Here is a 57,671-nt window from a genome sequence, read left to right as displayed (position 1 = left end):
TAGGAAAGAAGATTCAATTTATTAACTTATTCTTCAGAACAGAGAAAACCTATAAAATGCATCCTCAGGCCGAGAAGTTTTTTGTCTATTTTTATGATAAGCAGTTAACTTATGATGATGTTTTTGACTTGGAGTCATTTAATAAATTAAATAAGAAGGACCAAAGTAAATTTCTTTGGAAGAGAGCTTATGAAATTTTACAAGAAGCATCTATTTTTTTAAAAAACAAACAACTTTTATTAGCAAGTGATTATGCTTATAATAAGGGGATTGAAATGGGGTTAAATGCTGATTATAGGATGGTGAGCAAGGATGTAGTATTATTTAATCAGAATATGAAGGCATCTGTTTGGGTAAATTTTAAAGAAGACAAAATGTTTTCTAGTTTTACTTTAGAAAACAACGGAGATATTTTTTTTAAAAAAGAGATTGATAAAACTCAAAGTGGTATAGAATATTTTTTAGAAATTTATAAAGATATAGAACAAACGGTTGATGGGATAATAATTAGAGGGAATAGAAATGTGGAATATTTACCATTAAAAATATCTTTAGAAGAAATCAAAATAAAAGATTAGAGTAATGCAGTAAAATAGGTCATTAAAAAAAAATGGTTGTAAAAATTTAAGAGTCAGTAGTTAGTGGAAATTATAACTACTAACTTTTATGTTCATGGTAAAGATATTGCTTTTAGTTTTACTTATGATGATCATGTTTTTAGAATTGTTAATAATGTCAGTAAAATACCAGGAGCTAATCATAATAACCCCAATACCAAAGCTCTAGGTTTTGCAGAATCTGGTCATAATTTTGTATACTTAGATAGAAATTTTACTTCTAGGGCAACAGCACATGAAATTGGGCATTCGGCAGGACTTGATTATCATATAGGGACTAGTAATGAAAGAATTTATAACAAAACAGCATATAATTTTGTTTTTTACTTAAAAAAAACGGAGTGGGCTTAATAATAATGAATAATTCTTTTAAGAATTAGGCTATGAAAATAGCTACAAGTAAATAATATGGTAATAATGTGTTACCTGGTAATTTAATGCATTAATCTATGGCAACGAATTCAGCTGGCAATTCTGTGGCTGGATATAAAGTTAACTATCAACAAATACCAACAATTTCACACAAATTTTCAAATGGTAAACTTAATTCAGGATAACAGAAGTCTAATTAAATTGACATTGCTATTTTTTATCATTATATCATGCAAGACATTAAAATATAAAAGAGAGCCTTTTAGTATAGGTTTTTCCTCTCTTTATGAAAATGATAGATGCACTTTGATTTTAAATGATTCTTTGTATTTTGATAACACAAAAATAAAGACGAATCAAAGTCTTGGAATAGATTTAGTTAATGGGGTAACGGTTGTTGATGCTTCTGAATTAAGACTAAGTTTAAAGTTTTTTACTGAAATAGAAAAGGAATTAAATATAAATAGATCAATAAGCTTAGATACAGTATTATTTAAGAAAAATGGGTATAACATTTTAATTTTTGCAGGTGCCGAAAAAATTAAGATAATACAACAATTTAAAGCATTTACTTTAGATTAGGCTATTTAGTGATGTAGATTGATTGATGAAGTTAACTCCGTTTCCATACGAAATAAAATCCGAATAAATTAACTCCTTTCGTATGGTTAAGTAATAGGGGCAAAAATAAATTAATACCTTGCTCCCACATGATTGTATTGTGCGGTCGAGTAGGAGTGAGTAAGAGCAATAGATTAATAATTAAAACAATCAAGAAGATGGACTTAGGTTCATCTTTTTGTTATTTAGGACTTTAGTTTATTGTGTGTTTACTATAATTTTACTAGGTTTGGATATAGGTCAAGTATGGCTACACAAGTTCATATACATACAGCTAGGATACTACTGGGGTGAAGTTAGCCAAGACAGTAACCGGAAGCTTATCGAGTTCGATAACCACGGAATACGCCAGGAATTATATTTACAACAGGGTTTCGGGTCGTGGAGTATCGGAAAGTTTAGCCTTCTTTAACTCCCAGAGGGTTATGTAAAAACAAGCAGTGGCGCCTTTGACGATGTATACCAATACAAAGATCATTTTGATGACGGAGCATTAATAAAGTATGGTATCCCTTTTTAGCGAACGAGCCAGCGGGCGGGTTGGCAAAGAGTATCATAAAACGATGCTAATATCGATGGTATAATTACTCCAAGTAAAGAAATCATAGAGGAGAAAAACTACTATCCATTTGGATTACGTCAGCGAGGATATAATACTACTATTAACTCATTAGGAAATAGTACGGCGCAGAAATTTGGATTTACAGGTAAAGAACATCAAGATGAATTAGGTCTTGGGTGGATTGATGTTACAGCTCGTAATTATGATGCAGCACTTGGTAGATGGATGAGTATTGACCCTCTAGCTGAAAAAATGAGAAGACATTTACCCTATAATTATGCGTTCAAAAGTCCTATTTATTTTATGGATCCTGATGGAATGATGCCACATGGATCGGGTGATCCACCTAAAAAGAATCCAATAGGTAAAAAAATAGCTAGTAATTTTAGAAACTCTAATTATAAAAAACAAAACCCAGGAGGTGATTGTTTTGCTGTTTGTAAAGGAAGATTTGCTACGGCTTATAAACAAGTAATGGGTACCTCACTAAATGGAGATTTGCCTGAAAATAGTAGGTCAACTTACTATAACACAACAAAAACAATTAATTATCTTTTTGCAAGTGCTACCGGAACTCACGTAGGTTGGAAAGGATTACCAAAAGATTTAAGAGGTAAAGGTGGTGCTGCTGCTATAGTTAATGCAGGTATGGGAAGAAATGGTAGATCAGGAAGGAATTTGGAATGGAGAACTTAAGGAAGGTGCTATAATGCAAGTTTATGATTCAGAAGAAGAGTTTAACACTGTCGTTGAAGGGAATAATTCTGGTGCATATGGTCATTCCTTTATATTTTTAAGTTATGAATATGATGCTGATGGAAATATCACTGGAATGAATATTGTAGATCAAGGTTATTTGAATAATTCCACTGTTACTCAAGAAAGATTTGGAGTTTGGTTTGGGGCTAATATAACAGTAAGCAAAACTAGAGATGAAGTAATTCCAATTAGCTTGCCTTCAAATGGTATTCAATCCGTCATTTAAAAATTAGTAAGATGAAAAAAATAGATTTTAGAAAGCTAAGCATAATTATAATTTTTTTGTTTTTAACAAAAAAAGTCATAAGCCAAAATAATGGATATTATACTTCATATTTGAATGCTAAAAAAGAAAGTGAGAAAGTCAAAGTTTTAGACGTTACAGATGAAGTTATTGATGATAGTTTGTATTCGTTTATAAATCTTAAAGAGTTACGGTTAATTGAATGTAAAATAGATAGTATTAAAAACGATATTATTAATTTGTCTAATTTAGAGATAGTAAGTATAAGAACAAGTCAATTAAAATTTATAAGCGACAATTTATCAAGCTTAAAAAAAATAAAGAAAATTCAAATTACAGGAAGCCAATTGGAGCTTTTAAATTTAAATTTAGAACCCTTGAAAAAATTAAGGGTTTTAGATTTTTCTAATAATAAGATCAGTAACTTTAAATTAAGTTTGCCGAATTCTATAGAATATATAAGCCTATTTGGAAATAATATGAATTATATACCTAATGAATTATTTGATATATGTAGTTTGAAAACACTTAATCTTGAATTCAATAAAATAAAATTTATAAGTCCTAAGATTAATAAACTAGTTAATCTCCAAAAATTGTTTTTAGGAAAAAATAATTTAAGTTCATTACCAAATGAAATATACTCATTAGATAAGATGAATGAATTTAAGATTAATAACAATAATCTAGAAAAAATACAGGGAAAAATATATAAAATGAAAAGCCTAAAATTATTAAATCTTTCAAAAAATCCTTTAAAAAAAATACCACCTCTTGATGGTTTGAAAAAAACAGGGTTAAAAAAAATTATTATTAGAAATACTGATATAAACGATAAACAATTACAAACTTTAAAAAAAGAATTAAAAGATACTGAAGTTATTTTTTAAAGATTAACTAGTGAAAGTTTTCTTTAACTGTTTCTAAATTGTAAGCTGTCCGATTTAATGGGAGGAGGTCAAAATTACAATTGTTTTTAATTGCTTAGAACAATGGTTTATTGGGTGTTTACTGTAATTTTACTAGGTTTGAATATAGGTCAAGTATGGCTAAACACCTTCTTATACATACAGCTAGCATACTATTGGGCTAACGTTCGCCAAGACAGTAAGTGGAAGTTTATCGAGTCCGGTAACTACGGAATACGCTGGGAACTCATTTACAATAAGGTTTCGGGTTGTGGAGTTTCGGTGAACTTAATATCCTTTAACTACCCAGAGGGCTATGTAAGTAATGATAGTGGAAGTTTAAACTATGTATACCAATACAAAGATCATTTTGAGGACTGAGCATTAATAAGGTATGGTATTCCTTTTTAACGAACGACAGCTGTCGGATTGGCAAAGATCATGATATACCGATTCTAATAAGGATGGTATTGTAACTGCTTCTACCAAATGTTCAGAAAGAATTTAATAAAGGTCATGGGAATAATGCGTCTAAGAATGAACAAAATAATCATATTGTATGATTACAAACCCAACCCTCATAATCCAACAGGAAGAGGTACAAGAATGCAGGGGGACTCCTAAAAAAGGAGAGTTGATACGCGATTTTAATATAGAAAATAACGGGAATAATTAAATTATGAAACAACCACATGAAATATTAATAGGTGATAACTCACTTTTAAATACTCTAGTTGATGAAATCAAAATTTTTAAAGATGAGAAATGGATTTTAAATATCTCGATAAAATTCTCTAATTTTTCGAAGAAAAGTGAATATATATCCCTTGTATTATTATTCGTTAATGTCAAGGAATATAATTTTTATCATAATCAAATGTTTGAGTTTTATAATGTTGAATCTTTTAAGTTTTTTAAGAAAGGAGAAGATTATTATTTAAGTTTAGACCCAGATAATAAATTAGACTCATATTCAGAAGAAGATATGGACTATGTATTGTCAAGTGAAGTAAAGATAATTTTGGATGATGATGCTCTTTAACCCGATAGCCCCGATGGAGGATAGAATGTCGGAGTAACGCTACCGCACGAATCCTGTCGTGTGGCGGTTATGAGTAAGTAGCTAGAAATCAAATTTTAAAAATTATAAAGATAAAGCCACAGCGGAGATGTTGTGGTTTTAGCATCATGTAAAAAGGTATCTATTAGGGCAAATAAATGACTTTTATCCTCTTCGCTTAAAAGTTCAAAATTTTGTAACCTATCTGTCATACGTTTATCAAAAGATGGCTTTAAAACGTCTCCTACAAGATAAGCTAAAGAAACTTCCAATATTTATCATATTGAACTCGCATACTATAAAATAGGAATAAGCCCTGTATACATTGTAGATTGTTGAAAAAGAAAATTAGAAAAGCAGATAGTCTAGAAGAAAAAGGATTGAACTATCGGGAATATGTTGCACCTGTAGGGTCTGAATCTGCCTTAAAAGCATATTATAAAATATTTAAATGGGACGAATGTTATGATGAGTTATTGCATAATTCTGTTTTAAAGAGTATGGAAATAGTAAAAGGAGTAGATAAGAAACCTAAAAAGAAGTGGTTTTCATAAAACCATGAAATCAAAAGACGACCCAAGTGGCGGTTTTGAGGTAGGCTTACAGTACGATCACTCTTTCTATTGAAATTATAGAAGAAATCGACGAAGGAGATTCACCGAATACTTATATATATTAAGAGCGGTAAGGTAATCTAATTACTATCCTTTTGGTTTAAAACAAATAGACCTTATCAATGACTAGTGGTAAAGTAAAAGTAGTTATAAATAGTGGGCTAGTGTAAAGAAAGTAGTGATGCGGATGTTTTTATTAAAGCTACAACTGATAGTAGTGTAATAGTTAAAATAGATGCTACACGCAAGAACTTAGTTCAAACAAGTAAGGGATTACAACCTTTCAATGGAAGCGCTTTTCTGGGGAATACAAAAGATGGAGGTTTTATGTTTGAAAACCAGGTGGTTAGCTATAGAGGTGCTGCCGTTATAGATGATGTGTCTGGTCGAAAAGAAGGAACAGTAACTAAATACGCCGTTTTAGAAGCCTACATAGGAGCGAAAGATAGTTCCAATGCGGGTGAGGCAATTGCCGACCCAATTGCATATATTGGTGCTCTTAATTCAGCCAATGCAATTGAGCCAAATAGTAATACAGCAGGAGTAATTATACAGTCGTCAGTTTCTCGGAATGGAAAAAAAATTAACTCGTACTATAACTAATAGAGAAGGTAAAAGTAGAGAGTTATTTACTGTAAAAACAAAGAAACTAGGAGATAAAAATTAGATAAATGAAAAAAAAAGTTTTATTACTGCTTTTGTTTGTTGTAGCCAATATTTATGGACAGGATAAAAGCAATCAGGATATTGAAGTTTTAAAGATTCAAAGTATTGATAATATAGGGAAACATCATTTGATAAGTTGTTTTAATGGAAAGGGAAAGAAGTATCTATTATGGGTTGATCAAGTAAATCGGAAGACAAATAGAAAGAATCGTAAGAATGAGAATGCAGTCAATATTAAAATAGGTCAACAATATACTTTTAAGTTAAAAAAAGTAAATTATACTATAGGATTTCTAGAGACAGAAGAACTTTATATTGGAGATGAACTGATATGGAGTAAAGAAAAAAGTGATTTTGATGTTTATAGAACTGATAACTTACAAGGATTATTTTATCTGAAAAATATAAAGGGAAAAGAGTAAATTTAAAGTTTTATTCACCTCATTTAAATGGATTGTATAGTAATTATAAAATACAATAGTGATAAAGTATGAAACTGATGCTTTTTGGAAAAAAAAGCAAATACAGCTGTAGAGGATAATTCTTAGTAATAAATTAAATAATTAAAACAACAATAAGATGAACTTAGGTTCATCTTATTGTTGTTTAGGCTTTAGATTATTGTGTGTTTACTTTAATTTTAATAGGTTTGGATATAGGTCAAGTATGGCTACATAAGTTCATATACATACAGCTGCGATGCCACTAGAGTAACTTTCGCCAAGAAAGTAACCGGAAGTGTATCGAGTTCGATAACCACGGAATACGCCGGGAATTATATTTACAACAGGGTTTCGGGTCGTGGAGTTTCGGTGAACTTAATATCCTTTAACCACCCAGAGGGCTATGTAAGTAATGATAGTGGAAGTTTAAACTATGTATACCAATACAAAGATCATTTTGAGGACGGAGCATTAATAAGGTATGGTATTCCTTTTTAACGAACGACAGCTGTCGGATTGGCAAAGAGTATCATAAAACGATGGTATTCTAACTGCTTCTACCGAAATTATTGAAGAAATCGGCGAAGGGAATTCACCAAATACCAAAATAGGTAAAGAACAGTGAGGTAATCTAATTACTATCTTTTCGGCTTAAAATACAAAGGGTATAATGGGAATGTTTCTTCTATAGGAATAGCGTTGCTCAGAAATGGGGATATAATGGAAAAGAATTTACTCAATCTTTAGGATTCAATTTATACGAGTATGGATCAAGAATGTACGACCTTGCTTTAGCAATGGTTAACTCTATTGTTTCTAAAGCAGAATAATTTGAGTTTCAAAGCTCGTATGTATATGCAGCTAATAATCCTATTTATTCCAAGAAAAAGATGGAGAAAAACTATTAGAGCAAGCAACAATTAAAACCACTGTAAATGGAAAAACAACAAGATCAAGACCTGATTTTATAGTAGTAGGTAAAGATGGTAGTATAGTTAAAGCAGTTGAAGCAAAGACAGGAAAAGCTGTATTATCTAAGAATCAAAAAGTATTAAAAGAAATCGCAGGAACTTTAGTTGGTAAAAACGCAAAACAACATGCAGGACAAAAAGTGCCAGCTAAGAGTTTAGAAGAAAGACGAGTAGAAATAGATTAGTAATATGGGGATTTATTTAGAAAAAATTCACGGAATTATTTTACAACCTTTAAATGATAAAGGGTATAATTTTGTGAAATCTAGGGATATTTATGAGAAAAAACAGGGAGATTTTAAACATAAAATTCATTTTTTCTCTCATAAGAGAAGTACTGAAACGGCAATAGAAATGTTTGTTTATATTGAACACATACCAACTGCTAAGATTTATAAAAAAGCAACTTCTTTTAATTTTTTACCAAGTACTATTGGTAATGAAATTGGGATGATTGAAAATAATGATGATGGAAAAATAGATAACAGCTTCTATAATGATATAATTCTAGAATCTGAGGAAGACATTAAAAATGCTTCAGAAGAAATCATTGATTTGTTTACAAATATAGCTGAGCCATATTTCAAAAGATATGGAGATTTAGAAACTATAGATAGGATTTTGAATGATAATCCAGATATTATATCGGTGCATAGAAATGACCAATACAATAGATATCCTTTAGGCTTAATAGTTGCTAAATTGAATAATCGTTCCAATTATGAGGAACTGAAAGAAAAATATGATATTTTGATACAGGAAATGTCTGAAATGTATATAGAGAGATATAAACAAGTAAAGGAATTCTTAAAAGAAAATTATGAGAGTTAATTATTTATCGTTGTTGCTATTGTTATTTGTAAATACTTTGATGGCTCGAGAATTATTTGAAGGAGAGATTTTATGTAAATTGAATTTCCATGATAAAACTGGCGAAATGACTGCTAAAGAGGCTTCTCAATTTATGGGATCAGTCAGAGCAGACCTATTGTATTAAAGATAATAAGTATAAGTCGGTAATGAGTGTGATTTATTAGAGATTAAGACTAATGAAGGTACTACAATGTACTACTATAATAAGTCAATTAAAGTGAACCCTGAAAATTATAAAAATTATAAATATGGTTTGTGGTATTATCGCCTCAATAAAACAGGTGGAGCATTACCTTTGAAATTATCTGCAGATGTTTCGGATATAAAATTATCAATAGAAGCAAAGGATATCATCATGTCCAAGAAATGAGATTTATCAATGTTTGAGATACCGAAAGGATTGTAAATTGTTAAAAGTCCAGAATAAATAAGAGAACCACCTTTAAGGTGTTTTTTTTGTTTATCAACACTAGGAATATCACCAAATATACCCTGTGGCTTGTGCAAAATATATATAAAAAAGCAAGCTCTCATAACAATAGCACAAAAAGACTTAAATAAACGAGCATATATAAAATATTATTGCTCAAATATCTCAAAATAGTCTTCTGAAATGTATATATTGATAATAACAACGATGGTATAATTACTCCAAGTATAGAAATTCTACATGAGAGAAATTATCCCCCATATGGAATGCTTCAAAAAGGATATAATGGTAATGTTATAGGTAGTAAGAATAATTATAAACAATTTCAAGGACAAGAGTTTTCTGAGGATGATGTTACAGAAAAATCCAATTATGAGATAAGTAAAATTAATAATAAGGTGATGAAAGAAGAACGAAAACTAAAAGAATTAATGATCGAGCAAGCTACTGCGTTTATTGAAGATGCAGGAGAATTCTTTCCTTATGGAACTGTGGTTAAATCCAATGGAGAAATTGTTCCTATTGGAGTTTATGATGATATCGAGCATTTGTTTTCTGATGAAGTTATAGATGTTTTAGAAAAAGAAATATTTACACAAATAATTAAGAATAAGGTAGTTTTTGCGGGTATTGGTATTGATGTCATCATAAATGTTGAAAATGAAGAAGGAGTAAGTGAAAAAAGGAATGCTTTAATGATAAAAACGAGTGTAGACGGAAAAGAATGGAAGGATGAATTTTATCCTTATAGAATAGATAGAACAACAAGTCAACAGTTGGGTACTGCTGCAAAGACGTTAACAGGGGGCACGGGAGCAGGTATTACTCCACAAATTAACAAGCCTGATAATGATTAATGCTTATGTTTTATAGTAAAACGAACAAACAGTTATTAGAAATTAGAAATGCCATCTTCGTTGAAGAAGGAATACCTGCACTTGAAAAGAATACTTTTGAATTAGACCCTTTTAAAACCTCTTGGCACGGTCAATATGATACAGGAATTCAAGGTTATATTCATCAATATTCTAGATTAAAAAAAGAAAGATTTTTAGAAAGAATACAAGTTTATATATTGAAAAATGAACGAAGGATACAAATCAATTTAAACATTTTTGAATTAACCCCTAGATTAGATGCTTTATCCAATTTAAATAAGTATGAAGGAATTAAATTAGGGATATCTCCTAATAACCATACAGAAATGCGATTACGCAGTGATGATTATAAAGGACCACCATTATTTTATTTACTATTTTTTCCAGAACATAAACTAGGTAAGTTTAATAATAAGACTTCCTTTAGTAAAGAAGTATTAAAATTAAGTCGCTTAATAAGAAAAGATATGGAAAATATAGATTCATTTATTAAACGTTGGCATGAAATACATACACCTAACATAATTGATTGGGAAGGAAACCCCGTTAGTCAATAACAATTTTAAAACCACACTATTATAGTGTGGTCTTTTTATCTGTTAACTTACCTACAAATTGGGTGTTACAATAATGTATATAGGTCGAAGCTCCATATCATGTTTAAAAGCATTTATAGATGGTTGGTTTTATAGAGATTCTTCATCTATAAGTGATCCTGAATTAATGGATGGGTTTCAAAACTGGATTGAGCAGAAGTATAATACCAAGACTAGTCATTCGTGGTGCGATATTGTTTTATTCGCAAGATGAAAGTAACGCTTTGATGAAATTTTTTGAAGAATTTGATGAATGGAAAATAAACGATTATAAAACTTAAATTGAAAATAGTAAAGATAAACTCTTATCCCTCATGATTGTATTGTGTGGTTACTCTAATTTTACTAGGTCTGGATATAGGTCAAGTAAGGCCACACAAGTTCTCATACATACAGCAATGACAAATGGACACAGAATTGAAATTCAGGCGAATAGAAGTTTTAGTATCTTTAACATAAAAACTGGAGAATTATTATCGAAAAAATAGGGTAGATGTATAATAACGAAGATATTTATAAATATGTGATAAAGTTTGTAAAACTCAAAAAACTTAAACATCAGTTACATGAGTTTCCTTCTAAAGCTGTAATTATTGATATATGGAAGGGTGATTTTTTTTATACCATCAATATAGAAAAAGAGAAAGTGGGATTGTCTATTATTGGTGAGGAACCAGAATTTTCTTCTATTGCAGATAAATATTATGTTAATTTAAATGATTTCAAGAATGATCTTGATAAATTGATTAATTCCTGATGTAAGCTTCCCAAATTAGAACTGCTTAATTTTGTGATTTTAATCTCCGTTGATCTCCTTACGAATTCGGGTACTGTTAGCAATTAGAAAATCAGTACTGTTTACCCAGATCAAGCGGAGTAGATAGATAATATTTCTGATTGAGAATCTGGTACATTAGCCTTGCATGAAACTATAGCAGTATTTATTAGAGCTGAAAATTCCCCGGGTTATGGAGATGCAAGCAATGAAAATGCTGGTTATTTACTAGCTCATAATAAGGCTCAAGTATATTTTGAAAACAAAGTGGAAAGGCTATTGATCCGAAAGGGCCTATAATTGCAGTTAATAGAGCTAAAGGTAAAGCTGTGATAATAAATAAAAATAGAAAATAGACAAAATTGAATAAATTGTGAGAAAAATAAGATTTATTGCAGTAATAATGATAATTGGAATGAGTTTTTCTAATTGTTATGTTAGAAATGTTCAAAATAACGAATATTTGGAGTTGGTATATAAGCCTCTTGACAATAATATTAACGCATCTGCAGAAGTATTAAATCAAATTAATTTTCTAGGGAGACAATTAAAAAGAAAATTAGACGGCAAGAACTATGTAAATTACGGTGTTGTTGAAAATATTGTAATCTTATCAAAGATAGAAACTAAGATAACGGCTTTAGGGACTTTTGGGAATTCGTATGAAATAACTGAGGAAAGTTTATTCAAATGGAAAAAATGGTATGCAAATAATAGCAAGTACTTCTTTTTTCTTACTAAGGGAAATGACAAATTTTTAGGAATAAAATATCCAAATGGGGAAAAAATAGTACTTATCGATAAATAGGTTGTAAAGTAATCCATCCTGTACGTCGCTCACGTACGATTGCATTGTTTGGTAAAAGGAAATAAGAATTATCTCAGGGTTTTTAATAGGGAAAAGCTAGTTTTAGAAATTGAAATAGTTTTTTTACTTTAGATGAAAAATTGCGAAATGAAAACCTATGATGTAGTAGAAATGAAGTTAAAGAAGGTAGTAAATAGTACTGAACCTATTAAGAGGTGATTCTTTAATGTCAAAAATGAAGGATAGACATGGGAATCATCTGAAATTTTATTGAGACTCCTAAAATATTGTCTTTCGATATAAAAATTAGAGTGAATTAAGAAAGAACTTATGAAGATACTATCACAAATATTTAATGTAATACTAATATTTTGCCTTTTGAGAATTCAATCAGAAGAAACATTTTTTCTATCTGTGGTGTTTATAGCCTTTACTATTTTAAATGGAATTCTATCAGTTAAAATTATAAATAAAGAAACAATTACTATAAAGAGAGGAGCATTTGTTTTATTAAGTCTTTGTACTGTATTCTTAATTTGTTTTCTATATAAGATGTACCCAGAGTTAGAGTTAGTAATAACAAAAATAGGAATCATATTATATGGAGTAAAGTTGGTGGTAATAGGATTGCTTTTTATCTATAAAAATTATAAACACGATAACTCGGTATTGTCCTGAATTGGTAAGTATTATTTTGTGATCTCCTCCCATTAAATCGGACAGCTTAGAAATAGAGTATTTATAGTTTTTTAACTATCCTTAGGGCTATGTGATAACAAGCAGTGATGCCTTTGATTATGTATACGAATACAAAGACCACTTTGAGGGCGGAGCGTTAATAAAAGGTATGGTATCCCTTTTTAGCGAACGAGTCAGCTGGCGGGTTGGCAAAGAGTATCATATAACGATGGTATTATAGCTGCTTCTACAGAGATTGTGGAAGAAATCGATGAAGGAGATTCATCAAATACCAAAATAAATAAAGAGCGGTGAGGTAATTGGAATTTGTTATTTAGAACTAAACAGACGTATAACAGAAAGAACAATTAACTTATATTTAGCAAAAAAGAAGAAAACAAGGAGATAAATACAATGGTACATCAAGTAATCGTTTTGGACATTCTAAAATAGAAACTTCGTATAAAAGAAAAACAGTTACTACTGATCAAGTTATTACTAGCAATGATTTATCTACTACAACTATAAGGAATACTATTGGGAGTAATGCTGCTGCTATAACGAAAGTTAAATTACCAAATGCTAAAGCAGCGCAAAGTTATCAACAAAATCAGGTTGGCAAGCAATTAGGTCCCTACGATAAAAAAATGTAATTCTTGCCAGACTCATGTTGGAAACGTCCTTAGTGAGGGAGGTGCTAACGTTCCAACAAGACCACTCAAATTGTATGGTTTTTTTAAATCATTATTTTCAAATAAATAAAAAGTTATAATATAAAGAAATGGGATTAATAATTTGTGAAATTCATGGAGAAAGTGGTATAGTTCAAATGAGTGAATTATTACATAGATATTACATTAATAATAAAAAGACAGAAGTGATTAAGGTTATTTATGAAGTTGAGGGTCTTGATAATTTTGTACATTATTTTTCAATAGTAGATGATTTATCTGAAGGCACTCAAATCAATAATATTAATGAGTTTGATGATTATTTTTCTAAAATAAGCGGAGACCCTGGAGCGTGCGTTAATTGTTTCAATTTATACCTCAATAATAAGAAAATAGAAGTTAAAGAAAAAAGAGTTTTAGTTTCGAATTAATCATGTAAGCTTCCCCAAGTTAGAACTGCTTAATTGTAGAATTTTCTCAAAAAAATCTATTAAAAAATAACTAAAGTTGCATAAAGAAAAGTAAAAACACATTATGCTTGAATGCTATGCTAGGCATGATTAAGCTTTTTTATGTGTTTGTAAACAAGGATAGCCAAATTCAAATGAACAAAACTGAATTAAAAAATATAATAGTTACTAAAAAAACAAATGGGAAATTCACCTGTGATGAAATAGGAATGACTTGGCAGGTGAGTTATGTAAGATTTGTGGTTGGTGAAAAGGTGGATTTTGATTCGCTGGAACATTTTTATTGGAGTATTCTAAACTCGGAGAATAATGTAAGTTCTGGATATGTGGGTGAGTTAGAATGGATAGATCGAGTTAATATTTCAGAATGGATTTCGCATCTTAAAATTGAGAGTGTTGAAAAACACTTGTTGGATGAAGAGGTTAAATCGACTTTGAAGGAAATCGATAGGGAAGAAGATAACAGGGAAGAATTCGAACGGATAAATAAAGCCAACTTAAAAATACCAGAGGGCGTGGCTGAATGTTGGATGATTGAAGAGTCGAAAGAATCAAGACATCCAGTTGGGGCAACTTGGTCAATAATAGCTGAATATATGGACGATTTTTTCTATATAGAAAGACATTGGGAATCTTAAAGTGATGTCAATGGGTTGTAAGTGTAACTTGTATTAAACGCAGTATACCGTAATGAAAAAAAGGAAGTACATATCGATATTATTGCTGATGTTAATTAGTATTTCGTGTAAAAACGAAAAACATGATGAAGAAATGGATACAGAAATGAGGTTAGTATTGATAACTGATACTCTCAAGGCGGGTATTGAAGGAACTTATCCTAACAAAAAAGAACAGTTGATAATTTCGAAATATAACTCAGAATATCCAGAAATTGAAAATATAAAACGACCTGAGAAAACGATCATTAAAAATTTAGAAATTGATACTACTGAAGCCTTTGGAATTTGGACGCAATACCCAAATGAACCTCATGCAGATTTTTGGTTGAACTCAGAATCATTCTTTATTGTAGACTATGACGGAGACGGAGCTATGCCCTATATTTTGGACAAGAATAGCATCACGATTTTTTCTGATGATTTTGTTCAAACAGGAATAATTATCTCTACAAAAAATGACACGCTAAAAATTAAATGGTCTGATCTCGATAAAGAAACCATCTATGTGAAGTTTGAAAACTAAAAAATTACTAGGTAAGGCAATCAACAATTGCAACGGATAGGCCTTCGTCTAAATTTACTTAAAAAAATAACTCGAATTGCCTGACACTTGGATTTTATTCTTAGAAAAATCAGAGTGAAAGAGATACCGGCTAGAATTATAACTACTTATTAAGTGTTTCAGTATTTTTTGTAGGGAGATAAATTAGAATAATGCTTAAAGCGATTCCAGTTGAATTCAGCGTAATTAATTGAGTCCTTCTTACTGTGTTGATGACAGACAACGCAGGATATTTTTGTATTGATTAGCAGTGTGGTTTCTGTGTTATTAGTACTGCTATCGATGGTCTTAATTATAAAGTTTCTAGTATTTTTCTGTGCATTGTTGATGCGTTTTTCTAGTACCTCACGAAATGGCCATCTCGAATAGGATGGTAATTGTTGAGGAATACGATAGATTTCAATAGCCTTCTTCCACTGTTGGTTTTTTACAAGCATATCGCCTAAATTTAAATAAAACCCCTCTATATTATGAGGAGCAATCCAAGAATTTCTGCAAGCACGCTGTCTTCTGGAGGAAACCATTTTTCCTAAAGGTAAGCACAGGAAATCATAAGGTTGGGTTGTGTCGATTTTCTTTTGGTAACACTTTTGTAGTGTTTTCCATTGCCATTGTAAGGCCTTTTTATATTGCCAAGTTGTTCTAGGTAGTTTTGATAAAGGGTAGCCAATGGTAAAGTAGTTAAAGCTTTTCCACTGACGAATGGCTTTTTTACCTGTAAAGTAGCCTTCACGTTGAAGCTTTTGATTGTTTTTTATATTGCCGACTATCATTTTAGAATCAGCTAAAAAGCCAAGAATCCTAGGGTCATCCGGATTTATAGCATAGGATAGTTTAAAATAATTAAGTGCTTTTTCGGCATGTTGTTTAATAGATACAGGGATTTTTTCTAGCCTAGCACGTTCACTCAGTGCCCAAATATGAGTAAAGCCAAGATGATTGATGGTTTCTATATCATTGGGAAATTCACGGTGAGCTCGATTTAGAAGGGATATAATTGTATCGATACGCTTGTAATTTCCCGCGTGAAAGTATTTCCAAAAATAAGCGTTGGCCTGCCGTGGTAAATTTTTGTTTTTTATTTCCCCTTCCTTACGAAGTGAATTTATGGAAGCGTGTCGAGTGCCTTTACAGCTCAATAATGCTAATAAAAGTATAAAATAGGTATGTGGTTTCATAGGGTAAATATTATAAAGGGATTTTGAGTCCTATAAGTAGTGTCCCATAAATCCCTGATTGTCGTGTCTTTTGTTTTTCTGAAAATGAGGATCCCAATTGGTTCCAAGATTTGTCTTTTTCTAAGTCGAAATTGTATCCGATGATAAATCCAGCTGAAATGTATTTATTCAGTTTATATAAGAACCAATTTGCTACATTCATCAAGAGTTTTTGTTGTGTGTAGATTTGTGCATTTAGGACCTCTTTACTATCAGGGTAATAAGAGTTTTTTTGCCAGTGAAATAGCCTTAGTCCCAAGGCTGGAGTGATACTGATTTTATTTGTACTGTATACTTGGTATCCCAATCCAAGCTCACTTGAAAATCCATGTAAATTAAACTGGTAATCACTAGCAGTGAATTTGCCTATGGCTATTGAGAATTGACAAGTGATAAACCAGTTTTTACTTTCAAAATAGCTGCCCGCACCTATGGTCTTTACAGTTTTAACGGAAGAAGTGTGATCAGAATTGTAGGAAGAGTATGACGGTAAACTGATAGAAGTAACTCCCAGACTTCCAAAAGCAGTGAGGGAAGAGTTTAGTTTTGGTGTCACTTTACTATGCGAATTTTGTCCAATTGACAACTCACTAAAACTAAATAACAAGGAGAGTACAAGTAGTTGATATTGTATCATCTGTGTGGTGTTTTGAGCAATATTACACAGAAGAATGCTATCCTTTGATACTTTGTTATGTTTGGGGCTCCAATGTGACGAATGGTCTATTTATTGTATGGGAAATTGAGTTTGGTAGTGTCAAAAGAACGTGAAATCGGAATCCAAAAATCAAGCAATTCTAATAGAACCTCCTTTTGCTTGGCATTTCCTCTTAGCTTGATAAGGTGTTTGGAATTAATAATATAAGACTTATGGCAATGGAAAAAAAAATCGTTGTTTTCAAGGTCATTATAGAATTTATATAAAGGATATCGAATGAGATGTTTGATGTAAGATTTTCCATTTTCAGAATAAATTTCTAGGTAGTTGCCACTTGATTTAGCACAGATAATTTTATTGACAGTTAGGCTTAGTGATTCATCTTTCGAAACTTTGACTGAAATACTTGCGTTCAAAGTGGATGTGTTCTCAGTAGTTTTATTGAAGGTATTTGGTTTTGTAGCTTGCATCCATAGGTAGAATACAAGAAATACTACAGGAAATAAGCCTATTGCTAAAGAGTCGAGCAGGTATACTAAGATAGAATGCTTAATACTATAGCATTGGAGAGTATATGAATATAGCCAATTAAGAAAGGAGATAACTCCTGTAATATAAAAAGAGGTTTTTATGAGGTCCGCAATACTTCTCGGGTGTTTACTTCGAATACGAAAGCTCGTGAAAACAACCGTTACAACAATGGTAATGAATGCGAAACCAGCTATAATTGGAATTTTATTGAATTGTATTTCGGCAAGACCAAATGGCTGGAAAATCCAGAGGAAGACGAATACAAAGACTCCAAACATTAACGCTATTCTAAATCGTTGTTTTCTAGTTTTTACATGAGGCAGAGAGTTGCCGAGGACTAAAAGAGAATTCATGATGGTATAGTGTTAAACAGTAAAAGGTTAGAAGACCAAATTACAAATGTGAAAGCTGTGAAATGTATAATAAATCCTGTGAATAATGAGGTCTTTGAACGTAATCACTTTGGATTGATAAGGATGCAAATGATCATAAAATTAATCTATTTTTTGACTAATTCAAAGTATTACGAACCAATTTCATCTAAAATTTAAGGACGTGTTTAAGATTCGTGTAATCAGAAGTAAAAAAATAAAAAACTGTTTTTAGCCTGTTAATACTCATAGCTCTACGTTGCTAACCTTGCAGCAAAAAGTGTGGGCTGCATAAGAATGGTAGCTATCGTTTATTGTTCCGTTCCTGGTAAAAGATTAATGCTACGCATGCTCCAATGGTCATTCTGAGCAAATAAATCTCGAAGCTCCTGAAGTTGGATTGAAAATTACAAGGCTATTTAAAATGAGAGCGATTCACCAATGTAGGTACGAGCGGTATACTTACACATCGAAACCTAGGATGGAGATTTTTGTTAGATTTTTTAACTAAACGCTATTGATGCTGTGCCGTAATTACTTTATCATTAAAAAATAGTTAAGAGATTTTGTAAAGTATCAGTGAAAACATGTCGATATTTAACTATTTTAATGAAAATATTTAGAAAGTTCTTAAAAATTTAATAATGCAACTATAAACATAGTATAACTGTTCTTCATGGGTAAAACTAAGAGATTTACAACTAGTAAAATCAAACAATTATTACTTATGAAAAAAACTACTCAAGTATTAGGTGCTTTGGCACTATTTTTAAGCGTGAACATCACTGCTTTTGCGCAGCAAACTACGGATGCGGCCCTTTCTGAAATGCAAAGCAAAGCGAAAGCTACCGAAGTAAAGGTAGGAGAGGCTAAACAAACGTTGAAAACCTTGTTAGTAGCGTACTTCGTGACCAACAATCCAACGCCCAATACCAATGGATTCAAAACTGCTATCAACGGTCAATTGCAAGCGATAGATCAATTGGCGCAAGCTCAATACGATGCCTTGTACAAAGCAGAAGGATTTAATGGGAACCTAGACGTTTCGAATGCGGAAGACTTCATTCAAGAAATTGAGAGTGCTAGTTACCAATCAAAGCGCAAGGTAACAGCGTTGGTTACAGCGATTCAAAACAACGACAAGCAAACGGCTCAAACTGTGAGTACTGCTTTGAAAGGGCAGTTGGAAATGATCATCCAATACAGCGAAGAAGCTTTTGACGAGGCTGAAAATTTGAAAGCTGTTCCAGAAATTTTTAAAGTTCGAATTTTGTTAGTTGATGAGCGTTCAGGACAATCAGTTCCAGCGAATACCATTCGAGGATACGGTGCTACAGACACGAAATCGAACAAATTTTACCAAACGGGAGAACGACAAGGAGATCCTGTTAACGAATTTAAAGCCTTACCAGCAGGTACCTACCGTTTTGACGGTATGGACGGTTACTTCGACGGTACAGGTAGTAAGGTAGTTAGCTTGTCAAATTCAATGGTTCAAGCAGATGGTTATATTTACATTACCCTAACTTATTGGTCTGAATAAAGAATAAACTTTAAAATACCAATCAGACTCTAAGTCCTCAGCGTCAGTGTTTTCGGTAGCACTGGCGCTTTGTTGTTAATTAAAATATGCTTTTGCACTTGCTATATACTACTACTAAATAGTATATTAGCGGTTCATTCAAGAACTTCTATACTTTTTATGGCACAAGAAACACAATACACCGAAGATAATATACGATCGCTCGATTGGAAAGAGCATATCCGAATGCGTCCTGGTATGTATATCGGTAAATTGGGAGATGGTTCGTCTCCTGATGATGGTATTTATATCTTAGTCAAAGAGGTTTTAGATAACTCCATTGATGAATTCGTCATGGGGGGCGGGAAAACAATTGAAGTGTCCGTTCAGGGGAATAAAGTTATCGTGCGTGACTACGGACGTGGTATTCCTTTAGGAAAAGTTGTTGATGTGGTGTCAAAAATGAACACTGGAGGTAAATACGATTCAAAAGCCTTTAAAAAGTCGGTCGGATTGAATGGGGTGGGTACCAAAGCGGTCAACGCTCTTTCGACCTATTTTAGGGTCGAATCAAACAGAGATGGAAAGTCAGCGAGTGCAGAGTTTGAAAAAGGAAACCTCACGCATCAAGAGGTGTTGGATGAAACTTCGAGAAGAAGAGGGACCAAGGTGACGTTTATTGCAGATGAAACCATCTTTAAAAACTACAAATACCGCCCAGAATACATAGAAAAACTCCTTAAGAATTACGTTTACCTAAATCCAGGACTAACCATAGTTTTTAACGGAGAGAAGTTCTATTCAGAAAATGGTCTAAAAGATCTATTAGAAGATAATAACAATGTTGATGATATGTTGTATCCTATCATTCACCTGAGAGGAGACGATATAGAAATTGCATTGACGCATAGTAAAACCCAATACTCAGAGGAGTATCATTCGTTTGTAAACGGACAAAACACAACGCAAGGAGGAACGCATTTAGCGGCTTTCCGAGAAGCGGTGGTGCGCACAGTACGCGAATTCTACAATAAAAATTTCGATGCTTCAGATGTGCGTAAGTCTATTGTTGGAGCGATTTCGATCAAAGTGATGGAACCCGTTTTTGAAAGTCAGACCAAAACCAAACTGGGGTCTACAGAAATGGGAGGGGAGCTGCCTACAGTACGTACCTACATCAATGATTTCGTAAAAAATAAGCTCGACAACTACCTGCATAGAAACACAGAAATTGCAGAGGTCTTGCAAAAGAAAATCTTGCAAGCGGAAAAAGAGCGTAAAGAGCTGTCAGGAATTCGAAAACTGGCACGTGATCGCGCTAAAAAAGCGAATTTACACAACAAAAAATTGAGGGATTGCCGAATCCATTTTGCAGATACAAAAAAAGAAGGCTACCTCGATACGACGTTATTTATTACGGAGGGTGATTCCGCGAGTGGATCGATTACCAAGTCGAGAAATGTTAATACACAAGCAGTTTTTAGTTTAAAAGGAAAACCGCTGAATTCTTATGGACTGACCAAGAAAATCGTTTATGAGAACGAAGAGTTTAACCTCCTGCAAGCAGCGCTAAACATCGAAGACGGTATGGAAGGCCTGCGCTATAACAATATTGTGATTGCAACGGATGCCGATGTTGACGGTATGCACATTCGATTGCTGTTGATTACTTTTTTCTTACAATTTTTCCCAGAAGTTATTAAAGAAGGGCACCTCTATATTTTAGAAACCCCATTATTCAGGGTACGTAACAAAAAGGAGACAATTTATTGTTATTCAGAAGATGAAAAACAAAAAGCGATAAAAAAACTAAAAGGGAAACCGGAAATTACCCGATTTAAGGGACTTGGTGAGATTTCTCCTAACGAGTTTGTTCACTTTATCGGTGATGATATTCGCTTAGACCCGGTGATGCTAGATAAACAAATGTCTATTGATCAAATGTTGCAATTTTACATGGGGAAAAATACCCCAGATCGTCAAAAATTCATCATCAACAACCTAAAAGTAGAGTTGGATTTGATTGATGAGCAATAGGTATTGAACAATTGAAAAAAAATAGGAGCTATGAACCTTGAAGAAGGTACGCTATGGAAAAAAATAGAAGAGTATCAATTCGATAGTCCTGAAGAGGACTACTGTTTTTCAACCAAACTGGCTGATGAACAACAATGGACAGAGCAATTTACTGCCGATGCCATTCTAGAATATAAAAAATTTATGTTCCTTGCTACAGTTTCGAATCAGATGGTTTCGCCTTCGGCAACCATTGACAAAGTGTGGCACCAGCATTTGACTTTTTCTGATGCCTATGAGGAGTTTTGTACGGTACTCGGAAAAAAAATAAAACACATGCCAGCAACGGGGAAACCTGGTCAGCAGACGAGCCTAAAAGCTGCCTCAGATCAAACGGCTGTGTTGTATAAACGATATTTTAAAGAACAAGTTGCGGAGATTTGGAATAACAAATCGTTCGAGGAGTTGATATCACTAGACGAGGGCACCCCCAACTGGATGACTAAAATCAATGATCTCGATTTGACGTTAGCGGCTTTAGTAATGCTGTTTTTGTTAGTTGTGCTTTGGAAAGAACTATTGGTTTCAATAGACAATCCTAATTTCTTGTGGATGCTCACAGGAACTGCAGCACTGATTATCGGAATTATTGTATGGGCCTGCAGCATAGCTGAAAAGGAAACAGTGAATAAAGTTTTAGAAAACAAATACCTGGTCAGGCTTTCAAAAGAGGAGCAAATTGTAATGATGGTGAAATCGGATGCCATGCTTTTGAATGCCATTCATGAGTTGATTGAGAGCAATCGTTTGAAAATTGACGAAAATGGACGGGAAGTACATATTGACGAGTTCAAATTATCAGACAATAAGTATGAAAATCTGATAGTTAATCATTTTAAAACAGCTAGTTTAAGTGTTTTTTCCGCAAATTATCGGGTTTTGATAGGAAAGCCCATGCTGTTGGCACTAAAGCGACTAGAAGAAAAATTAAGTCAGGTAATCCTGAATACCGTGGAGTATACGCAGGCCAAGTTACTCTGTTTTACCGGAGTGACCCTACTGTATTCTCTGCTAATAGCACGAGGATACCTAGGAATAACAAGAGGTAAACCCATTGCGAAGTTAATAATGTTTGCCTTGTTTATTTCAGTAGTTTTGGGGTTCCTGCTCCGTTATTTTTGGTTTCAAAAAAGAAGAAATATATACAGAAAAGTTGTAGCTAATTCCTATAATACGACAGGTTTTTTAGATAAATTAGCACACCGAGATAAAATTAGTTACCCAGAAGTATTCACTTCTTTAGTAATAGGAAGTGGTTTGGGAGCTTTGCTTTATGGAAATGATAAGAGAAATAATTCAACACACCACGACGATAGTTCTACGGGATGTAGTAGTTCATGCAGTTCATGCAGTTCATGCAGTTCTTGCAGCTCGTGTAGTTCCTGTGGTGGTTGTGGAGGAGATTAATATTTTACGTATCGATATTTAATTTATGAGCGACGAAAACAATACCTACGAAAACGACGAGGAGTTAAACCAACCCATCGAAAACAATGAGACCATAACCAAGGTTACCGGAATGTATAAAGAATGGTTCTTGGATTACGCGTCTTATGTGATTTTGGAACGTGCCGTTCCTTCTATCGAAGATGGTTTTAAACCTGTACAACGACGAATTATGCATTCTATGAAAGATTTGGATGATGGTCGTTACAACAAGGTGGCAAACATAGTAGGGCATACCATGCAGTATCACCCGCACGGTGATGCTTCGATTGCTGATGCCATGGTGCAAATGGGACAAAAGGAACTTCTGATTGATATGCAGGGGAACTGGGGTAACATACTTACTGGTGACCGAGCGGCAGCATCGCGTTATATTGAAGCGCGATTGTCTAAGTTTGCCTTGGATGTCGTTTTTAATCCCAAAACAACAGAATGGCAGCAATCTTATGACGGTAGAAAGAAAGAGCCTGTTAATTTACCTGTGAAATTTCCACTCCTACTCGCTCAAGGTGCGGAAGGAATTGCAGTAGGACTTTCGACAAAAATCTTACCACACAATTTTAATGAATTGATCGATGCCTCTGTAAAGTATTTAAAGGGCAGAAGTTTTAGTATTGTTCCGGATTTCCTTACCGGAGGTATTGCCGACTTTACCAATTATAATGATGGGAAAAGAGGAGGTAAAGTAAGGGTTCGAGCTAAAATATCACAGCTTGACAAAAAGACCTTGGTGATTACTGAAATCCCTTTTGGTACTACGACGAGCTCTTTGATCGATAGTATTTTAAAGGCGAATGACAAAGGTAAAATCAAAATCAAACGCATTGAAGATAATACTGCGGCTAATGTGGAAATTTTAGTGCATTTACCTCCAAATGTGTCTCCTGACAAGACCATCGATGCGCTGTATGCCTTTACTAATTGTGAAAATTCGATATCCCCACTTTGTTGTATCATCGAAGATAACAAACCTGTATTTATAGGGGTGTCTGAAGTGTTAAAAAAATCGACAGATTTTACGGTAGAGTTGCTTAGAAAAGAATTGGAAATCAGGTTGTTTGAGTTAGAAGAACAATGGCATTTCGCTTCTCTGGAACGCATCTTTATCGAAAACAGAATTTACCGTGATATTGAAGAGGTAGCTACCTGGGAAGGAGTAATTGAAGCTATTGATGAAGGATTGAAGCCACATATCGGGCACCTAAAACGCGAAGTGACTCAAGAAGATATCTTGCGTTTAACGGAAATTAGAATCAAGAAAATTTCAAAGTTTGATATCGATAAAGCCAAGCAGTTTATCGATAGTTTAGAAGAGCAAATTGCCGAAGTAAAGCATCATTTAGATCATCTAATTGAGTTCGCTATTGACTATTTTAAAGAACTCAAAAAGAAATACGGTAAAGAGAAACCACGTTTGACAGAGATTCGCATTTTCGACGATATCGTAGCGACTAAAGTGGTGATGAGAAATTCAAAACTCTATGTGAACAGAGAAGAAGGATTTATCGGAACCTCACTTAAAAAGGACGAATACATTACCGATTGTGCCGATATTGACGATGTGATTGTCTTTAGAGAAGACGGTTCAATGATGGTCACCAAAGTAGCCTCAAAAACTTTTGTAGGGAAAGGCATCATACACATCGCAATTTTCAAGAAAAAAGACAAGCGTACAGTGTATAATATGATTTATAAGGACGGAACAAGAGGTCCAAGTTATATGAAGCGCTTTAATGTAACGAGTATTACTCGTGATAAAGAATACGATTTGACCAATGGTAATAAAGGGTCTAAAGTCCTTTATTTTACTGCCAATCCGAATGGAGAAGCGGAAGTAATTACCATTTTATTACGTGCCTTAGGAAGTATCAAGAAGTTAAAATGGGACATTGATTTTGCGGACTTGGCCATCAAGAGTAGAAGTGCTCGTGGAAACCAAGTGACGAAATACGCCATTAAGAAAATTGAATTCAAATCAGCAGGAGTTTCTACCTTGAAACCGAGAAAGATTTGGTTTGATGATACAGTACGTCGTTTAAATGTCGATGATAGAGGAGAGTTGCTAGGTGAATTCAAGGCAGAAGATAAGCTGCTAATTGCTACGCAAAGCGGTAAAATCAAAGCGGTAACTCCTGATTTAACCATGCATTTTGATAACGATATGATCGTCTTGGAAAAATGGAAGCCTCAAAAACCAATTTCGGCTATTTATTTCGATGGTAATAAAGAAAGGTACTATGTAAAACGCTTTTTAATAGAAGCCGCTGATAAGGAGGAAATTTTCGTGTCCGATCACGAAAAAACCAAGTTAGAAATCATAGCCACGGACTATCGCCCTATGGCTGAAGTTATATTTTCGAAGCGAAGCTTGGAGAAAATAGAGGTGAATTTTGAAGAGTTCATTTCAGTAAAAGGGATCAAAGCACTCGGAAATCAGCTCACCACGGATAAGATTAGGACGGTAAACTTGTTAGAGCCACTACCGTTTGAAGAGCCTGAAGAAAAGGTAGAAGACATTGAAGTAAATGAAGAAAAAGTAGTTCCGAAAGTGCCAAAAATAGAAGATGTAGATATCAACGATTACGAAGCCTTGCTCGAGCTTAAAAAGCAAAAAGCTTTGGCAAATGCCTTAAAAAAGAAAAAACAAATAGACGATGACGAATCACAAACCGCCTTGTTTGATTAACTGAGGATCGGCTGAGTTTATACGCATACCGAAGTCTATTTTTACAAGGAACTTCTTTGTTAAAACTTATAATAACCGCATAAGCAATTCGTTTATGCGGTTTTTTAATAGTCTCAGTTAAAAGGCATAATTAGTGTGAACTAAAAGGGGCTTGTAATGCGGGCTGCATGCTCAAAAATTAATGTATAACTGTTATATTTGTTACAGAGGACTGTTGCATTTGACGGGTGTCAATTTTCCGCAGTTGACAAAATATGAAAGAGAAGGGTGTAGGGCTTGCATACGAGAGATTCTCCGTGTACCGCAGGCTTTATACTGGTAAAACGATACTTGTAATGACTAAAGAAACGTTGAGCTATAAATATGCTGCTAAATCGAGTTTAACAAAAGAAAAAGGAGCTGAAAACTTACTATTATCAAAATTCAGTGAAGTAGAAAAGGGAAGTGCTCCCTGTTTTTATTGGGGTAGCCTAAAGCATCCATTTGAATTGTCGCGGTGTTTAATTACCCTATCGAATATTGTACAATCCAGTTTCAACCTATCAGCATTCCAATTGGCGCTGTTAAAAGATCCCATTGTAACTGCCGGAAATGAGCAGCTTAGATTTGAAGGATTTTCGCATTGTGCTGGCGTGTATGCAAGAGTCGATGTTTTAGAAAATGGGCATGATGGTGAATTTATAGAAAGCGGAACCACCAATGTCGATTTTAATACGCCGTTAATAGCTGAACTCGGTAAAATCAAAAAAAACGATGAGTTGATACTCTCTGTAGGCCAGCAAGAAGTAGGCTTTCATAAAGACGGTGCGAGTTTCACAGAGAGAAAAGTCCCGCTGCCCAGTAAATGGATTAAGGGACTGACAACTGTACAGCAGTATTTTTCAGAATCTGATTATGGGGTTACCTTAACAAGAATACAAGCAATTCAACTTTTTAAAACCATCCCTAACGGGAAGGTGAAAACGGATTATTTTCTCATAAATAGAGGTAGAAAATACCTGTTTAGTCCGATAAAATCGACAAGGGCTATTTGTATTGGAGGGATTCACCGACTGAGATTGCTGCAGCCCTTACTTCCCTTGATTACTTGGTTAAAAATTTATCCGCATAAGAACATGCAATCGGTAACATTTATTTTGGGGTTTACCGAATTGAATTTTGTCTTTTCCATTTCCAGAGATTATTGGAGGGGGTTTTCCGGTGAAGGGGCTGCGCTTGAAGAATTAATAGAAGACCTGCCAGATGCTTTGATTCGCGCATTTGATACCTGTGCTTATACCAATCAAGAATTTAATCCGACATTATTGTCTTTTGAAGAACCTATAGCGATCACCAAAATTGATAAGTTTGCCACCAAGCTTTCTGCTATGGGGTTACTGGGCTACGATTTGGAAAAAAACGGCTTCTTTTATCGTCGACTTCCCTTTAAGCTAGAAAGGATATTGTCGTTAAATCCGAGACTAAAGGGAGCAGAAAAACTGTTGGAGGAAGGGAAGGTTACCATATTAGTACATTCAGCCACCAAAATTGAAGCGAGAGTAGCCGGTAGTGGCGTATTCCATTACGTGGTGTTGAACGATGATTTTCAAAAATGTACCTGTACATGGTTTAGTAGAAATCAGGGAGAACGCGGAGCGTGTAAGCACATTTTAGCAGTAAAGAAGAAAGTAAAAAACGAATAATTATGCTATCAAAAGAACTCGAAAACCTCGTAATGCAAGAACGGGAAATTATCCCTTTTTTAAAGAAATTGACGGTTGCAGAAAGAAGAGAATTAGGCCCTTTTTTAAAAAGGATGTACAAGAAAATTGCTGAATTTAAGTCTTTTGAAGAACGAATTTCAGATAAAAAAATAGCTTTGTTAGAAATGGCTTGCTTTGTTTGTCTTTCTAAAACTGATGTTAAAAAAACGGTTTATGACATAAGTAATCTGGCTATTAATGACACTTATTTAGAAAATATCATTCCCTGGTATATACCCAAATGGTACAGTGAGGTCATTAACGAAGACCCACCTTGGAGTTTGACGTATTTAAAAGCAATGCGCCTTTACAGCGCCGGTTTACTACAACCTTCTGATTCATTAATTCGAGAACTTTTACCGAAAGCGATGATCGATGCAGTTTGGGTTAAAGCGAATAAGAGGGTACTGTATTACAGGCCAGAACAGTTATTAAAGTATCCTATAACCCTGCAAAAGCACATTTGGTTACTATTTGAAGAAGAAACCATAGTACATAATGTTTATGAATTCAACGGTATTGAAAATTATTCGGATGGGAATGCTATCTGGATTGATACAATTTGTAAGCTGGTTGATGATGGCGAATTGGACAGGAAAAAAGTCTTGATTAAAACTATTAATACAGCAACAAAGGGTTTCAATAAAAACCTAAGTGGATGGTTTTACAACTTACTTATAAGGCTTTCACCAACTGAAGCAGAGATTGTTGAGTTCCAAAGTGAGCTTTTTTCTGCCTTGTATTCACCTCATTCAAAAGTTGTCAATACAGTATTAAAATATATTAAAACAATAGTGAACCACAAACAGTTCCAATTAGATGCCTTTTTGGATAGCTGTTCGATTTTACTGAATACCGAAACGAAATCTGTGGTAAATGCAACTTTGATAATCTTGGATAAAGTAGCTAAAATCCATGCGAATTCCACTGATTTAGTAAGTATAAAAAGTGCCGAGGCCTTGCTGTTTTTTGATGAGAAAATTCAATTGAGAGCGGCTAAAATTATCCAAAAGTACGGAACGGCAAACAATCAAAGCTTATTAGACGTACTCCAGTTGTATTCTGGCAATCTATTTCATTCTTCAAAGACTGTACTATCGGAATATAGTATTGTCCCCGAAACTCTTGAAGAAGTGTTTTTTGAAGGAAACAGTAGGAGGTTATCTGAAGATAATGAACTACCGCAATATAGCTCATTAGACGATTTAATTTTTTTTGTGAGCCAGTCTATGAACAATAATGAAAGCTACCATATTGATTTATTGTTACATTATGCGCCTAAACTCAGTTTACTACTTGACGAAACCAATGTGCGTAAACTAGAACCCGTATTTAAACGCTCTTTTGAATTTATTACTAGTCAAGTATCGAATGCACAAGTAGGTTATTTAGAATTCGGAGCAGCTTCTTTTCTCAATGATTTCGCCAATATCCTCCTAAAAAAATATCCTGTGGCCTTTGAGAATTTAAACAGGATTAAGAATAAGAAAATAAAAGAGCTGCAAAAAGAGCGGTTTTATGCGAGTTATTATAAAAATAGCTTGCAGGAAATTGAAAACCAATCGGTGCCAGATTACATCTATGTGATATATCGAGCATTGTTCATTCGTTCAAAATATTTTATTACAGAGCAGCTTGATCTGAGTTTGTTATCGACTCCAACCCACTTTCCGTGCTGGTTAGACCCTACAGTCTTGATCGAACGATTACTAGCTTATGAACAGTTAGGACAAGAAATAGATCTGTTTGATTTTCAGATAGCTATAGGTAGGCTTCCCTCAGGGGAAAAGTCAGCGCAGTTAAATAACCATATCGACAGGATTGTCAATTCCGAGATACAACAGGTATTGCGCTATCACTATGGATATTTACCAATTCAAGAGGCAGAAGTATCGAAACCAGAATTATGGATTCAAAGTGTGTTGAGTAGAAATATCGATAGTGAATTAGAGTATTTTCAAGATGGGCTTGCCAATTCTTTACAAACAGAATTAGGGGCGTATGAATGGAATTGTAATCAGCGAGATGAATGGTATCAGGACTACGATCATAAACTGCAAAAATTAGTAAAAAAGAAGAGACGAGTAAAAGAACTCAGATTAGAAGGTTTTCCTAATTCGCATCAAGAAAAACCATCGGAAGTTTTAAAAATAAAAAGGTGTTTCAGCGGAAAGGAAAAAAAGGAAGTTGAAGGGATGTATCGGTATTTAAAATTTAAGAAACATGAGTATTACACTGTAATCCAACCCAATGATGAACTCAGGTTTTTATATCTTTCTCCTAATAATCCGAATGTGCTTTTGGGGCATATGATTCATACCAACTTAAAATACTCCACTTTTTATGAGGAGAGCGGTAAAAAAAATATGATCAATTTTCTAAAAGGTCTCCACGAAATTTGGTATCGAAAAGATGTTGGTGAAATCACCTATTTGTTTCTTGCTACAGGCTTTTTATGCAGTGAAAAAGTGGCAAGAGACCTGGCGGCTGAGATTTGGATAAATGCAAACAGTGAGCATCGTTTTAACAATCAACTCATAGGCGAAGCCATAGGGAAATTGGAACGTGAAGAATACGCTCCGCTAAAGAGGTTCACAGATCTAATCACGGCGAGCCTTTTCAATGTGTCAAAACAGCACAACGAGTGCTTGTACGATGTTTTGAGTGCAGTGATTTGTACCATGGCGAAAGAGCCTATCCGCGGGACTAAAAAATTATTAGAAATCTTTATGGAACTTCAAAGGAGTTTCCCAAATAGAGAATTTTCTGTACCCTTAAGAGATAAATTGGTCAGTTGGAAGGAAAATAAGTCGCTGAATAAAATCATCGAGCTCCTATAGGTATGTGCATTGCTGAGTTCGTATTTCTATACAAGTCTTCTGTTGATACTGTTTTTGCCGAAATGAGTTACAATGAGAGTTTTATGCTAAGTAATTAGGACGTTAAAAGCAGCGTCAAAAATCAGTGTTTTAGCGGTGCTAAACAGGATAGGGCTTTTTAAAGACTAGCTTGACTGGTGTACGTGTGACTGGCAAATTTAAACCGTCTGAGACCGAGAAGATGAGAACATTTTACTAGGTTCGCTGCTTTAGATTTGTGAATGTATTGACTTTAGAATAATTTTGTAGCGTCTAAATAGGGAAACTATGGCACAGTATTTTAATCTCAATTCCGCTATAGGGATTATCGGGTATATTTGTTTTATCGTATTTGTTGCGTGGTTGATATCGCGCATTATCCGCTATGTGATTGTGTTGCTCATTCGTTACCGCAAGCAAGACCAATACGGGCGAACCAGTATTCAGTTTTTTAGAAATTCGGTAAAATTCTTTATTGGGATTTTTGGAATCATCTATATTGTACTGACCGTTCCCGTGTTTCGAAGTAAGGCAACCTTAATATTTTCTGGAGCGGGTATTTTAGCAGCAATCATCGGTTTTGCAGCCCAGGCTGCACTCTCTAATTTGATCGCAGGGGCCTTTATCGTTATTTTTAGACCTTTTCGCGTTGGTGACTATATCAAGCTCGATGATGCTCGCGTTGGGATCGTAGAAGACATTACCCTGCGTCATACAGTTATCAATAACTTTGAAAACAAGCGATTGATTATTCCAAACTCGGTTATTAGTACGGATTCTGTACTAAATCATACCATCGAAGATTCTCATGTATTGAGTTTTAATAACTTTAAAATTGGTCTGCGCGCCAATATTGACTTAGCCAGGCGTATTATTCAAGAAGAGGCTGTAAAACATCCTACGGTCATAGACAACAGAACTCCTGACCAAGTGTTGGCTTCGGTGCATCCAATTGACGTGCGCGTCATCGATGTACACCCCGACCATATACACATGCGTGCCTACGTATGGCTGAATGAACCTTTTTCAGAATTTAGAACGAAATGTGCGATTAAAGAGGCGGTACACAAACGATTTATCAACGATGGAGTAGAACTACCTATTCCGATCACAAAAGTGCATCGCCTGGACTAAAAAGAGGTGTCCTATTGCTCTTTGTTTTTAAACAAGAATCCAAGCCCTATACGACTTAAAAACTTCTTTTCGAAGGCCCAGAAAAAGTTAAACTGACCAAATAACCAACCTAACATAGGCAGTGTTGTTTGGTAGATAGGGAAGATCAAAAGTATGCGCAGCGGATAGTACACCCATGGTCCCACAGATGCTACTGATAGCCCCAACGCAGCCGTCAAAGGTTTTGCAATATAAGCCGCAAATGATCCGTTTAACGAAAATACTAACAAAATAGCTATGATATCTCTGTTGTTGGTAATTCCCCAACGCTCCTTCAGTTTTTCCATGCCGCAAATGTATTGAAATCTCGGTAGGCAAGCAAACTCCAGTGTGCAAACTTGACTATCTAAATTAATTATAGACAAGTGGTCGATTAAAAGCAGCGAACATTACAAAGAGTAATAACTTAATTTTTTCTCTTTTGATAAGCAAAATTCTATTTCTTTAATGGGGTTTCTATAAGTAGGTGCAGTAGTTATTACTGTAGCATTCCCTTGTAGTGAACCTGTATAGCGAGGCCTTAAAAACAATCATTACAGCTGCGAATGTAAAAAAACACGCCGTTGTTTCGTTTTAGCTGTGGTCGTTGTGAAATAGGTTAAAACACGCCTGTTTTCAGGAGGTTAACGGGTGTTTTGTAATTTTGCAGGTTTTGTAATATGTTTGTTTTGCATTAGTTAACTATCTAAAAACCAGTATTTAACTACTTGTTAATTGAAGCTTTAATTCAATATTAGTTAAAGTGTTGGTTTAACTGCAAACTTGACGAATTGTTATTGCTTGTACTTCTGTGTCTTAGCAATGTTTACTGTTGTTTTCAATGGAAGACGAGCAAAGATAAGTAAAAAATAATACATGTTGTTTTGGGCGATTGAGGGAGCTGAAGTTTTGGGCGAGCACAGTTGTTGTCGCCCTTAAAATTAGGGTGCTGACCGATCAATAATAAAAGTTGTGTGGAAAACAATTTTCTAAAATAAAAGAATAAAACTACATCAAAAAAACGTCTTTTAGTCATTCTGTGAAGCGTTCACAATTCTTGCTGGGGGTGTTAAGGAAACGCTTGAGAAGTTCAAAACTATCAAAGGAGCGAAGTTTTGCTTCTGTTTGAATAGCCTAAAAGGGCTAGTTATAGTATTGGGGTTTGAGAATTTTATTCCCAGTATTAGCCCCTAAGTTGATTGAATTTGGTGACTAGATACCGGGTTTTGCCCACTGGAGGAGATAAAAAAAGCCTGCACTTAGGCAGGCTTTCTTGTATGGTTGGTGTTAAAATAAAGTGTCGAGTAAATCGTCGGCAACCAAATTTGGAATGGTAACCTTTAAGCTAGGTGTTCTTTCCATTTCTCGTTTAATGGCAAACATAGCCTCTTCATTTCTGGCCCAGCTTCTACGTGCAATACCGTTATTTACATCGTAAAACAACATGTTTTTCAAACGAGCTTCGGCTTCAGCGCTACCGTCTAAAAGCATACCGAATCCTCCATTCATAACTTCTCCCCAGCCAACGCCACCACCGTTGTGAATAGATACCCAGGTAGCGCCTCTAAAACTGTCTCCTATAACGTTATGGATGGCCATATCCGCTGTAAACTTACTTCCGTCATATATGTTTGAAGTTTCGCGATACGGAGAATCCGTTCCACTTACGTCGTGATGATCTCTACCTAATACGACAGGTCCTATTTTTCCAGCAGCAATGGCGTCATTAAAGGCGGCAGCTATTTTGGCACGTCCTTCTGCGTCTGCATAGAGGATACGTGCTTGTGATCCTACGACCATTTTGTTTTTCTTCGCGTCTTGAATCCAAGTGATATTATCTTGCATTTGCAACTGAATCTCCTCGGGTGAATTCTTCATGATTTCACTTAAAACACGAGCAGCAATCTCATCAGTTGCGTCTAAATCTTCAGGTTTTCCAGAGGCACACACCCAACGGAAAGGTCCAAATCCGTAATCGAAACACATAGGACCTAAAATATCTTGAACGTATGATGGGTATTTGAAATCAATGCCATTAGGTGCCATTACTTGAGCTCCAGCTCTCGAACTTTCGAGTAAAAAGGCATTTCCGTAATCAAAGAAATAGGTTCCTTTTGCTGTGTGTTTGTTAATGGCTTCTGCATGTCTTCTTAAGGTCTTTTGTACTTCTTGCTTAAATACCTCAGGCTCTTCACGAATCAACCTGTTTGACTCGTCATAAGAGATGTCAGCAGGGTAGTAACCACCAGTCCACGGAATGTGTAATGAGGTTTGATCAGAACCCACGTGGATAAAAATTTCCTCGTCGTAAAAGCGTTCCCAAACGTCAACGATATTTCCGATAAATGCTATAGAAACTACTTCTTCTTGTGCCTGTGCTTGGCGTACGCGTTGTACGAGCTCATCGAGAGAGTCAATCAATACATCTACCCAACCTTGTTCGTGACGCTTAGTAGCGGCTTTCGGATTTACTTCGGCGGCAATGGTGATACATCCGGCAATATTTCCTGCTTTCGGCTGTGCGCCACTCATACCACCTAGGCCGGCAGTTAAAAAGATTTTCCCTTTAGGAGTGTCTCCTTTTTGTAAGATTTTACGGAAGGCATTCATCACGGTAATCGTTGTACCGTGCACAATTCCTTGAGGACCAATGTACATGTACGAACCTGCAGTCATTTGACCGTATTGTGTTACTCCCAAAGCATTGAACTTTTCCCAATCGTCAGGAGCTGAGTAATTCGGGATCATCATTCCGTTGGTCACAATGACACGTGGAGCGTTTTTAGATGAAGGAAATAAGCCCATAGGGTGTCCTGAGTACATGTGTAAGGTTTGTTCTTCGGTCATAGTTGCCAAGTACTGCATTGTTAATAAGTACTGTGCCCAGTTTTGAAAAACAGCGCCATTTCCACCGTAAGTAATTAACTCTTCCGGATGCTGTGCTACGGCAGGATCCAAGTTGTTCTGTATCATTAACATAATCGCAGCTGCCTGTGTGCTCTGTGCTGGATATTCGTCTATCGGACGCGCGTACATTGCGTACTCAGGCTTGAAACGATGCATGTAAATACGACCGTATTCATTTAATTCTTCAGCGAATTCCTTAGCCAATTCACCGTGCCAAGCTTCAGGAAAGTAACGCAAAGCGTTTCGAATGGCTAATTTTTTATCGTCTTTACCCAAAATGTCTTTGCGCTTTGGCGCTCTGTTAATTCCTTCAGGGTAGTTTCTTTTTGCAGGTAATTCAGTTGGAATCCCTTGTAATATTAACTCTTTAAAACTCATAATTACGCTACTTTAAATGCTTGTTCTTTAACTAATTTTATCAATGCATAGATATCGTCTTTCAAAACTCTATCTTCTTCTAATTTAGCCACTTTGCTTCGGATAATTGCGAAGTTTTCTTCGATGATCTCTGAAAAAGTGTTCGGACGTCTAAATTCCATGGCCTGAGCGGCATACATGAATTCAATGGCGAATATCTTTTCTAAGTTTCCTAAAATCTGGTTGAACTTTCTTCCAGAGATACTTCCCATAGACACGTGATCTTCCTGTCCCATAGAGGTCGGTACGCTATCTGCTGACGGAGGGAAGCACAAAGATTTGTTTTCGGTTACTAGGGCAGCAGTGGTGTACTGAGGAATCATAAAACCTGAATTTAAGCCTCCTGCCGTAGTCAGTAAACGCGGAAGTCCAAATTGTCCTTCTAAAAGTAAGTAACAACGACGATCCGAAATATTTCCTAATTCTGCGGCTGCAATGGATGCGTAATCCAGTGCCATAGCTAAGGGCTGACCGTGGAAGTTTCCTCCTGAAATGGCTTCCGTAGCACTTAAAACAATAGGGTTGTCTGTTACGGAGTTCATCTCTATCTCAGCTAGTTCTTTTAAGTGATAGTACGCATTACGAGAGGCACCGTGTACCTGTGGCATACAGCGAATAGAGTAGGGGTCTTGAACTCTCGGACAGCTATCATCACTGTGAGAATGCAAGTTGTTAGACCCTTCTAGGAGCATACGCATACGTTCGGCCACCTTCAAGTTTCCTTTGAAAGGACGAATTTGGTGAAGGGCCTCTTTAAATGGCGATCCACTTCCTTGGAATCCTTCTAAACTCATCGCACCTGCTACATCGGCTAGGTCCAATAGGTACTCCATTTTCTTTAAGCCTAAAATACTGTGTGCTAAAATGAATTGGGTTCCGTTAATTAACCCTAATCCTTCTTTAGCACTGAGTTCAATCGGAGCCAATTGATGACGTGTTAGGGCGTCTTTAGCGAGTACAATCTCACCGTTCTCCCAAAACTCACCTTCTCCGAATAAAGGAAGGAATAAATGCGAAAGAGGAGCGAGGTCACCTGAGGCACCTACAGACCCTTGCTCGGGAACCACTGGTAACAAATCGTTTTCGATAAAATAGATGATGCGCTCGATTACTGCTAAGCGCACTCCAGAAAATCCTTGTGACAAGGCGTGTACCTTGGTAATCATCATGATTTTCGACAGAAAAGAATCAATCGGATTTCCAACACCTACCGCATGGGTAATTAGCAAGTTTTTCTGTAATAAACTCGTTTCTTCTGGTGATATTTGCGTATCACACAGGGGGCCAAACCCTGTATTAATTCCATAAACAGCCTTGTCAGAGGCCGCCATGGTTTCTACTTTAGCTCTACAGCTATTTACTTTATCTATGGCTTCTTGGTCGAGTCCAGCTTTTATTTCTCCCTTGGCAATGGCGATAACTGTGTCAACCGTTAAAGTATCTATTCCGTATTTAAACATGATAATTCGTATTTCTTACAAATTTATCCATATTTTTGATGCTTAACAATACCAATTAATTTAATAATTAATAACTGTGAGTTATCAAATAGAGTATCGTCATCTCAAGTATTTCTTAGCTGTAGCACAAGAGTTACATTACCGAAAAGCTGCGGAAAAGTTGTTTATATCCCAACCCGGACTGAGTAGACAAATTAAGCAATTAGAAGAAGGCTTGGGCTTTCCGTTATTTGAACGTCATAATCGAAAAGTAGCATTGACAGCAGCAGGCTTGTATTTACAGCGAGAGCTAACCCAGCATTTGCAAGGATTAGACGCTTTGTTTTCGCATGCAAAGCTCATCAGTGATGGAAAGGATGGGAAGCTGAGCCTAGGCTATGTGGGGTCGGCTATGCGAAAAGTGATTCCAGAATTATTGGTGCGATTGAATCAAAAATATCCCAATATTACCTTTGCGCTTAAAGAAATGGATAATGAGAGCCAAATAGCCGGATTACTGGGGAATGAAATTGACATAGGTTTTGTACGATTAGAACGAGCGCCTCGAAGTTTGCATATGAAAACGGTATTGGTCGAACCCTTTTGTTTGGTAGTTCCGAAAGAGCATCCAATACTCGAAGAGCATTTTATAGATTTACGACAATTAAAAGACGAATCGTTTATATTGTTTGACCCCAAGTACAGTGTGTCGTACTACGAAAAAGTGATGCAGCTGTTTGATGCTTATAATTTCTCACCATTGGTATCGCACAATACCATTCATGCTGAATCTATTTTTAAGTTGGTCGAAAATGGCTTTGGCGTATCCATTGTACCTCAGTCCCTTACAAATACGAGTTACCAGTCCATACGATATGTTTCACTCGATAAAATTCCTCAGCGAACAGTGCTTTCGGCAGTGTGGAATAAAGAAAATAGGAATCCAGTTATCTCAAAGGCTATCAGTCTGTTATCGGAGGTTATTTAATCATTCCATGAAACTGCTCATAACGAGCAAGTTTCACGAAAATGAAAAGAGACTTTGGTGTTTTATGGGGGGAACTCCTATTTCTTCTATGTATTAAATCAAACAATTGCAATAGCATAAAAGGGATAGGGGATATATATGTTTTTGTATATAAACGCTCCTTTGAGCTGCAAAGATGCCGTTATTTTTCGGGAAAGTAGTATTTATATTTATTATGATTTCTATAAGCATTGCTTATGATTTTTTACAAACTTTAAATACCTTTAAATTGCTGTTTATCAGGAGTTAATGCTTCTTTTCTAAAAGAGGGTGTCTAAGTGCAAATCTCCAGGTTTGGGGCTTGGAAGCTCAATGAGTTGTTCCGGATTCTTTTTTACATAGGCCAAAAGTATCCTGTGAATATCGCGAGTATCTTTGTGCGGTATGAGTGCTTCTAAGTATTCTTTGGTACTGGTAGCTGGAGCAGAGAGGTAGCCAAAGCCTTTGTAAAACCCGTTAATCACCAGTGCGTAGCCGAACTCTTTACCTTTGATACCGGGTTGTTTTACGATAAAATTTTCGGATTGATAGCAAATTGATTGCAGTGCTGCTCTAACTCGTTTGTTGTAGTCGGCAATGGTTTCTTTATCGCTACAAATGCCCTTGCATTTTTTTAACTGATAATGGAAACAACTGCTTACATTGCTTTGCAAATGACAGTATTTAGGACAAAGTTCATACGTGTCACAGAGCTTTTCGACAAAGCTACGAGCTTCTGTTATGGTATAAAATTTAGCAATGGGCTTTTGAACTAGTTTATGACTGTTCCAAGCCAAATGCAATACTCCCGATCGGTCTTCGTAGCTAAACAAGGCTACGCTTTCCTTGGTGCGTCGTTGCGCTCGGTTGTACTTGGGGTAATGGAGTTTTATTTCTGACGATTCTAATAATAAAGCGAGCAGCTCACTGCCAGTTAAGGTATAGCCGATATCAGCTGTTTCCATACACATGGCAACCTCCTTTTTCTTCTTGTCGTATAAATGACTCAACACGCGTTGCTTGATGTTGATTGCTTTCCCAACGTAGATAATTTTTTTATCTCGGTCCTTAAAATAGTAAACTCCGGGTTTTTCGGGCAGCGCCTCAAAAACGCTTTTGGGAAGAAGTGGAGGGAGTGTGGCTTCTCGTGATCTGGGATTCAAAAAGGTTTTTAGAACGCTTTTTTCTTGCTGAGCGTCAATCTTTAAGAGCTTCTTAAAAAGGGTTACGGTCGCTTCGGCATCTCCGCGTGCGCGATGTCGTTCAGCGATAGTGATGCCTTCCGAAGCGCATAAATTACCCAAACTATACGAGTTTTTTCCGGGGAGTAATTTGCGTGAGAGGCGAACCGTACACAATTTACGTCGCTTGAATGGAAAACCGAGATTTTTAAACTCCTTGGCAATAATACCGTAGTCAAAATTAACATTATGAGCCACAAAAACAGCGTGTTCAGTGATCTCGTGCACTTTTTTTGCTATTTCATAAAACTTAGGTGCCTGGGCAAGCATAGGAGCACTAATCCCTGTCAACTGTGTTATAAAGGCAGGGATGTTGGCTTCTGGATTAACGAGGGTTGTAAATTCATCAATCACCTTTTCTCCATCAAAGATGAAGATACTGATCTCCGTAATTTTTACGCCTCCGTTAGTTTCTATGTCAACAATGGCATAGTTCATTAAAGAATCTTTTTAAGGGCTTTGAGTTCAACACCTAGTTGATTGAGCATTAAAGCAATGCTGCTGACTTTTAAATCGCGTTCATCGTATTCTTGCGTATTGATGCTACAAGTGAATTCCCACAGCTCTAAAACTTCCGTAACAGGCACGTGGTAGGCTTGGTAATTTTTATTGTCAGGAACTAACCACAGCGCCTGCTTTTCCTCGATATGATCGTATACGCGTTTGTAAGTCATCCCGTCGTTTTCAGTAACTACGATATACGAAGTTCCGTTCTTAATATCGCGCAGATCTTCGATGTACTTGGCAACCACGTACGAACCGTCTTTCATCGGATGCATAGAGTCTCCTTTAATAGGAAAGGCTCGGTGCTTCCCCGTCGGTAAAAAAGGGAGCTTAATACGCTCTAATTGTTCTATGTATTCGGGGTCGTCATACCCTAATAAATACCCCGCAGATGCTTTTACAGGAACCACTTCGATAAGATCGCCGTGATCAACATCAACAGTGATAGGAAATAATACTCGTTGATTACCTATTTCGATAAATGAAGTATCGGTAGCATAGGTCAAATCGTTCTTGATAAGAACATCTATAGGCAGTGAAAAATACGTTGAAAACTGAATGAGCATTTCAATAGGAGGGTCCGAACGACCTTCCTCGTAAGAGCCTATTTTTGAACGAGTCATCTTGAGCTCTTCTGCCAATTGTTCCTGTGTATAGCCCTTTAATTTCCTTAAATGACGAATATTTTTAGCAATGTAATTCATAATGCTACAAATATAGGTAATTAAAACTATAATCTGTAGTATTGCTGAAAAATATTGTAAAAGTACTTTTCTCAACGATTGAGAACTGACGCATATATAATAAGAATTCACAAGTATCATTTTTGAGTCTGTATTGGAAACATAAGGAATCTTTTGTATCGAGGAAGCGCTAGATCGCAAAGGTAAATTTGAACAATAACCTTACTATAATTGAAGCCTGTAGGTGAGTAAAAACAGCAGTAAAACAACTTGCTACAAATAGAAGCAAGAAAAACTATTATTTGTAGTTATTTTTGTAAAATGTTTTTGAATAGTCATACATATTACAGTTTGCGTTACGGAACAATTGCGCCTAAACGCTTGGTAGCCCTAGCAAAATCGCAAGGTTTAGACCGAGTGCTCGTGACGGATATAAATAGTACAACTGCTTGCATGGATGTACTGCGCTTGGCTCGAAAAGAAGGTTTAGCAGCTGTTTTTGGCGTAGATTTTAGAAATTCTGCCGATCAACAGTTTATTGTGATAGCAAAAAACGATGCAGGGTTTGCCGAAATTAATACGTATCTCTCACAGTTTTTACAGCAGTCGAAGATTGACATTCCTCCGCGGGCACCTAAGCTAGCCCATACCGTAGTAATATATCCTTTCAGAAAGTATAGACAGCTATTTTTTGCATTGCAACCGCATGAATACATAGGAATTACGAAGGAAGAACTCGGAAGCTTACCTTTTTCGGCATGGAAACACAATTGGTCTCAATTTGTAGTATTGCAAACTGTGACGTTCGAGGATAAAAGAGGGTGGAATACCCACCGCTTGTTGCGAGCTATTGATGAAAATAGCTTGCTGAGCAAGCTTGAGACGGCAGCTCAAGGAAGTCCCAATGACAGTTTTATTCCAGTCGAGACCTTGAAAAAAGCCTTTGAAAACTATCCTGAAATTGTGGCAAACACGATGCAGTTGTTAGGCGGCTGTAGCAGTAGTATGGAGGTTTCTTCGGAGGTTGTTCGCAATCAAAAATCCTATACGACGAGTGAGGATTTAGACTATCGTTTATTGAAGAAACTTGCAAATGACGGGCTTGCTTATCGGTATCGCGTAGTGACCCCTGAAATTGCTGCTCGCATAAAAAAAGAACTGGAAATCATTAAAGAAAAAGGCTTTGTATCTTATTTTTTAATCAATTGGAAAATTTTAAAATACGCGCGCTCAAAGGGGTATTTTTACGTGGGTAGGGGGAGTGGAGCCAATAGTGTGATTGCGTACTTATTGCGCATTACAGATGTAGACCCTATAGAGTTGGATTTGTATTTTGAGCGTTTTATTAACCTGTACCGAAAAAATCCTCCGGATTTCGATATTGATTTTTCGTGGACCGACAGGGATGATATTACCCGTTATATTTTTGAACGCTTTCCCCATACTGCATTGATAAGTGTATACAATACTTTTAAATATCGAGCAGCCATACGTGAATTGGGGAAGGTTTTTGGCTTGCCCAAAGCGGAAATTGACAAATTATCACAGGGACAGTATCAATACGAACAACTCGATCAATTTTCGAAGTTAGTGGTCAAGTACAGTGAATACATCCAAGGATTTCCTAACTATTTGGGAATTCACGCTGGGGGAATCTTGATTTCAGAGCAGCCCATTACGAATTACACCGCTACCTTTATTCCTCCCAAGGGCTATGCAACGACTCAGTTTGATATGGTTGTTGCAGAAGATATAGGCCTGCACAAGTTTGACATTCTCAGCCAGCGAGGATTGGGAAAAATTAAAGACGCTGTGATTATCGCCACTCAAAATAACCCGGAACACCCTCCGATAGACATACACGATATTGCGGGTTTTAAAAAAGACGAACGGATTAAACTACTGTTAAAAAATGCCAAGGCTATTGGATGTTTTTACGTTGAATCGCCTGCAATGCGCATGCTGCTAAAAAAACTCCAAGTCACAGATTATTTAGGGTTGGTAGCAGCGAGTTCTGTTATCAGGCCAGGGGTAGCAAAATCAGGAATGATGCGAGCCTATATTTTGCGGTACCGCTACCCCGAAAAACGCGGTGAAGCTCATCCTATTTTACGGGATATCATGCCGGATACTTATGGGGTCATGGTATATCAGGAAGACGTTATTAAAGTAGCTCATTATTTTGGAGGACTCACTTTAGGAGAAGCAGACATGCTTCGAAGGGGAATGTCTGGAAAGTTTCGTTCTCGCGAAGAGTTTTTAAAGGTCAAAAAGCAGTTTTTTACGAACTGTATCAATTCCGGAAAGGCGAAGGCTCTGGTAGAAGACGTATGGCGACAAATAGAAAGTTTTGCTGGCTATGCCTTTGCCAAAGGACATTCGGCATCTTATGCTGTGGAGAGTTACCAAAGTTTGTATTTAAAAGCCTATTACCCGTTGGAGTACATGGTTGCCACAATTAATAATTACGGCGGATTTTACAGTACGGAATTGTACGTACACGAAGCGCGGATGCACGGAGCACGCATTCATCCTCCGTGTATTAATAAAAGCGGCGAACAGACCGTGATTTACGGGAAAGACATTTATATGGGCTTTATGTTTTTGCAGTCGCTAGAACGAAGAACAATTCAGCGCATCCTTACTGAGCGTAAAGAAAACGGTTGTTTTAAGAGTTTAGATGATTTTGTAGAACGCGTGCGCATTAGCGTAGAGCAAATAAGTATTTTACTAAAGGTCGATGCCTTTGCTTTTACCGGAATTAATAAGAGGAAGCTCCTGTGGGAAGCCCATATGAAAGTGACCAAGCAACCCGTAGAAGAAACTGGAGTGAATTTGTTCAGGACTGCCCCCCTAAGTTATCAGACTCCTAGTTTTTCATCTTCAGCTTTAGAAGATGCCTTTGATCAGATAGAGCTCTTGGGCTTTCCTTTATGCAGCCCTTTCGATCTTTTAATTAATGCTGGAGAGAAATTCGGTTTAAACGCTCGAGAATTACAGTTCCACATTGGAAAAAATATCGCTATTGAAGGGTATTTGGTTACGGTAAAAAAGACCCGAACTTCAAATGGAAAGACGATGTTTTTCGGTACATTTTTAGATAGGGAAGGTCATTTTATCGACAGTGTACATTTTCCTCCAATAGCAGCGCAATATCCTTTTCGAGGTAAGGGTATTTATCGATTACGAGGAAAAGTAATAGAAGAATTTGACTGTATTAGCATTGAAATTACACATATGGAACGCATGGCGATTATAGAAGATCCTCGTTATGCTGATAGTAGAAAGGCACAGCGTCCACGACCTAAAAAAATCTTGACTAATGAATAATGAACGCTCCATAGTCCACATGGACTTAGATACTTTTTTCGTGTCTTGTGAACGCTTAATTGATAGTAGGCTCATAGGCAAACCCGTTTTGATAGGAGGTACTTCTGATAGAGGAGTTGTGGCTTCTTGTAGCTACGAAGCGCGTTCTTTTGGAATTCATTCCGCCATGCCCATGCGCATGGCCAAACAACTGTGTCCGGAAGCCGTAGTACTGCGTGGAAATGCAGGGACTTATACAAAGTTTTCGGAGTCAGTTACGGAAATTATTAAAGAGGCCGTACCCTTGTACGAAAAAACATCGATAGATGAATTCTACATTGATTTGAGTGGTATGGATCGCTTTTTTGGCTGTCATCAGCTGGCTTCCGAGTTGCGACAGCGCATTATAAAGGAAACGGGATTACCCATTTCCTTCGGGCTTTCGATCAATAAAACGGTGTCGAAAATAGCAACAGGTGAAGCCAAGCCTAACAACCAGATTCGCATAGAGAAAGGAAGTGAAAAACCGTTTCTTTCTCCTTTATCTGTCAAGAAAATTCCTATGGTAGGAGAGGTCACCTACAAGGCTCTTTGCGATTTGGGAATAAAAAAAATTAAGACAGTACAAGAGATGCCTGTGAATATGATGCAGCGAGTATTTGGTAAAAATGGTATTGCCATATGGAAAAAGGCCAATGGAATTGATCACAGTCCTGTAGTACAATACCAAGAGCGCAAATCTATTTCAACAGAGCGTACTTTTGATAAAGATACGACTGACGTGCAAAAGCTCGAAGGTATTATTGTGGCGATGACCGAAAATTTGATTTACCAATTGCGCAGAGGAAATAAACTTACAGCTTGCGTGAGTTTTAAAATTCGCTATTCCGATTTTCAAACTTATACAATACAGCGCAGAATACCTTACAGCGCTGCTGATCACAAAATCATTCCCTTGGTAAAAGAATTGTATAAGAGTTTGTACAAACGTCGTTTGCTAGTACGGTTGATAGGGGTTAAGTTTAGTCACTTGGTAGAAGGAGGGCATCAAGTTGATCTCTTTGATGATGATGAAAAAATACTAAACCTCTATCAGGCTATGGACAAAATGAGGGCCCGTTACGGAGATCGAGCAGTTATGAGAGCCACGGGTATGGGAGCAAAAAGCATCAGCCGTTGGAATCCTTTTAACGGAGAACCCCCGCCATTACTTCCTAATAGAAGGCGCTAAATTTCTTGGATTGCTCGCAATAGTTGCGCAAAGGTGCGTTTTCCTTCTGATAAAAATGGAAGTAGGGGCCATATGTGCGGAAGCCTTGTTCCTCGAATAAGCCTAAGATCTCTATTGCATTGTCGCAATTTTTCAGCAAATAACTCTTGGTCTGGTGCTGTGATATCACAATCAGCAATGCATAAAATAGTTGGAGGAAAATGCAGAAACGACCCGTATAAGGGAGACAGTAACGGATGTGTTAAGGCCAAGGAGCCTGCACAGTATTCTTTGGCACTTCGAACACCTGCAATACCGAGCATAGGATCTTGGACTTCCAGTGCTTTAATGGCCGGATTCGACATAGAGGCATCCATTACAGGCGATAATGCCACTAGTAAATTAGGGAGCCTAAAGTTTTGTTCTAAACGCTGACACAAACTGATAAGTAAGGCTCCTCCAGCAGAATCGCCCATCAGTACAATTTTCCCTTCGCGTTCTAGTACCTTTTGATAGGCCGTATCTAAGGTTTCAGCCATGGCTGTTATGCTTACCTCTGGGGCTTTGGTGTAGTTGAGTAACCAAACTTCATAATCGGTTTGCTTAGCTAATTGGTGCACAGCAGTCCAATGATGCTTCGCAGGACCACTCACATATGCACCACCAGGGCAAAAGAGTATCGTGTTTTTACTCGTACTGCCAAGCGTATTGACTTTTGTAATGGTGTTATCACCTATTTGTAAGGTCTCATATTGGTATCCTCGACGTTTTTTTACCTGTTCAACATCCTCTTTCCTCAATGCCATATAGTCAATAGGAGCCTTACTAAACACATTTTTAATTCCTTTAATTCGCAAAGCCAATAAAACGGCGTAATAACTCAAACTCATAGCTAATCTCGTATTTTATTGAAGAAAGATAGTGTTTTTTATCTACAGCGAAGCACTGCGACCAATAATCAAAAAAAGTGCAGTCTATTTAGAGGATGCTTCCTTTATTTTAAGGAAGGCTAACTGTTGGCATTTTGGAATGCTAATTGGAACTTTTCAGGAAGACATTCGAATAAGGTAATTTGAAAATCATCGCTTTCCATTCCTTCAATAGCTGCTCCCACATGTATCAATGCGCCTGTTTGCGTTACCAAAATTTCGATTTTAGGCAGGACTGCAAGACTGATCAATTTTTCATTTTCATCATCATCATATAGTTCAATAGCATTTGTGAGGGCATATGCCTTCAGAAAATGATACGGTGATTGTACGTCCGTAAAAAACAATTTGCCGCATAGGATTCCCATAGCGTTATCTGCATACTCAAGGTTTGTGTAACCTAGTAATTTTCCATCGAGAAGTACCGTAAAAATACCTGTAATCATAGCAATTTCGTAAAAATATACCCGTAAAATTAAGAAAATTTTTCTGCTTAAATTAGATGCTACCTAAGGTTTTTAAAACTCCTAATGCATCAATCTTATAAAATGCCCGTCTGTATAGTTAAGGGAGTTAAATTTTCCGAAAAACAATTAGTACTTTTAAACACCAAAGAGTAACCTATATGAGTATTTTTGACGAACAGCACCAGGTAGCAAACTATTTTGTAAAAAACAATCCCAATTTTTTAAATCACATGTTCGGGACCACTGACATCCAGCCTTTTTGGATTGCGGATATGGATTTTCAAGTTGCACCTGCGATATCAGCAGCCTTAAAACAAATTGCAGAAAGAGGGCTATACGCCTATGAGTTCAATACCGAAAAATTGTACACAGCCATGGTAGCTTGGTATCAGCGTAGGCATAATTTGCGTTTGCAGAGCACTGCTTTTTTACAACTCAATGGTGTACTGACAGGAATTGCCGTTCTTTTACAGGAGTTTACAGCAAAAGGTGATGTCGTACTTATACAAACGCCAGTTTATCATCAGTTTGATCAAGTGATCAAAGGGAACGGCAGAAAGCCGCTTCCGCATCCATTAGTACTTGACGACGGGCGTTATACTATGGATTTAGCAGGGTTGGAAAAAACCTTTCAACAAGCAAAACCCACAGCCATGATTTTGTGTAATCCCCACAATCCTGTAGGACGCGTTTGGACTCGTTCAGAGTTACAAGCTTTGCTATCGTTAGCAGAAGCCTACAACGTTCGAATTATTAGCGATGAAATTCACGCTGATATTTTGTATCACTCGCATCAGTTTACGAGTATTGCTGCATTGGATCGGGCCAACAAGCATTTGGTACTTTTAGGGTCTCCTGCAAAAACTTTTGGCATGCAAAGTATTGCCAACGGCTATATTTATACTGAAAATGAGGAGTATTTTAAAAAGCTTCAACAAAAAATTGAGGCCATGTATTTACATCACGGAAATGCCATGACCAATTATGCAAGTATTGCCGCCTATACCGAAGGAGAGCTCTGGTTAGATGAATTACTGGCTTACCTCACAAGCTCGATTCAGTGGATCTCAAAATTTATCCGTGCTGAATTACCAGAAGTAAAAGTCATTCAGCCTGAAGGAACCTATCAGCTGTGGTTAGATTTTCGCGCATTAGAACTTACTGACAAAGAATTGAAGCAACTTTTTGTCACAGCAAAAATCGGTTTGGCCATGGGACATTGGTTTGGAGAGGCCGGAAAAGGTTTCGCCCGAATTAATATTGCCACTCCACTTGCTAATATTCAAGAAGCCTTAGTTCGCTTGTCCATAGCTGTTAACGCTTTAAAGAAAGATGACCTAGTTTAATAACTAGGCCATCTGCAGGGTGAATGAAAGACAAATGAAAAATAATGAAATGCTATTTCTAATGACTAAGTTCTATAATAAATAAGTATAAAGGCATTCCTAAGGTGATGTTAAACGGAAAGGTAATGGCCAAAGCCATCGGTAAGTAAAGTCCAGGATTTGCTTTAGGCGCCGCAATACGCATGGCCGCAGGGACGGCGATATACGATGCACTGGCGGCTAAGATGGCGATTAAAAATCGATTGCCGATCTCCGTTAACCAAAATCCAGAAAAGTAACTTACCAAACAACCGTTAAGACAAGGGATAACGATGGCAAAAAGCAAGGCAAACCAGCCTTTTTTTAAGAGTAGGCCTATTTTCTTACCACTCGTAATTCCCATATCCAATAAAAACACTGCTAAAAATCCTTTAAAGATATCTGTGGTAAAAGGCTTGATTCCTGCAGCCTGTGCGTCGCTGGCAAAATACCCAATATACAAACTTCCAATAATCAACAACACACTTCCGTTAGTTAGGGCGTGTTTTACCAGTTGTAATAATTCATTAGTAGATCGCTTTCCATTCGAAAACAATCGCATGAGTAATACTCCTACAATAATAGATGGAGCCTCCATAAGCGCCATTACAGCAACCATATGTCCTCCGTAGGCAATTTTTTCCATGTCCAGGAAACTCACTGAGGTGATAAAGGTTACGGCACTTACAGAACCGTATGCCGCAGCAATAGCTCCTGCGTTTTCAATTGAAAACTTCTTTTTGAGTATAAAAAAAGTGTACAGCGGCACGGTAATAGCGAGCAGAAATCCCAAAAGCAACCCGTTGTAGATTTCGGTGTTGAACGTACTGTGTGCAAGTTCTTGTCCACCTTTGAAACCTATGGATAAGAGAAGGTATAACGAAATAAACTTTGAGGAGTTCTTAGGGATTTCTAAATCGCTTTTAATTTGTGAGGCAAAGATTCCTAAAAAAAAGAACAGCAATGCCGGATTTGTTAAGTTATCTACTAATAAATGAATATCCATTGGATAAAATTGCTAGTTATTGATCTGTGAATTCTAGAGTAACGATACTCTTTATTTGAATGTTTTTACCTTGACTTCTGGCTTCTTCTACCAAAGCAACCACTTCCGCTTTGGCCTGCTGTAACTCTTGTATTCGAGCATTGTCAACAGGAGTTGTGTCAGAATGATCTTTTTCTTGTAAAATCAGACGGTGTAATTTGTGATAGTTAATTTTTGTGTTTAAAAAACTTTTTAATAAATCAGACGTGTGCGTAGGAGTAAAGTCTCCATCAACTAATTTGATCGTCTTTTTGGCGGTACTAATGTCTAATGTTTCCATAAATTATTTCTTTTGGAGTAGGATGCTGTGAAAAATCAACAAGGTGTATATACCACTGCTATACCATAAAGACCTGTGAAGTATGGGTGAATATTCTGTTTTGTACAAGTAATAAGCGTAAGCTATTACCAGTAAAACCATTCCTGCTATTCTCAGTGTATGCACTATGTTTATTTTAAAAAACATCATTTTAATTTTACTACTCGTATTTGATGAGACAAAATTGGTAGATTTAATTCATATATTTTTATTTATATATCTGAATTTAAACATAAATAAAATTAATATCAATACTTTTAGGGTAGTGCATATCAGTGTTGGCGCCATACCTATAAAAAAAGCAAAACCTTATATTAACATTTATTTATGGTTATAATTAACTTTATAATGTTATTTTTATGCTTTTATTAGGGGAAACTTCGTTCACATGAACTATACATTACATCAGCTCAAGGTTTTTATAGAAATTGTAGAGAAAAAAAGCATTACGAAAGCTGCCGAAGCTTTGTATTTATCGCAGCCAGCGGTATCCATACAGTTAAAAAATTTTCAAGATCAATTTCCTATACCTTTAACAGAAGTTGTCGGAAAGCGACTGTACGTGACAGATTTTGGGTTGGAAATAGCAGCAACAGCAAGAAGAATATTGGTAGAAGTTGATAGGATTAATCATAAAACACACGCATTTCAAGGGAAACTTGCTGGAAAACTCAAACTATCGGTGGTGTCTACAGGGAAATACGTAATGCCCTATTTTTTATCGGGGTTTTTAAACGAAAACTCAGCCATAGATTTTTCAATGGATGTTACCAACAAGCAGCAAGTAGTAAATCATTTAGAAAATAATGATATTGATTTTGCTTTGGTTTCTGTATTGCCCAAACAAATGGATTTACAACATATTCCCTTACTTCGAAACTCTTTATATCTCGTTGGCGGCACTGAACGCGTAGAACAGCGCAAAGGAAAAAAAGCTCTTATCTTCACTCAAGGGCCTATGTTGTTTAGAGAGAAAGGATCGGCGACAAGAAACGCCATGGAAACGTTTATCGATAAGCGAAATTTGAAATCTTCTAAAAAGATAGAACTCACCTCTAATGAAGCCTTAAAACAAGCAGTTATAGCTGGTATCGGCTACAGTATAATGCCCTTAATAGGAATTAAAAATGCGCTGTTGAACAAGGAGATGACTGTTATTCCTTATCCAGGACTCCCCATAGAAACCGAGTGGAATATCGTTTGGAGAAAAGACAAAAAGTTGACGCCTATTGCCAGTGCCTTTATCGATTATATCAAAGAGCACAAGGCAGAAATTATTGAGCAACACTTTTCATGGGTAGATGATTTTTAATATTCTAACGCTAAAACATCTTTTCCCCGAGAAGTACACACTTTATACTATTCTAAACTTCGTTTATTCAAGCTTAGATGCCTTTGTTAGTGATTAACATAGGTATAGAAAAATGGGACTTCATACAGTTTTTGTAAATTAATCAATACCTTTCCTTTCCAACAAAAGCCTTTTTTATGGAAGAATTTACAGCTGCGACCTATTTTTTCGATTATGAACACCCTGAGATTCAAGAATTCCTTCAACCGTATAAAGCGCTTACACCAAAAGCACAACTCCAACAACTCTATTTGAGAATTAGAGATGGATGGCGTTACAACCCATTCAAAATAGGGATAACCAAAGATCATTACCAAGCAAGTACGATACTCTCAAATGCCGAAGGACATTGTATAGATAAAGCCATTGTCCTTATTACTTGTTATAGAGCACTTGCAATTCCTGCTCGATTACGACTGGCTAAAGTTTCTAATCACATAGCCACTGAACATTTAGAACGTATTTTAGGAACCAATGAATTAGCCCCTCACGGTGTAGTAGAAGTGTTTTATTCAGGAAAGTGGGTAAAATGTGTACCGGCCTTTAACCGAGAACTATGTGCCAAATACCAAGTTGATGTTTTAGATTTCGACGGTAGTGAAGATGCCGTAATTCAAGAGTACAACAGAAATAATGAGCAGTTTATGAGCTATCTTGAAGATTACGGTAGCTATCAAGATGTACCTTTTGAAAGAATGATGGATATATTTAGAGCGAATTACCCTGAAATTTATGAAAAAAATCAAGGGAATACTGAGGTGAATTTCTTTCTTTAAAACTTTAAATCACTGCATTAAAGGCCCATCCATGTTTTAAATGGAGCCGTTTGAGATTGACTCGTTTTTAAAATTGTGTTGTTTTGGTAAAGCTCAATAGCGATCGTATTTTTTGAATAACGGTGTATGCTTTCAATATAAGTTTTGTGCACCAATTCACTTCTATTTATTCTGAAAAACAAATCGGGGTCTAGTTGTTCCTGTACGGTGCCTAAAGAGTTCTCATTTAATACGTATTTTTTATTTTTCTTATCAAAAGCACAAACAATGCCTTGATCTGCCTGTAAATAACAGATATCTACAACTTTTAGGAAATAAATTCCCGTTGCCATTCTCACGGCCAGTGTTTCTTTATAAGATTTTGGAGTCTTTTGTTGAAAATAGTAGTCTAGCTGCTTGAATATACTTTGTTGTTGTTTTACAAAGGTCTCTTTTAAATCAACGAACTTGCTCCAGGCGTTTTCAAAACGCTCAAAAGGGTAGGGCTTTAGCAAATAGGCAATACCATTCGTATCAAAGGCATTCATCCAAAAATCATTATAGGCAGTGATAAAAATAATAGGCACTGAAATTTTCTGACGATTGTAAATTTCGAATACGTTACCGTCTCTCAATTCGATATCCGAGAAAATAATATCAATATCGGGAGCTTCCTGCAAAAATTCCTGAGTTTCAAATACTGTATCGAGCTCGACTACAATTGTATAGTCGATATCTAGCTTGTTTAGAAAGAGTTGCAGTTTTTTGCGGGCGGGAGCCTCGTCTTCGATAATCGCAATTTTATACATGAGTCGTGCTGATTAAAGGGAGTTGTACAATAAAGTTCTTTTCAGTCTCATTAATGAGTACAGATTTATGTGCTAAAAGATCAAATTGACTACACAAATTATTAAGTGCCATTCCGTTGGATGTTTTTTTTCGCGCCAAGGCTTCTCTGTTATTTTGAACCACTAGGTACTCATTGTGTATGCCTAAATGGATATGCACGGGATGTGCTGGTTTTCCGTGATTGTGTACTATTGCGTTTTCAATAAGAACCTGTAAGCAGAAAGGTGGCAGTACAAGCTGATTCGAAGACGCAAGCTGCTCATCGATGGTTAAGCTATATCCTCCTTGATATTTTTCTGACATCAAACTAAAATAGTTCTTAGCAAACTGCAACTCATCCTGAATTCCAATCAATTCTTGCTGGGCATTGATTAAGGAAAATCGGTACACTTCAGAAAATTTATGGAGGTAGTTAGTCGCTCGTTCTTGATCGTCCCAAATAAGCTGGTCCAGTACATTGAGATTATTGAATAAAAAATGAGGGTCTAATTGGTTTCGTAACTGTTGAATCTTACTCTTAGCATCACTGATTTGATACGCATTTACTTTTGATAAATAGCTTCTAGTATCCTTATAGTAGAGATAGGCTAGAGAGAATCCACCAAAAATCAAATAATCAATACTATTACTTACTTGACTTTGAATTAATAAGTAAGAACTTCCATAATTTCGTTCCAAATTCCCGAAGATCCAAGAAATAAGGAGACCGTCCACAAGTTTTAGTAGCATAAAACAAAGCAATCCTATACCGAAATATCCCAAGAATTTTCCGGGCGTTGCTTTCGGACTATATCGACTTTCAATCCTTCTTTTTATAAAATAGACGAGCATAAAAATACTCAGCGCACGAAAAAAATACCAAAAGGGAGCATCAGGATGAAAATAGAAATCGTTCCAACTGTTGGCGATTTGAATTTTGTTTTTTAGGAGAAACAAGGAAGAAAATGCAAATAGGAAAAAGATAAACCAACGGTGCTGTAATATAAAATTCTTTAAGATCTTCATAGGGAGTGAAAGATAAAAAAATGCGATGATTTTTTCACCGCATTTGCTAAGAATACTATTGTTTTGAGGGCCAAGAGTTAATTACATTTCCCTGCTCGTCGTAAATTTCGAGCTTTACTTCATTATTGTTGTCGATCCCGAATTTGGCTTTGGGCTTGCCATTGTCATCGAAGAGAAATAAACCTTTGTTTGAGGTAAAACTTCCGAGTGCTACGCGCGGTGTATGCGTCATTAGCAAGCCTTTCTTTTTGTATTCCTGATATTTTTTGCTGCGCTCTTTAGGGTCTTTAATCGCATCTAATTCTGCCCAGAGTTTTGTACTCAATGCATTTGTACTGTGGTCACCTTGATCATTGAAAACGAGACGTGATGATTTTCTCCTCCTTCCATTTTTAGCGATATCGGTTGCTATAAGCTGAACTACCTGGTCACCATCGTATTGATCAAAGGTCAATGATAGTCCGGCATTGTGACCTTTGTTGGTTTTCTGCCCGTCATAGATAAATCCACCGCATTCCTTCCCATCTTCTGTAAAAAACAACATTCCTGCCCGTTTTTTTCTTTCGTGATACGTAGTTTTATTAATGACATCCCCTTTAGTAGGAAAGTGCTGGGCGTTGGTAATCACCATTTTTACCGTACCATCTGCTTCAACGATGTTTATGCGCTCCACATCAAGGGTTGTCAACTTTTTATGCAGCGAGGTTCCTGTGGTAAAAGAATAGGATAGGAGCGCCACGATTCCTAGACCTACCGTGATGGCAAATGATCGTAAAACAATGAGTTCTTTAGTATGCTTCATATTTTAAATTTTTATCGTTGGACACAAATGTAGAAGAGAGGTGATACTTCTAAAACGCTTTTTTGATGTACTGAGGAGCATTTCCAATGAACCAAGGAAAATCTCAAATGAATGCATAGAACGAAAGATCGAAGCAAGAACAGGATGGGAGGGCTCCAGTCTGAATATTTAAGGTGATTTCGGATGAAAATAAATCAAAATAGGAGGGAAATGAGTGTTTTTTAAAATTCACGATTTAAGCCTTCAAAATTAGTAGTCTCGATGTATTCATCGAGAGATTGGGTATAAGTAGCTTAAATCGAAAATTATAAAAATGACCTATTTTTAGTAAAAAACTGTTGATTTATTGAGATAAATCCAAATTTGAGCTGAAAAAACATTACAAAAAGTAGAGTAGGGGGCTGAAAAAAATCCAACTCCTCAAAACGTTGAGCAAGTGAGTACCCTAGCAAGTCATCTACTTCAATTTCAGAAGGAAAACGTTGTATTGACTTACCCACTGGCGTATTCAGATGATCATAACTCCCTGTTATACAGCTCTCCTTTACGAGGCACAAACACTCCTACGATGCTACTAACCTCATAAACAGTGTACTGTGCTCTTCTATTTGGCTGTTTAAAAATAATCTTTACTTAACAACAATCCATATTTAGAAAGCTAATTTTGCCTATTATGAACAAACACTTGATTCATCGCGACCTCAGTTGGGTATCCTTCAATGAACGCGTATTGCAAGAAGCTGAAAACAGCACCTTGCCTCTTTATGAACGATTAAAATTTCTCGCTATTTTTTCATCGAACTTAGATGAGTTTTATCGCGTTCGTATTTCGGAACTCCGTCATTTTAAAGGATTACAGAAAGATATCCGCAAAAAACTACATGAAAAGCCCAAACGTGTTATTAAGGAACTTCAGGAAAAAATATTTTCCTTACAAGAGCGCTTTGGTTATACCTATCGCGAAGATCTCCTGCCAAAACTTGCTGCACAGGGAATTCGAATTATCAATCATGAACAATACACTGAAGAGCAACGTAAATTCTTAGAGAGTTATTTTGCAAACCAAGTTCAAGAGCACATTCAGGTGCATTATTTAGATGATTTAGAGGTAATTGATTTTTATCACGATAAAGAGTTGTTTCTATGTTTGGATTCAGAGGTATCTATTCTAATTAATATTCCTACCGAACATTGTGATAGATTTGTAGTGTTACCTTCGGAAGACAGCTTTGTAGTCACCTATTTAGACGAGGTTATTCGCGCAAATTTGGGAGAGTTGTACCCCGATTATGCAGGTAATCCTGCTTATAGTGTTAAAATTACCCGCGATGGAGAAATGTACTTTGATGAATATGAAGGCACGTTGGTTGAACTCATTAAAGAAAACCTCATACAGCGTGAAACCGGAATTCCAACACGTATGTTGTATGATGTTGCTATGCCAGCAGCGTTATTGAAACGATTACGCAAGCAACTTCGCCTTAATAAAACGGACTTGATGCCAGGTGCCAAGTATCATAATTTCAGTGATTTTTTTGGTTTTCCATCTCCTAAAGATCATGATCATTTGCAATTTCCAAAGCTAGTCTCCTTAGCTCACCCCTTATTAGAATCTGCAGAAAGCTTGCTCGATGTGATTTCAAAAACCGAGGTTTTACTCAATTTTCCCTATCAGAAATTTGATTATATCCCAGCGATACTGCAGGAAGCAGCAAACTCAGCGGATGTTGAGCACTTATATATCACGTTGTATAGGGTTTCTAAGCGGTCAGCAATTGCAGAAGCTTTACTTACTTGCCTAGAAAAAGGAAAACAAGTAACCGTTTTCATAGAAGCAAAAGCGCGGTTTGATGAAGCAAATAATATTTATTGGGGAGAAAAGCTACAAAAGTATGGAGCGCGTGTTTTGTATTCAATGCCCAGTATTAAAGTACATTCCAAAATCTTTTTAATTGAAGGATTGAACAACAGCTATGGCTATATAGGTACTGGGAATTTCAATGAGAACAGTGCAAAAATATATACGGACTTTGCGCTATTAACAAGCAGTCCTCAAATCACATCGGACCTGAAACAAGTATTTGAATTTTTGGGTACTCCTAGCATACCCCCCAAGATTTCTAGTTTGTTAATGTCTCCATTTACCACAAGACAAGCCTTATATGACAAAATTGATCGTGAAATATCGGAGGCCAAGGCCGGAAGAAAAGCGATTATTCGGTTTAAAATGAATAGTTTAGAAGATGAAGGTGTCATTCAAAAATTGTATGAAGCTTCACAAGCGGGAGTTGTAATACAACTAATTGTCAGAGGGATATTCAGGTTGCAACCAGGAGTTTCCGGTCTCAGTGACAACATTGAAGCGATCAGTATCGTGGGGAGATTTTTGGAACATGGCCGAATTTATTACTTCCATAATGGGGGGAAAGAAGAGGTGTATATTGCTTCGGCAGATTGTATGACCAGAAATTTAGATAAGCGAGTAGAAATCGGAGTTCCCATTTTGAATCCAAAACTAAAGAAACGACTGATTGATTGCTTTGATTTACAGTGGAATGACAATGTTAACGCTCGAGTTTTAGATACCGAACTTCAGAATAACTACCAAGTTAATGACTTAGCTATAAACAACGCTCAGGAATCGTATTATGAGTACTTGCTTGATTTAAATAAAAAGCTGACTACCAGCACATAGAAGCATAAAATGGTGTTTGCTATGAACATTAAAGAGTAAACAAAGTATGTAATGAGTTTAGGAGTTAAGGTGTTCTCAATGTAAACTAGCTGTAATTTACTGTATTAGTGACCCTTACAAGCTCTTAACAGAGTTCTTCAATCAAAATGATCTCTCTCAGGTTTTGAATAGGTAGGATGAACAATATACTCTATTTAACATAATATTAATTATAGTACAAATGTCCTGTTTTTTAATTTATGGATTTTCGCCATTTGATAGCTATAATTCCATATTATGTAAAATATCCCATAAAGTTTTGAACACACAATAAACTGTAGTACTAGGGTCATTAAATATTCGGTTCTTGCTTTAGTGCTAAACAAGAAACATCCTGCTGTTTGTACTATAATTAGTCGCTATGTAAAATTGCCGCGCCCAACCGCTTTATTGTTTTTAAAAAATTAAATGCTTTATGGCATTTATTTTTAAACTCAATTTGCCAACGCTTGGCCACACCAAAAAAAGCTAAACCTTTTGCTATTAATTATAATTCTCGTATTCGGGGAAAATCCTGCAAGATTTTTTTCTACGACATTCTCGTAAGCTTGCCACAAGAGTATAAAATTTTCCCTTGCTCAAATCCACGCTCTAAAATTTCTATACACTTGTTCACTATAGAACTATAATTAAACATTTTTAGAATTTGCATATCTTTTTGTCTTGATACAAAAAGAAACAAAAAAATCAAGGCTGCACAAACCTTTGGAAACAATGTACGGCTCAATCGCTATATTTTAGAAAACATTAGAACGCCTTATGACTGTTTGGAACTAGCTTTAAACCCTTTAATTATTAAGAATATGTATTGCTAGCTCTCTAAAATATGTACGCTCATTCACCTATTGTTTTAGCCAAAGTTTTCTGAGGCCGTTTTGCTATCGCTTCATCTGGGTAAAAACTCTCACTAAATCTATTTTACATAATGTTAAAAACTGAAATTTGAGGTATATTTAATTTATTATTTTAAAAAAGCTACGTTATACCTGTTATTGTCAATTGTAAGAGTCATTTCTTTGGTATACCAACCCCAAACTTCAATAGAATACTCTTTACTAAAAATTAAGATTCTAGTATTTTCTTCAGTTACTTCTGATAATTCTAAACTTTTTGTTTCAACAATTGTATTATCGGCTTTGTTTACTAATCTTGCAAATCCTGAATTTTGTCGATGACCAATAATTAAATTGTACTCATCGCCTAACCACGTTCCCTGTAAATCATCTAATGTTATTTCTTCCATTATTCTTTTTTATAATTATTCAATGAAAATTTGCTGAGTTCTGAAATTATTTTACTTGATATTTTAATTTCCCAATTAGATAAACTGGGCATTAAACTCACGTCATTATTAACAAAGAAATTGTTATTGGAATCTTGTAATTCCATAGATGAGATATATGACTCTTGGTTCTTTTTCCAGAATTAAAACTAAGGCGATAAACAAGTTATCGTTGAGTTCTCCTAAATCTTGTTTTGCAATTTTAATGCTTTGTTTTACAGTATCTAAATCTAGTAGTTGTAGATATATTTGGTTGTTACCTATTAAAAAATCTACTCCTTTCCTCCCACTGGTTTTGGCAGTCAATTCTAAGTTATGACTTTTTAATTCTGACTTTAGAAACTCTAAGGCACTCATTTTGTAGAAACTAATAGCTCTCTAATATCTACATCTAGGATTTGTGCTATTCTCTTTAAATCTTTTAAATGAGGTTGTGATTTATTATTGCAAAATGCCGTTACAGAAGTCGTACTTTTCCCCAATTCTTCCGCAAGCCATACTTGTGATTTTCCTTGAATTACTAGTACTTCTTTTAT

Annotated in this window: 53 protein-coding genes (1 of these 53 running past the window's edge); 34 read left to right on the top strand and 19 right to left on the bottom strand. The window is 36.0% G+C overall.

The features are described 5' to 3' along the window. From ACKTS5_RS09960 to ACKTS5_RS09925, 8 genes are all read left to right on the top strand, one after another. On the top strand, positions 1-578 hold the 3' portion of the coding sequence (locus ACKTS5_RS09960; protein ID WP_408043723.1) for a hypothetical protein. Its footprint begins 124 nt before the window's first position; only the last 578 of its 702 coding nucleotides appear in the window; the start codon falls outside the window, past its left edge; the stop codon is at positions 576-578. 63 nt (positions 579-641) lie between these two features. After that, positions 642-968 (top strand): hypothetical protein, encoded by a 327-nt coding sequence (locus ACKTS5_RS09955; RefSeq protein ID WP_408043722.1) that lies wholly within the window; start codon positions 642-644, stop codon positions 966-968. 183 nt (positions 969-1,151) lie between these two features. After that, entirely contained in the window at positions 1,152-1,571 is a 420-nt protein-coding gene (locus ACKTS5_RS09950) for a hypothetical protein (protein ID WP_408043721.1), read from the top strand. Positions 1,572-2,181: 610 nt separating this feature from the next. Then, complete coding sequence (locus ACKTS5_RS09945) at positions 2,182-2,868, top strand: RHS repeat domain-containing protein (RefSeq protein ID WP_408044630.1); 687 nt, start codon at positions 2,182-2,184, stop codon at positions 2,866-2,868. Continuing rightward, positions 2,831-3,157, top strand: a complete 327-nt coding sequence (locus tag ACKTS5_RS09940) for a hypothetical protein (protein WP_408043720.1) — start codon at positions 2,831-2,833, stop codon at positions 3,155-3,157. Before ACKTS5_RS09945 ends, ACKTS5_RS09940 begins: the two co-directional genes overlap by 38 nt. Before the next feature lie 11 nt (positions 3,158-3,168). Then, entirely contained in the window at positions 3,169-4,065 is an 897-nt protein-coding gene (locus tag ACKTS5_RS09935; RefSeq protein ID WP_408043719.1) for a leucine-rich repeat domain-containing protein, read from the top strand. A 138-nt stretch (positions 4,066-4,203) separates the two neighbouring features. Next, positions 4,204-4,464, top strand: a complete 261-nt coding sequence (locus ACKTS5_RS09930) for a hypothetical protein (protein ID WP_408043718.1) — start codon at positions 4,204-4,206, stop codon at positions 4,462-4,464. A 298-nt stretch (positions 4,465-4,762) separates the two neighbouring features. Next, entirely contained in the window at positions 4,763-5,125 is a 363-nt protein-coding gene (locus tag ACKTS5_RS09925; protein WP_408043717.1) for a hypothetical protein, read from the top strand. Positions 5,126-5,220: 95 nt separating this feature from the next. Here ACKTS5_RS09925 and ACKTS5_RS09920 read toward each other — a convergent pair whose 3' ends face one another. Beyond that, complete coding sequence (locus ACKTS5_RS09920) at positions 5,221-5,415, bottom strand: hypothetical protein (RefSeq protein WP_408043716.1); 195 nt, start codon at positions 5,413-5,415, stop codon at positions 5,221-5,223. A gap of 63 nt (positions 5,416-5,478) precedes the next feature. On the opposite strand from ACKTS5_RS09920, the gene ACKTS5_RS09915 reads away from it, so the two are divergent. The 11 genes from ACKTS5_RS09915 to ACKTS5_RS09865 all read left to right on the top strand — a co-directional run bounded on the left by ACKTS5_RS09915 (position 5,479) and on the right by ACKTS5_RS09865 (position 15,219). After that, the gene (locus ACKTS5_RS09915; protein WP_408043715.1) at positions 5,479-5,697 is read left to right on the top strand and encodes a hypothetical protein; all 219 of its coding nucleotides are present in this window, start codon (positions 5,479-5,481) and stop codon (positions 5,695-5,697) included. Between the two features lie 387 nt (positions 5,698-6,084). Beyond that, positions 6,085-6,360 carry a hypothetical protein gene (locus ACKTS5_RS09910; RefSeq protein ID WP_408043714.1) on the top strand — a complete coding sequence of 92 codons (276 nt, stop codon included), beginning with the start codon at positions 6,085-6,087 and terminating at the stop codon, positions 6,358-6,360. A gap of 68 nt (positions 6,361-6,428) precedes the next feature. Further along, positions 6,429-6,845: a hypothetical protein gene (locus tag ACKTS5_RS09905; RefSeq protein ID WP_408043713.1), complete on the top strand. Its 417-nt coding sequence runs from the start codon at positions 6,429-6,431 to the stop codon at positions 6,843-6,845. Positions 6,846-8,026: 1,181 nt separating this feature from the next. After that, the gene (locus ACKTS5_RS09900) at positions 8,027-8,668 is read left to right on the top strand and encodes a hypothetical protein (protein ID WP_408043712.1); all 642 of its coding nucleotides are present in this window, start codon (positions 8,027-8,029) and stop codon (positions 8,666-8,668) included. A gap of 738 nt (positions 8,669-9,406) precedes the next feature. Then, on the top strand, positions 9,407-9,997 hold the full coding sequence (locus ACKTS5_RS09895; RefSeq protein ID WP_408043711.1) for a hypothetical protein: 591 nt from the start codon (positions 9,407-9,409) through the stop codon (positions 9,995-9,997). Positions 9,998-10,002: 5 nt separating this feature from the next. Further along, on the top strand, positions 10,003-10,575 hold the full coding sequence (locus ACKTS5_RS09890) for a hypothetical protein (protein WP_408043710.1): 573 nt from the start codon (positions 10,003-10,005) through the stop codon (positions 10,573-10,575). 532 nt (positions 10,576-11,107) lie between these two features. Beyond that, a complete protein-coding gene (locus ACKTS5_RS09885; RefSeq protein WP_408043709.1) occupies positions 11,108-11,371 on the top strand; it encodes a hypothetical protein in 264 nt (87 codons plus the stop codon). A gap of 391 nt (positions 11,372-11,762) precedes the next feature. Beyond that, positions 11,763-12,197, top strand: a complete 435-nt coding sequence (locus ACKTS5_RS09880; protein WP_408043708.1) for a hypothetical protein — start codon at positions 11,763-11,765, stop codon at positions 12,195-12,197. Between the two features lie 1,459 nt (positions 12,198-13,656). After that, positions 13,657-13,977: a hypothetical protein gene (locus ACKTS5_RS09875; RefSeq protein ID WP_408043707.1), complete on the top strand. Its 321-nt coding sequence runs from the start codon at positions 13,657-13,659 to the stop codon at positions 13,975-13,977. A gap of 107 nt (positions 13,978-14,084) precedes the next feature. Further along, a complete protein-coding gene (locus ACKTS5_RS09870) occupies positions 14,085-14,654 on the top strand; it encodes a hypothetical protein (RefSeq protein ID WP_408043706.1) in 570 nt (189 codons plus the stop codon). Between the two features lie 52 nt (positions 14,655-14,706). Next, positions 14,707-15,219: a hypothetical protein gene (locus ACKTS5_RS09865; protein WP_408043705.1), complete on the top strand. Its 513-nt coding sequence runs from the start codon at positions 14,707-14,709 to the stop codon at positions 15,217-15,219. Between the two features lie 158 nt (positions 15,220-15,377). Here ACKTS5_RS09865 and ACKTS5_RS09860 read toward each other — a convergent pair whose 3' ends face one another. From ACKTS5_RS09860 to ACKTS5_RS09850, 3 genes are all read right to left on the bottom strand, one after another. After that, positions 15,378-16,436, bottom strand: a complete 1,059-nt coding sequence (locus tag ACKTS5_RS09860) for a tetratricopeptide repeat protein (protein ID WP_408043704.1) — start codon at positions 16,434-16,436, stop codon at positions 15,378-15,380. 10 nt (positions 16,437-16,446) lie between these two features. Further along, positions 16,447-17,112, bottom strand: a complete 666-nt coding sequence (locus ACKTS5_RS09855; protein ID WP_408043703.1) for a hypothetical protein — start codon at positions 17,110-17,112, stop codon at positions 16,447-16,449. 86 nt (positions 17,113-17,198) lie between these two features. Beyond that, on the bottom strand, positions 17,199-17,603 hold the full coding sequence (locus ACKTS5_RS09850; RefSeq protein WP_408043702.1) for a LytTR family transcriptional regulator DNA-binding domain-containing protein: 405 nt from the start codon (positions 17,601-17,603) through the stop codon (positions 17,199-17,201). 183 nt (positions 17,604-17,786) lie between these two features. Between ACKTS5_RS09850 and ACKTS5_RS09845 the strand changes: the two genes are divergently transcribed. The 8 genes from ACKTS5_RS09845 to ACKTS5_RS09810 all read left to right on the top strand — a co-directional run bounded on the left by ACKTS5_RS09845 (position 17,787) and on the right by ACKTS5_RS09810 (position 31,499). Continuing rightward, entirely contained in the window at positions 17,787-17,945 is a 159-nt protein-coding gene (locus ACKTS5_RS09845) for a hypothetical protein (RefSeq protein WP_408043701.1), read from the top strand. A gap of 817 nt (positions 17,946-18,762) precedes the next feature. Continuing rightward, positions 18,763-19,578: a hypothetical protein gene (locus ACKTS5_RS09840; RefSeq protein WP_408043700.1), complete on the top strand. Its 816-nt coding sequence runs from the start codon at positions 18,763-18,765 to the stop codon at positions 19,576-19,578. Positions 19,579-19,737: 159 nt separating this feature from the next. Further along, entirely contained in the window at positions 19,738-21,594 is a 1,857-nt protein-coding gene (locus ACKTS5_RS09835) for a DNA topoisomerase IV subunit B (protein ID WP_408043699.1), read from the top strand. A gap of 30 nt (positions 21,595-21,624) precedes the next feature. Next, positions 21,625-23,040: a glycine-rich domain-containing protein gene (locus ACKTS5_RS09830; protein WP_408043698.1), complete on the top strand. Its 1,416-nt coding sequence runs from the start codon at positions 21,625-21,627 to the stop codon at positions 23,038-23,040. Positions 23,041-23,065: 25 nt separating this feature from the next. Then, positions 23,066-25,765: a DNA gyrase/topoisomerase IV subunit A gene (locus ACKTS5_RS09825; RefSeq protein WP_408043697.1), complete on the top strand. Its 2,700-nt coding sequence runs from the start codon at positions 23,066-23,068 to the stop codon at positions 25,763-25,765. 335 nt (positions 25,766-26,100) lie between these two features. Beyond that, on the top strand, positions 26,101-27,447 hold the full coding sequence (locus ACKTS5_RS09820; protein WP_408043696.1) for an SWIM zinc finger family protein: 1,347 nt from the start codon (positions 26,101-26,103) through the stop codon (positions 27,445-27,447). A gap of 2 nt (positions 27,448-27,449) precedes the next feature. After that, the gene (locus tag ACKTS5_RS09815) at positions 27,450-30,347 is read left to right on the top strand and encodes a DUF6493 family protein (protein ID WP_408043695.1); all 2,898 of its coding nucleotides are present in this window, start codon (positions 27,450-27,452) and stop codon (positions 30,345-30,347) included. A 306-nt stretch (positions 30,348-30,653) separates the two neighbouring features. Next, entirely contained in the window at positions 30,654-31,499 is an 846-nt protein-coding gene (locus tag ACKTS5_RS09810) for a mechanosensitive ion channel family protein (protein WP_408043694.1), read from the top strand. A gap of 11 nt (positions 31,500-31,510) precedes the next feature. On the opposite strand, the gene ACKTS5_RS09805 is transcribed toward ACKTS5_RS09810, so the two are convergent. The 3 genes from ACKTS5_RS09805 to hutH all read right to left on the bottom strand — a co-directional run bounded on the left by ACKTS5_RS09805 (position 31,511) and on the right by hutH (position 36,301). Continuing rightward, positions 31,511-31,825, bottom strand: a complete 315-nt coding sequence (locus ACKTS5_RS09805) for a DUF6787 family protein (RefSeq protein ID WP_408043693.1) — start codon at positions 31,823-31,825, stop codon at positions 31,511-31,513. Between the two features lie 979 nt (positions 31,826-32,804). Beyond that, the gene (locus tag ACKTS5_RS09800) at positions 32,805-34,802 is read right to left on the bottom strand and encodes a urocanate hydratase (RefSeq protein WP_408043692.1); all 1,998 of its coding nucleotides are present in this window, start codon (positions 34,800-34,802) and stop codon (positions 32,805-32,807) included. A gap of 2 nt (positions 34,803-34,804) precedes the next feature. Next, positions 34,805-36,301: a histidine ammonia-lyase gene (gene hutH, locus ACKTS5_RS09795; RefSeq protein ID WP_408043691.1), complete on the bottom strand. Its 1,497-nt coding sequence runs from the start codon at positions 36,299-36,301 to the stop codon at positions 34,805-34,807. A gap of 76 nt (positions 36,302-36,377) precedes the next feature. Here hutH and ACKTS5_RS09790 point away from each other — a divergent pair, with 76 nt between their 5' ends. Beyond that, positions 36,378-37,268 carry a LysR family transcriptional regulator gene (locus ACKTS5_RS09790; RefSeq protein ID WP_408043690.1) on the top strand — a complete coding sequence of 297 codons (891 nt, stop codon included), beginning with the start codon at positions 36,378-36,380 and terminating at the stop codon, positions 37,266-37,268. Between the two features lie 299 nt (positions 37,269-37,567). Here the strand turns inward: ACKTS5_RS09790 and ACKTS5_RS09785 are convergent, their stop codons facing one another. Together ACKTS5_RS09785 and ACKTS5_RS09780 are read right to left on the bottom strand one after the other, a co-directional pair. After that, a complete protein-coding gene (locus ACKTS5_RS09785) occupies positions 37,568-38,965 on the bottom strand; it encodes an exonuclease domain-containing protein (protein ID WP_408043689.1) in 1,398 nt (465 codons plus the stop codon). Next, on the bottom strand, positions 38,965-39,735 hold the full coding sequence (locus tag ACKTS5_RS09780) for an XRE family transcriptional regulator (RefSeq protein ID WP_408043688.1): 771 nt from the start codon (positions 39,733-39,735) through the stop codon (positions 38,965-38,967). The genes ACKTS5_RS09785 and ACKTS5_RS09780 overlap by 1 nt, the downstream gene beginning before the upstream one ends. Positions 39,736-40,035: 300 nt before the next feature. Between ACKTS5_RS09780 and ACKTS5_RS09775 the strand changes: the two genes are divergently transcribed. Together ACKTS5_RS09775 and dinB are read left to right on the top strand one after the other, a co-directional pair. Next, entirely contained in the window at positions 40,036-43,044 is a 3,009-nt protein-coding gene (locus ACKTS5_RS09775; protein WP_408043687.1) for a DNA polymerase III subunit alpha, read from the top strand. Beyond that, on the top strand, positions 43,037-44,254 hold the full coding sequence (gene dinB / locus ACKTS5_RS09770; RefSeq protein WP_408043686.1) for a DNA polymerase IV: 1,218 nt from the start codon (positions 43,037-43,039) through the stop codon (positions 44,252-44,254). The genes ACKTS5_RS09775 and dinB overlap by 8 nt, the downstream gene beginning before the upstream one ends. On the opposite strand, the gene ACKTS5_RS09765 is transcribed toward dinB, so the two are convergent. Further along, positions 44,251-45,123, bottom strand: a complete 873-nt coding sequence (locus tag ACKTS5_RS09765; protein ID WP_408043685.1) for an alpha/beta hydrolase — start codon at positions 45,121-45,123, stop codon at positions 44,251-44,253. The two genes, dinB and ACKTS5_RS09765, sit on opposite strands and share 4 nt — an antisense overlap. 119 nt (positions 45,124-45,242) lie before the next feature. Then, positions 45,243-45,608 carry a hypothetical protein gene (locus tag ACKTS5_RS09760; protein WP_408043684.1) on the bottom strand — a complete coding sequence of 122 codons (366 nt, stop codon included), beginning with the start codon at positions 45,606-45,608 and terminating at the stop codon, positions 45,243-45,245. Between the two features lie 179 nt (positions 45,609-45,787). On the opposite strand from ACKTS5_RS09760, the gene ACKTS5_RS09755 reads away from it, so the two are divergent. Next, positions 45,788-46,975, top strand: a complete 1,188-nt coding sequence (locus ACKTS5_RS09755; protein ID WP_408043683.1) for a MalY/PatB family protein — start codon at positions 45,788-45,790, stop codon at positions 46,973-46,975. Positions 46,976-47,033: 58 nt separating this feature from the next. Here ACKTS5_RS09755 and ACKTS5_RS09750 read toward each other — a convergent pair whose 3' ends face one another. Then, positions 47,034-47,999: a sodium-dependent bicarbonate transport family permease gene (locus tag ACKTS5_RS09750; protein WP_408043682.1), complete on the bottom strand. Its 966-nt coding sequence runs from the start codon at positions 47,997-47,999 to the stop codon at positions 47,034-47,036. A 16-nt stretch (positions 48,000-48,015) separates the two neighbouring features. Next, positions 48,016-48,318 carry a hypothetical protein gene (locus tag ACKTS5_RS09745; protein ID WP_408043681.1) on the bottom strand — a complete coding sequence of 101 codons (303 nt, stop codon included), beginning with the start codon at positions 48,316-48,318 and terminating at the stop codon, positions 48,016-48,018. Positions 48,319-48,745: 427 nt separating this feature from the next. Here ACKTS5_RS09745 and ACKTS5_RS09740 point away from each other — a divergent pair, with 427 nt between their 5' ends. Both ACKTS5_RS09740 and ACKTS5_RS09735 read left to right on the top strand, forming a co-directional pair. Next, entirely contained in the window at positions 48,746-49,669 is a 924-nt protein-coding gene (locus tag ACKTS5_RS09740) for a LysR family transcriptional regulator (protein WP_408043680.1), read from the top strand. A gap of 176 nt (positions 49,670-49,845) precedes the next feature. After that, entirely contained in the window at positions 49,846-50,484 is a 639-nt protein-coding gene (locus tag ACKTS5_RS09735) for a transglutaminase-like domain-containing protein (protein ID WP_408043679.1), read from the top strand. Between the two features lie 17 nt (positions 50,485-50,501). Here the strand turns inward: ACKTS5_RS09735 and ACKTS5_RS09730 are convergent, their stop codons facing one another. From ACKTS5_RS09730 to ACKTS5_RS09720, 3 genes are read right to left on the bottom strand one after another with little or no spacing between them, the layout of a single operon-like run. Further along, positions 50,502-51,272, bottom strand: coding sequence for a LytR/AlgR family response regulator transcription factor (locus ACKTS5_RS09730; RefSeq protein ID WP_408043678.1), 771 nt, complete (start codon positions 51,270-51,272; stop codon positions 50,502-50,504). Then, entirely contained in the window at positions 51,265-52,317 is a 1,053-nt protein-coding gene (locus ACKTS5_RS09725; protein WP_408043677.1) for a sensor histidine kinase, read from the bottom strand. The genes ACKTS5_RS09730 and ACKTS5_RS09725 overlap by 8 nt, the downstream gene beginning before the upstream one ends. Positions 52,318-52,372: 55 nt before the next feature. Next, on the bottom strand, positions 52,373-53,119 hold the full coding sequence (locus ACKTS5_RS09720) for a hypothetical protein (RefSeq protein WP_408043676.1): 747 nt from the start codon (positions 53,117-53,119) through the stop codon (positions 52,373-52,375). 673 nt (positions 53,120-53,792) lie between these two features. Here ACKTS5_RS09720 and ppk1 point away from each other — a divergent pair. Then, positions 53,793-55,814 carry a polyphosphate kinase 1 gene (ppk1, locus tag ACKTS5_RS09715; RefSeq protein ID WP_408043675.1) on the top strand — a complete coding sequence of 674 codons (2,022 nt, stop codon included), beginning with the start codon at positions 53,793-53,795 and terminating at the stop codon, positions 55,812-55,814. Between the two features lie 1,000 nt (positions 55,815-56,814). On the opposite strand, the gene ACKTS5_RS09710 is transcribed toward ppk1, so the two are convergent. The 3 genes from ACKTS5_RS09710 to ACKTS5_RS09700 form a co-directional block, all read right to left on the bottom strand. Beyond that, complete coding sequence (locus tag ACKTS5_RS09710; protein ID WP_408043674.1) at positions 56,815-57,096, bottom strand: hypothetical protein; 282 nt, start codon at positions 57,094-57,096, stop codon at positions 56,815-56,817. Between the two features lie 123 nt (positions 57,097-57,219). Further along, positions 57,220-57,492 carry a hypothetical protein gene (locus ACKTS5_RS09705; protein WP_408043673.1) on the bottom strand — a complete coding sequence of 91 codons (273 nt, stop codon included), beginning with the start codon at positions 57,490-57,492 and terminating at the stop codon, positions 57,220-57,222. Then, complete coding sequence (locus ACKTS5_RS09700; RefSeq protein ID WP_408044629.1) at positions 57,489-57,671, bottom strand: helix-turn-helix transcriptional regulator; 183 nt, start codon at positions 57,669-57,671, stop codon at positions 57,489-57,491. The genes ACKTS5_RS09705 and ACKTS5_RS09700 overlap by 4 nt, the downstream gene beginning before the upstream one ends.

This window comes from Tenacibaculum litopenaei (genome assembly GCF_964514025.1).
Taxonomy (GTDB): domain Bacteria; phylum Bacteroidota; class Bacteroidia; order Flavobacteriales; family Flavobacteriaceae; genus Polaribacter; species Polaribacter litopenaei.
Note: the sequence above shows the minus strand (reverse complement) of the source record. Positions and strands in the feature narration are given on the sequence as shown.

Coding starts and splice junctions, on each gene's coding strand:
- ACKTS5_RS09835 (WP_408043699.1), top strand. CDS start 19,738: ATGGCACAAGAAACACAATACACCGAAGATAATATACGATCGCTCGAT.
- ACKTS5_RS09895 (WP_408043711.1), top strand. CDS start 9,407: ATGCTTCAAAAAGGATATAATGGTAATGTTATAGGTAGTAAGAATAAT.
- ACKTS5_RS09940 (WP_408043720.1), top strand. CDS start 2,831: ATGGTAGATCAGGAAGGAATTTGGAATGGAGAACTTAAGGAAGGTGCT.
- ACKTS5_RS09745 (WP_408043681.1), bottom strand. CDS start 48,318: ATGGAAACATTAGACATTAGTACCGCCAAAAAGACGATCAAATTAGTT.
- ACKTS5_RS09765 (WP_408043685.1), bottom strand. CDS start 45,123: ATGAGTTTGAGTTATTACGCCGTTTTATTGGCTTTGCGAATTAAAGGA.
- ACKTS5_RS09855 (WP_408043703.1), bottom strand. CDS start 17,112: ATGATACAATATCAACTACTTGTACTCTCCTTGTTATTTAGTTTTAGT.
- ACKTS5_RS09760 (WP_408043684.1), bottom strand. CDS start 45,608: ATGATTACAGGTATTTTTACGGTACTTCTCGATGGAAAATTACTAGGT.
- ACKTS5_RS09935 (WP_408043719.1), top strand. CDS start 3,169: ATGAAAAAAATAGATTTTAGAAAGCTAAGCATAATTATAATTTTTTTG.
- ACKTS5_RS09875 (WP_408043707.1), top strand. CDS start 13,657: ATGGGATTAATAATTTGTGAAATTCATGGAGAAAGTGGTATAGTTCAA.
- ACKTS5_RS09725 (WP_408043677.1), bottom strand. CDS start 52,317: ATGAAGATCTTAAAGAATTTTATATTACAGCACCGTTGGTTTATCTTT.
- ACKTS5_RS09950 (WP_408043721.1), top strand. CDS start 1,152: ATGGTAAACTTAATTCAGGATAACAGAAGTCTAATTAAATTGACATTG.
- ACKTS5_RS09710 (WP_408043674.1), bottom strand. CDS start 57,096: ATGGAAGAAATAACATTAGATGATTTACAGGGAACGTGGTTAGGCGAT.
- dinB (WP_408043686.1), top strand. CDS start 43,037: ATGAATAATGAACGCTCCATAGTCCACATGGACTTAGATACTTTTTTC.
- ACKTS5_RS09750 (WP_408043682.1), bottom strand. CDS start 47,999: ATGGATATTCATTTATTAGTAGATAACTTAACAAATCCGGCATTGCTG.
- ACKTS5_RS09730 (WP_408043678.1), bottom strand. CDS start 51,272: ATGTATAAAATTGCGATTATCGAAGACGAGGCTCCCGCCCGCAAAAAA.
- ACKTS5_RS09890 (WP_408043710.1), top strand. CDS start 10,003: ATGTTTTATAGTAAAACGAACAAACAGTTATTAGAAATTAGAAATGCC.
- ACKTS5_RS09720 (WP_408043676.1), bottom strand. CDS start 53,119: ATGAAGCATACTAAAGAACTCATTGTTTTACGATCATTTGCCATCACG.
- ACKTS5_RS09885 (WP_408043709.1), top strand. CDS start 11,108: ATGTATAATAACGAAGATATTTATAAATATGTGATAAAGTTTGTAAAA.
- ACKTS5_RS09830 (WP_408043698.1), top strand. CDS start 21,625: ATGAACCTTGAAGAAGGTACGCTATGGAAAAAAATAGAAGAGTATCAA.
- ACKTS5_RS09805 (WP_408043693.1), bottom strand. CDS start 31,825: ATGGAAAAACTGAAGGAGCGTTGGGGAATTACCAACAACAGAGATATC.
- ACKTS5_RS09910 (WP_408043714.1), top strand. CDS start 6,085: ATGTTTGAAAACCAGGTGGTTAGCTATAGAGGTGCTGCCGTTATAGAT.
- ACKTS5_RS09850 (WP_408043702.1), bottom strand. CDS start 17,603: ATGCAAGCTACAAAACCAAATACCTTCAATAAAACTACTGAGAACACA.
- ACKTS5_RS09840 (WP_408043700.1), top strand. CDS start 18,763: ATGAAAAAAACTACTCAAGTATTAGGTGCTTTGGCACTATTTTTAAGC.
- ACKTS5_RS09820 (WP_408043696.1), top strand. CDS start 26,101: ATGACTAAAGAAACGTTGAGCTATAAATATGCTGCTAAATCGAGTTTA.
- ACKTS5_RS09810 (WP_408043694.1), top strand. CDS start 30,654: ATGGCACAGTATTTTAATCTCAATTCCGCTATAGGGATTATCGGGTAT.
- ACKTS5_RS09740 (WP_408043680.1), top strand. CDS start 48,746: ATGAACTATACATTACATCAGCTCAAGGTTTTTATAGAAATTGTAGAG.
- ACKTS5_RS09775 (WP_408043687.1), top strand. CDS start 40,036: ATGTTTTTGAATAGTCATACATATTACAGTTTGCGTTACGGAACAATT.
- ACKTS5_RS09925 (WP_408043717.1), top strand. CDS start 4,763: ATGAAACAACCACATGAAATATTAATAGGTGATAACTCACTTTTAAAT.
- ppk1 (WP_408043675.1), top strand. CDS start 53,793: ATGAACAAACACTTGATTCATCGCGACCTCAGTTGGGTATCCTTCAAT.
- ACKTS5_RS09800 (WP_408043692.1), bottom strand. CDS start 34,802: ATGAGTTTTAAAGAGTTAATATTACAAGGGATTCCAACTGAATTACCT.
- ACKTS5_RS09905 (WP_408043713.1), top strand. CDS start 6,429: ATGAAAAAAAAAGTTTTATTACTGCTTTTGTTTGTTGTAGCCAATATT.
- ACKTS5_RS09815 (WP_408043695.1), top strand. CDS start 27,450: ATGCTATCAAAAGAACTCGAAAACCTCGTAATGCAAGAACGGGAAATT.
- ACKTS5_RS09705 (WP_408043673.1), bottom strand. CDS start 57,492: ATGAGTGCCTTAGAGTTTCTAAAGTCAGAATTAAAAAGTCATAACTTA.
- ACKTS5_RS09900 (WP_408043712.1), top strand. CDS start 8,027: ATGGGGATTTATTTAGAAAAAATTCACGGAATTATTTTACAACCTTTA.
- ACKTS5_RS09755 (WP_408043683.1), top strand. CDS start 45,788: ATGAGTATTTTTGACGAACAGCACCAGGTAGCAAACTATTTTGTAAAA.
- ACKTS5_RS09860 (WP_408043704.1), bottom strand. CDS start 16,436: ATGAAACCACATACCTATTTTATACTTTTATTAGCATTATTGAGCTGT.
- ACKTS5_RS09780 (WP_408043688.1), bottom strand. CDS start 39,735: ATGAATTACATTGCTAAAAATATTCGTCATTTAAGGAAATTAAAGGGC.
- ACKTS5_RS09825 (WP_408043697.1), top strand. CDS start 23,066: ATGAGCGACGAAAACAATACCTACGAAAACGACGAGGAGTTAAACCAA.
- ACKTS5_RS09785 (WP_408043689.1), bottom strand. CDS start 38,965: ATGAACTATGCCATTGTTGACATAGAAACTAACGGAGGCGTAAAAATT.
- ACKTS5_RS09735 (WP_408043679.1), top strand. CDS start 49,846: ATGGAAGAATTTACAGCTGCGACCTATTTTTTCGATTATGAACACCCT.
- hutH (WP_408043691.1), bottom strand. CDS start 36,301: ATGTTTAAATACGGAATAGATACTTTAACGGTTGACACAGTTATCGCC.
- ACKTS5_RS09865 (WP_408043705.1), top strand. CDS start 14,707: ATGAAAAAAAGGAAGTACATATCGATATTATTGCTGATGTTAATTAGT.